The 56,241-nt window shown below is 70.8% G+C and carries 53 protein-coding genes (1 of these 53 cut by a window edge); 31 read left to right on the top strand and 22 right to left on the bottom strand.

The features are described from left to right. The 11 genes from murC to P9K36_RS13590 form a co-directional block, all read left to right on the top strand. Positions 1-676, top strand: partial view of a UDP-N-acetylmuramate--L-alanine ligase gene (gene murC / locus P9K36_RS13640; RefSeq protein WP_043356325.1) — the 3' end only. Its footprint begins 731 nt before the window's first position; only the last 676 of its 1,407 coding nucleotides appear in the window; its start codon lies beyond the left edge, outside the window; it ends in the stop codon at positions 674-676. 4 nt (positions 677-680) lie between these two features. Next, positions 681-1,214: a DUF559 domain-containing protein gene (locus tag P9K36_RS13635; protein WP_043384235.1), complete on the top strand. Its 534-nt coding sequence runs from the start codon at positions 681-683 to the stop codon at positions 1,212-1,214. After that, positions 1,211-2,137: a UDP-N-acetylmuramate dehydrogenase gene (gene murB, locus P9K36_RS13630; RefSeq protein WP_043757593.1), complete on the top strand. Its 927-nt coding sequence runs from the start codon at positions 1,211-1,213 to the stop codon at positions 2,135-2,137. The genes P9K36_RS13635 and murB overlap by 4 nt, the downstream gene beginning before the upstream one ends. Before the next feature lie 111 nt (positions 2,138-2,248). After that, entirely contained in the window at positions 2,249-3,172 is a 924-nt protein-coding gene (locus P9K36_RS13625) for a D-alanine--D-alanine ligase (protein ID WP_043356331.1), read from the top strand. Continuing rightward, positions 3,139-4,092: a cell division protein FtsQ/DivIB gene (locus tag P9K36_RS13620; RefSeq protein ID WP_043757591.1), complete on the top strand. Its 954-nt coding sequence runs from the start codon at positions 3,139-3,141 to the stop codon at positions 4,090-4,092. Before P9K36_RS13625 ends, P9K36_RS13620 begins: the two co-directional genes overlap by 34 nt. A 52-nt stretch (positions 4,093-4,144) precedes the next feature. Beyond that, positions 4,145-5,467 (top strand): cell division protein FtsA, encoded by a 1,323-nt coding sequence (gene ftsA / locus P9K36_RS13615; RefSeq protein ID WP_043384227.1) that lies wholly within the window; start codon positions 4,145-4,147, stop codon positions 5,465-5,467. A gap of 93 nt (positions 5,468-5,560) precedes the next feature. Continuing rightward, positions 5,561-7,333: a cell division protein FtsZ gene (gene ftsZ / locus P9K36_RS13610; RefSeq protein WP_043757589.1), complete on the top strand. Its 1,773-nt coding sequence runs from the start codon at positions 5,561-5,563 to the stop codon at positions 7,331-7,333. Between the two features lie 438 nt (positions 7,334-7,771). Beyond that, positions 7,772-8,719 carry a UDP-3-O-acyl-N-acetylglucosamine deacetylase gene (gene lpxC / locus P9K36_RS13605; protein ID WP_043345543.1) on the top strand — a complete coding sequence of 316 codons (948 nt, stop codon included), beginning with the start codon at positions 7,772-7,774 and terminating at the stop codon, positions 8,717-8,719. A gap of 191 nt (positions 8,720-8,910) precedes the next feature. Beyond that, entirely contained in the window at positions 8,911-9,792 is an 882-nt protein-coding gene (locus tag P9K36_RS13600) for an outer membrane protein assembly factor BamD (RefSeq protein WP_043345570.1), read from the top strand. A gap of 172 nt (positions 9,793-9,964) precedes the next feature. Continuing rightward, the gene (gene recN / locus P9K36_RS13595; protein WP_111473900.1) at positions 9,965-11,638 is read left to right on the top strand and encodes a DNA repair protein RecN; all 1,674 of its coding nucleotides are present in this window, start codon (positions 9,965-9,967) and stop codon (positions 11,636-11,638) included. 116 nt (positions 11,639-11,754) lie between these two features. Then, a complete protein-coding gene (locus tag P9K36_RS13590; protein ID WP_043345537.1) occupies positions 11,755-11,955 on the top strand; it encodes a hypothetical protein in 201 nt (66 codons plus the stop codon). Between the two features lie 15 nt (positions 11,956-11,970). On the opposite strand, the gene P9K36_RS13585 is transcribed toward P9K36_RS13590, so the two are convergent. Continuing rightward, on the bottom strand, positions 11,971-12,216 hold the full coding sequence (locus P9K36_RS13585; RefSeq protein WP_043757586.1) for a hypothetical protein: 246 nt from the start codon (positions 12,214-12,216) through the stop codon (positions 11,971-11,973). 267 nt (positions 12,217-12,483) lie between these two features. Here P9K36_RS13585 and pstS point away from each other — a divergent pair, with 267 nt between their 5' ends. The 6 genes from pstS to phoB all read left to right on the top strand — a co-directional run bounded on the left by pstS (position 12,484) and on the right by phoB (position 18,047). After that, positions 12,484-13,524, top strand: coding sequence for a phosphate ABC transporter substrate-binding protein PstS (gene pstS, locus P9K36_RS13580; protein ID WP_043345532.1), 1,041 nt, complete (start codon positions 12,484-12,486; stop codon positions 13,522-13,524). Positions 13,525-13,608: 84 nt separating this feature from the next. Then, on the top strand, positions 13,609-14,586 hold the full coding sequence (gene pstC / locus P9K36_RS13575) for a phosphate ABC transporter permease subunit PstC (protein ID WP_111473901.1): 978 nt from the start codon (positions 13,609-13,611) through the stop codon (positions 14,584-14,586). A gap of 12 nt (positions 14,587-14,598) precedes the next feature. After that, positions 14,599-15,489, top strand: coding sequence for a phosphate ABC transporter permease PstA (pstA, locus tag P9K36_RS13570; protein ID WP_075380270.1), 891 nt, complete (start codon positions 14,599-14,601; stop codon positions 15,487-15,489). 20 nt (positions 15,490-15,509) lie between these two features. Further along, on the top strand, positions 15,510-16,325 hold the full coding sequence (gene pstB, locus P9K36_RS13565) for a phosphate ABC transporter ATP-binding protein PstB (RefSeq protein ID WP_043345526.1): 816 nt from the start codon (positions 15,510-15,512) through the stop codon (positions 16,323-16,325). A gap of 118 nt (positions 16,326-16,443) precedes the next feature. Then, positions 16,444-17,163 (top strand): phosphate signaling complex protein PhoU, encoded by a 720-nt coding sequence (gene phoU / locus P9K36_RS13560; protein WP_278307145.1) that lies wholly within the window; start codon positions 16,444-16,446, stop codon positions 17,161-17,163. Positions 17,164-17,351: 188 nt separating this feature from the next. After that, positions 17,352-18,047: a phosphate regulon transcriptional regulator PhoB gene (gene phoB / locus P9K36_RS13555; RefSeq protein WP_043345521.1), complete on the top strand. Its 696-nt coding sequence runs from the start codon at positions 17,352-17,354 to the stop codon at positions 18,045-18,047. A gap of 147 nt (positions 18,048-18,194) precedes the next feature. Here phoB and P9K36_RS13550 read toward each other — a convergent pair whose 3' ends face one another. Together P9K36_RS13550 and P9K36_RS13545 are read right to left on the bottom strand one after the other, a co-directional pair. Next, positions 18,195-20,366: a protein-disulfide reductase DsbD domain-containing protein gene (locus P9K36_RS13550; RefSeq protein WP_278307144.1), complete on the bottom strand. Its 2,172-nt coding sequence runs from the start codon at positions 20,364-20,366 to the stop codon at positions 18,195-18,197. Positions 20,367-20,485: 119 nt separating this feature from the next. Further along, positions 20,486-22,324, bottom strand: a complete 1,839-nt coding sequence (locus P9K36_RS13545; protein ID WP_278307143.1) for an aminopeptidase P family protein — start codon at positions 22,322-22,324, stop codon at positions 20,486-20,488. Between the two features lie 127 nt (positions 22,325-22,451). Here P9K36_RS13545 and P9K36_RS13540 point away from each other — a divergent pair, with 127 nt between their 5' ends. Continuing rightward, complete coding sequence (locus P9K36_RS13540) at positions 22,452-22,715, top strand: hypothetical protein (RefSeq protein ID WP_278307142.1); 264 nt, start codon at positions 22,452-22,454, stop codon at positions 22,713-22,715. Here the strand turns inward: P9K36_RS13540 and P9K36_RS13535 are convergent, their stop codons facing one another. Together P9K36_RS13535 and P9K36_RS13530 are read right to left on the bottom strand one after the other, a co-directional pair. Beyond that, positions 22,716-22,904: an Rmf/CrpP family protein gene (locus P9K36_RS13535; RefSeq protein WP_043384211.1), complete on the bottom strand. Its 189-nt coding sequence runs from the start codon at positions 22,902-22,904 to the stop codon at positions 22,716-22,718. A gap of 48 nt (positions 22,905-22,952) precedes the next feature. Continuing rightward, positions 22,953-23,873 carry a 50S ribosomal protein L11 methyltransferase gene (locus tag P9K36_RS13530; protein ID WP_278307141.1) on the bottom strand — a complete coding sequence of 307 codons (921 nt, stop codon included), beginning with the start codon at positions 23,871-23,873 and terminating at the stop codon, positions 22,953-22,955. A 298-nt stretch (positions 23,874-24,171) separates the two neighbouring features. Between P9K36_RS13530 and P9K36_RS13525 the strand changes: the two genes are divergently transcribed. The 4 genes from P9K36_RS13525 to modB all read left to right on the top strand — a co-directional run bounded on the left by P9K36_RS13525 (position 24,172) and on the right by modB (position 26,311). Continuing rightward, on the top strand, positions 24,172-24,315 hold the full coding sequence (locus tag P9K36_RS13525; protein WP_167380412.1) for a hypothetical protein: 144 nt from the start codon (positions 24,172-24,174) through the stop codon (positions 24,313-24,315). A 156-nt stretch (positions 24,316-24,471) separates the two neighbouring features. Further along, positions 24,472-24,669: a hypothetical protein gene (locus P9K36_RS13520; RefSeq protein WP_043345513.1), complete on the top strand. Its 198-nt coding sequence runs from the start codon at positions 24,472-24,474 to the stop codon at positions 24,667-24,669. 118 nt (positions 24,670-24,787) lie between these two features. Next, entirely contained in the window at positions 24,788-25,603 is an 816-nt protein-coding gene (modA, locus tag P9K36_RS13515) for a molybdate ABC transporter substrate-binding protein (RefSeq protein ID WP_043757567.1), read from the top strand. Positions 25,604-25,618: 15 nt separating this feature from the next. After that, positions 25,619-26,311, top strand: a complete 693-nt coding sequence (gene modB, locus P9K36_RS13510; protein WP_043345507.1) for a molybdate ABC transporter permease subunit — start codon at positions 25,619-25,621, stop codon at positions 26,309-26,311. 30 nt (positions 26,312-26,341) lie between these two features. Here modB and P9K36_RS13505 read toward each other — a convergent pair whose 3' ends face one another. Continuing rightward, entirely contained in the window at positions 26,342-26,998 is a 657-nt protein-coding gene (locus P9K36_RS13505) for a glutathione S-transferase (RefSeq protein ID WP_043384205.1), read from the bottom strand. Between the two features lie 62 nt (positions 26,999-27,060). On the opposite strand from P9K36_RS13505, the gene modC reads away from it, so the two are divergent. The 3 genes from modC (at position 27,061) to P9K36_RS13490 (ending at position 30,444) form a co-directional block, all read left to right on the top strand. Then, on the top strand, positions 27,061-28,164 hold the full coding sequence (gene modC / locus P9K36_RS13500) for a molybdenum ABC transporter ATP-binding protein (protein WP_278307140.1): 1,104 nt from the start codon (positions 27,061-27,063) through the stop codon (positions 28,162-28,164). A 262-nt stretch (positions 28,165-28,426) separates the two neighbouring features. After that, positions 28,427-28,804 carry a TadE/TadG family type IV pilus assembly protein gene (locus P9K36_RS13495; protein WP_236961402.1) on the top strand — a complete coding sequence of 126 codons (378 nt, stop codon included), beginning with the start codon at positions 28,427-28,429 and terminating at the stop codon, positions 28,802-28,804. Further along, positions 28,801-30,444 carry a TadG family pilus assembly protein gene (locus P9K36_RS13490; RefSeq protein WP_278307139.1) on the top strand — a complete coding sequence of 548 codons (1,644 nt, stop codon included), beginning with the start codon at positions 28,801-28,803 and terminating at the stop codon, positions 30,442-30,444. Before P9K36_RS13495 ends, P9K36_RS13490 begins: the two co-directional genes overlap by 4 nt. Before the next feature lie 16 nt (positions 30,445-30,460). Here P9K36_RS13490 and P9K36_RS13485 read toward each other — a convergent pair whose 3' ends face one another. From P9K36_RS13485 to P9K36_RS13460, 6 genes are all read right to left on the bottom strand, one after another. Then, complete coding sequence (locus P9K36_RS13485) at positions 30,461-31,051, bottom strand: PAS domain-containing protein (protein WP_043355134.1); 591 nt, start codon at positions 31,049-31,051, stop codon at positions 30,461-30,463. A gap of 465 nt (positions 31,052-31,516) precedes the next feature. Next, the gene (locus P9K36_RS13480; RefSeq protein WP_043355132.1) at positions 31,517-32,677 is read right to left on the bottom strand and encodes a M20 aminoacylase family protein; all 1,161 of its coding nucleotides are present in this window, start codon (positions 32,675-32,677) and stop codon (positions 31,517-31,519) included. A gap of 3 nt (positions 32,678-32,680) precedes the next feature. Continuing rightward, positions 32,681-33,958: a GNAT family N-acetyltransferase gene (locus P9K36_RS13475; protein ID WP_043355130.1), complete on the bottom strand. Its 1,278-nt coding sequence runs from the start codon at positions 33,956-33,958 to the stop codon at positions 32,681-32,683. Between the two features lie 209 nt (positions 33,959-34,167). After that, positions 34,168-34,602, bottom strand: coding sequence for a lysozyme inhibitor LprI family protein (locus P9K36_RS13470; protein ID WP_052083616.1), 435 nt, complete (start codon positions 34,600-34,602; stop codon positions 34,168-34,170). Positions 34,603-34,644: 42 nt separating this feature from the next. Further along, positions 34,645-35,394, bottom strand: coding sequence for a glycerophosphodiester phosphodiesterase family protein (locus P9K36_RS13465; RefSeq protein WP_043757557.1), 750 nt, complete (start codon positions 35,392-35,394; stop codon positions 34,645-34,647). 2 nt (positions 35,395-35,396) lie between these two features. Continuing rightward, positions 35,397-35,870 carry a RidA family protein gene (locus P9K36_RS13460; RefSeq protein WP_043757554.1) on the bottom strand — a complete coding sequence of 158 codons (474 nt, stop codon included), beginning with the start codon at positions 35,868-35,870 and terminating at the stop codon, positions 35,397-35,399. Between the two features lie 372 nt (positions 35,871-36,242). On the opposite strand from P9K36_RS13460, the gene P9K36_RS13455 reads away from it, so the two are divergent. The 4 genes from P9K36_RS13455 (at position 36,243) to P9K36_RS13440 (ending at position 41,345) form a co-directional block, all read left to right on the top strand. After that, positions 36,243-37,433 (top strand): aspartate aminotransferase family protein, encoded by a 1,191-nt coding sequence (locus tag P9K36_RS13455; RefSeq protein ID WP_043384310.1) that lies wholly within the window; start codon positions 36,243-36,245, stop codon positions 37,431-37,433. 168 nt (positions 37,434-37,601) lie between these two features. After that, positions 37,602-38,582, top strand: coding sequence for an ornithine carbamoyltransferase (gene argF, locus P9K36_RS13450; RefSeq protein ID WP_051045020.1), 981 nt, complete (start codon positions 37,602-37,604; stop codon positions 38,580-38,582). 275 nt (positions 38,583-38,857) lie between these two features. Continuing rightward, entirely contained in the window at positions 38,858-39,901 is a 1,044-nt protein-coding gene (locus P9K36_RS13445; RefSeq protein WP_043355216.1) for an Hsp33 family molecular chaperone, read from the top strand. Between the two features lie 169 nt (positions 39,902-40,070). After that, positions 40,071-41,345 carry a hypothetical protein gene (locus P9K36_RS13440; protein WP_043757553.1) on the top strand — a complete coding sequence of 425 codons (1,275 nt, stop codon included), beginning with the start codon at positions 40,071-40,073 and terminating at the stop codon, positions 41,343-41,345. Between the two features lie 220 nt (positions 41,346-41,565). Here the strand turns inward: P9K36_RS13440 and speG are convergent, their stop codons facing one another. From speG to apaG, 3 genes are read right to left on the bottom strand one after another with little or no spacing between them, the layout of a single operon-like run. Further along, positions 41,566-42,117: a spermidine N1-acetyltransferase gene (gene speG / locus P9K36_RS13435; protein ID WP_024830042.1), complete on the bottom strand. Its 552-nt coding sequence runs from the start codon at positions 42,115-42,117 to the stop codon at positions 41,566-41,568. Between the two features lie 14 nt (positions 42,118-42,131). Beyond that, positions 42,132-43,301, bottom strand: coding sequence for an acetylornithine deacetylase (gene argE, locus P9K36_RS13430; RefSeq protein ID WP_043384180.1), 1,170 nt, complete (start codon positions 43,299-43,301; stop codon positions 42,132-42,134). A gap of 34 nt (positions 43,302-43,335) precedes the next feature. After that, a complete protein-coding gene (apaG, locus tag P9K36_RS13425; RefSeq protein ID WP_043355208.1) occupies positions 43,336-43,728 on the bottom strand; it encodes a Co2+/Mg2+ efflux protein ApaG in 393 nt (130 codons plus the stop codon). Between the two features lie 275 nt (positions 43,729-44,003). Here apaG and P9K36_RS13420 point away from each other — a divergent pair, with 275 nt between their 5' ends. Both P9K36_RS13420 and P9K36_RS13415 read left to right on the top strand, forming a co-directional pair. After that, on the top strand, positions 44,004-45,128 hold the full coding sequence (locus P9K36_RS13420) for a 2'-deoxycytidine 5'-triphosphate deaminase (protein WP_043355214.1): 1,125 nt from the start codon (positions 44,004-44,006) through the stop codon (positions 45,126-45,128). Positions 45,129-45,163: 35 nt separating this feature from the next. Then, positions 45,164-45,625 carry an Lrp/AsnC family transcriptional regulator gene (locus P9K36_RS13415; protein WP_043757551.1) on the top strand — a complete coding sequence of 154 codons (462 nt, stop codon included), beginning with the start codon at positions 45,164-45,166 and terminating at the stop codon, positions 45,623-45,625. Positions 45,626-45,647: 22 nt separating this feature from the next. Here the strand turns inward: P9K36_RS13415 and P9K36_RS13410 are convergent, their stop codons facing one another. The 7 genes from P9K36_RS13410 to P9K36_RS13380 form a co-directional block, all read right to left on the bottom strand. After that, entirely contained in the window at positions 45,648-46,169 is a 522-nt protein-coding gene (locus P9K36_RS13410) for a cysteine dioxygenase family protein (RefSeq protein WP_043757550.1), read from the bottom strand. 322 nt (positions 46,170-46,491) lie between these two features. After that, entirely contained in the window at positions 46,492-47,217 is a 726-nt protein-coding gene (pgl, locus tag P9K36_RS13405; protein ID WP_043757548.1) for a 6-phosphogluconolactonase, read from the bottom strand. A 65-nt stretch (positions 47,218-47,282) separates the two neighbouring features. After that, entirely contained in the window at positions 47,283-48,260 is a 978-nt protein-coding gene (gene gnd, locus P9K36_RS13400; protein ID WP_043757546.1) for a phosphogluconate dehydrogenase (NAD(+)-dependent, decarboxylating), read from the bottom strand. Between the two features lie 111 nt (positions 48,261-48,371). Then, a complete protein-coding gene (locus P9K36_RS13395; protein WP_043757543.1) occupies positions 48,372-51,218 on the bottom strand; it encodes a bifunctional transaldolase/phosoglucose isomerase in 2,847 nt (948 codons plus the stop codon). A 233-nt stretch (positions 51,219-51,451) separates the two neighbouring features. Beyond that, positions 51,452-53,527 carry a transketolase gene (tkt, locus tag P9K36_RS13390; protein WP_043757540.1) on the bottom strand — a complete coding sequence of 692 codons (2,076 nt, stop codon included), beginning with the start codon at positions 53,525-53,527 and terminating at the stop codon, positions 51,452-51,454. After that, positions 53,524-55,413 (bottom strand): glycoside hydrolase family 15 protein, encoded by a 1,890-nt coding sequence (locus P9K36_RS13385; protein WP_043757538.1) that lies wholly within the window; start codon positions 55,411-55,413, stop codon positions 53,524-53,526. Before P9K36_RS13385 ends, tkt begins: the two co-directional genes overlap by 4 nt. A gap of 107 nt (positions 55,414-55,520) precedes the next feature. Then, positions 55,521-56,117 (bottom strand): hypothetical protein, encoded by a 597-nt coding sequence (locus P9K36_RS13380; RefSeq protein WP_043757535.1) that lies wholly within the window; start codon positions 56,115-56,117, stop codon positions 55,521-55,523. Between the last annotated feature and the right edge of the window lie 124 nt (positions 56,118-56,241).

Here is a 56,241-nt window from a genome sequence, read left to right as displayed (position 1 = left end):
GGACGTGCGCCTGATCGACGTGGACCTGCGCGGCGGCCAGAGCCGCTTCCGGGTGATGATCCGCGACCGCCGCCCCGGCTACCGGATGGAGATGGAGGACCTGGTCCTGCCGATGCCGGGCAAGCACAACGCGCTCAACGCCACCGCGGCGCTCGCCGTGGCGCACGAGCTCGGCGTGAAGCCCGACGCGATCCGCCAGGCGCTCGCCGGCTTCGGCGGCGTCAAGCGGCGCTTCACCCGCACCGGCGAGTGGAACGGCGCGACGATCTTCGACGATTACGGACACCATCCGGTGGAGATCAAGGCGGTGCTCAAGGCCGCGCGCGCCTCGACCGAGCACGGCGTGATCGCCGTGGTGCAGCCACACCGCTATACCCGGCTGCAATCGCTCTTCGACGATTTCTGCACCTGCTTCAACGATGCCGACACGGTGATCGTGGCGCCGGTCTACGCGGCCGGCGAGACGCCGATCGAGGGCTTCGACCGCGACAGCCTCGTGGCGGGCCTGCGCTCCCGCGGCCACCGCGACGCCCGGGCGCTGGAGCGGCCTGAGGAACTTTCGGGGATCATCGCGGAGCTCGCCAAGCCGGGCGACTACGTGGTGTGCCTCGGGGCCGGTACGATCACCCAATGGGCCTACGCGCTGCCGGGCGAATTGGCCGCGCGGGGACGGTAAGGGGATGCGCGGGGCCGATCCGGAACCGGCCCGTTTCCGGCGATGCCTGCGCGGATCACAGACCGAGGCCGAGCGCCGCCTCCGGTGTCGCTTGCGGGACCGGCGTCTCGGCGGGGCCGAGGTCGTCCGGCAGGAATCGATCAGGCGCTCTGTCGCGGAGTTCGACTCCCGAACGTCACGCCTGATTGGCGAGCGGACTGGCGACCACCACGCGGACAGCGACCATGGCGTTCGGGCCCCGTGGCTGACCGCACAGGGCTCTCGCGTCCTGGGGTTCTGGAACGTCGGGATCGTGAACACCGTCGCCGGCGTCCGAGACACGATCTTGTCCGTGCCGCCCCCCTCTCACCGCTTGCCGCGAGAGGGTCGCGACGACCCCGTCGTCGGCACGGAACGCCCGAAGGGCGAAGGTGAGGGGGCGGCTTCAGTCAAGCCACAGCTGGAGCCGCCCCCTCACCCTCGGCTGCCGCCCCGATGCGACGACACGGTCGTCGCATCCCTCTCCCCGCAGGCGGGGAGCGGGGAGATCCAAAGATGACCGCATCCCTCCACGACCGTATCCGCGCCGCCGCGCCCGATCTTCGCGGGCGCCTGCTCGCCGACCAGCCGCTGGCCGACCTCACCTGGTTCCGGGTCGGCGGCCCCGCCGAGGTCCTGTTCACCCCGGCCGACGAGGAGGATCTCGCGCGCCTCCTCGCCACCCTGGACCCCGACGTGCCGGTCACGGTCATCGGTCTCGGCTCGAACCTGATCGTCCGCGACGGCGGGGTGCCGGGCGTGGTGGTCCGGCTCGGCGGCAAGGCGTTCGGCAGCATCGCGATCGACGGCGACACGCTGGCCGTGGGCACCGCGGTTCCCGACATGCGCCTCGCCAAGGCGGCCGCCGAGGCCGGTCTCGACGGGCTCGCCTTCTACCGCGGCATCCCGGGCTCGATCGGCGGCGCGCTGCGCATGAATGCCGGCGCGCATGGCGGCGAGACCACCGACGTGCTGGTGGAAGCGCGCGGAATCGACCGCCGGGGGGCATTGCGCACCTTCAGCCACGCCGACATGGGCTTCTCCTACCGGCATTCGGATGCCCCGGAGGACGTCATCTTCACGAGCGCCCTGTTCCGGGGCAAGCCCGGCGACCGGGCCGCCATCGAGGCGGAGATGGAGCGGGTCACGGCCGCCCGCGAAGCCGCCCAGCCGATCCGCGAGCGCACCGGCGGCTCGACCTTCGCCAATCCCGAGGGCGGCAAGGCGTGGCAGCTCGTCGACGCCGCCGGTTGCCGGGGCCTGACCCGGGGCGGCGCCCAGGTCAGCGAGATGCACTGCAATTTCCTGATCAACACCGGCCAGGCGACCGCCGCCGATATCGAGGGACTCGGCGAGGAAGTCCGTCGCCGGGTGCGCGAGACGAGCGGCGTCGAGCTGCGCTGGGAGATCCGGCGGATCGGCGCGGCGGCCGCCCCCCGGTGAGCGCGGTGTTCCCGCCTCGCCGATGCGGCCGGGATACGGTGCTCGTCTGCCACCGGTGACCGTCCGGTCCCTGCAGAGTCTGTTTGAAGCCGACCTATTCGAGGTGCCCTGATGTCCAAGCACGTCGCCGTCCTGCTGGGCGGCACCTCCGCCGAGCGCGAAGTCTCGCTCAGTTCCGGCAAGGCCTGCGCCGACGCCCTCGAAGGCGAGGGCTACCGGGTCACCCGGGTTGATGTCGGTCCCGATATCGCCTCCGTGCTGACGGCGCTCAAGCCGGACGTGGCCTTCAATGCGCTGCACGGCCCGGACGGGGAGGACGGCACGATCCAGGGTCTCCTGGAGATCCTCAGGATCCCCTACACCCATTCCGGCGTCCTCGCCTCGGCGCTCGCGATGAACAAGGAGCAGGCCAAGACCGTCATGCGCGCGGCCGGCGTCGACGTGCCGGAAGGCCGGATCGTTAACCGTCGTGAGGCCGCCAGGACACACCCCCTGCCGCCACCCTATGTGGTGAAACCCATCGCCGAGGGCTCCTCGGTGGGTGTGATCATCGTGCGCGACGGGCGCTCGCACCCGCCCCAGATCCTCGCCTCCGAGGAGTGGACGTTCGGCGAGCAAGTCCTTGTAGAACCTTACATAGCCGGCCGCGAGCTCACCTGCGGGGTGATGGGCGACAGGGCCCTCGGCGTGATCGAGGTGAAGGCCGCGACGGGGGATTGGTACGACTACGACGCTAAATACGCCCCGGGGGGGTCGGTGCACGTGCTCCCGGCCGAACTTAAACCAAATGTTTACCAGCGTGTCCAAGAACTGTCGTTAACGGCGCATCAAGCACTGGGCTGTCGGGGCGTCAGCCGTGCCGACCTTCGCTACGACGACACACCGGGTGGAACCGGTCTGCTCGTCGTGCTGGAGGTCAACACGCAACCCGGCATGACCCAGACGAGCCTTGTGCCGGAGATGGCGGCCCATGCGGGCCTGAGTTTCGGTGAGCTCGTCCGATGGATGGTGGAGGACGCTTCCCTGAATCGCTGAGCGGCGACGCCGCCGGCCGGATCGGTCCCGCGCGCCTCGCTGGCGCGATCCTGGGCCGGCTCGCCGGCCGCGTCTCGCCTCGGTCGCTCTCGGTCCGCCGGGCCCGCTCGGGTCAGCGCCTGAGCGAGCGCCTGCCGCGCGGCGTCGGCGTGGTGGCGGTCTCCGTGTCCGCCGCCGCCATGGCGCTCGCCGGTTTCGTGGCGAGCGGCCGCTACGACGCCTTCGTGGCGGAGCAGGGCCGTCCCCTCGACATCGCCGCGCGCGTCGCGGGCTTCGGCGTCGAGCGCGTCACCATCTCGGGCATCTCCCGGATGTACGAGCGCGAGGTGCTGGCCGCCGCCGGCATCGACTGGCGCTCCTCGGTTCCCTTCCTCGACGTCAACGAGGTCCGCGAGCGGCTGCTGCGCGTGCCGCTGATCGCCCAGGCCTCCGTCCGGAAGATCTATCCCAACGAGATCGCCATCACCCAGGTGGAGCGCGAGCCCGCGGCCCTCTGGCAGAAGAACGGCGAGATCAGCGTGATCGCCGCCGACGGCACCGTCATCGACGCCATGCGGGACGACCGCTATGCCAGCCTCCCCCTGGTGGTCGGCGACGACGCCAACACCAAGCTTCCGGAATATCTCGCCCTCATCGCCGCCGCCGGTCCGCTCGCCGAGCGGATCAAGGCCGGCACCTACGTGTCCGGCCGGCGCTGGACCCTCAAGTTCGACGGCATCGACGTGCGCCTGCCCGAGGCCGACCCGGCCGCGGCGCTCGCCCGCCTCGTCCGGTTCGAGCGCGAGGCCGGCCTGCTTGAGAAGGACATCATCGCGGTGGACCTGCGCATGCCGGACCGCCTCGTGGTGCGCCTGACCGAGGAGGCCGCCGCCGCCCGTGCGGAAGCCCAGAAGGCGAAGAAGAAGGGCGCGGCCAGCTGATGCCCTTCCTGTCGATCTCCGCCCGTCCCGCCTCCCGCGTCCGGTAGCGTCAATGCACAGCCAACACGGCCTCACGCCGCGCTTGAAGCCGCTCTCCGCCCGGCGCTCGACCACCCTCTCGGTGCTCGATATCGGCACGAGCAAGGTGGTCTGCCTCATCGCCGAGCTGCAGCCCGCCGAGGCGCTCACCACGCTGCGCGGGCGCACCCACCTCGCGCGCATCATCGGCATCGGCCACCAGCGCTCGCTCGGCCTGAAGGGCGGCGCCATCGTCGACCTCGCCGCCGCCGAGGGCGCGATCCGTCAGGCGGTCCACGCCGCCGAGCGGATGGCCAAGGTCGAGGTCCAGTCGGTCATCGTCAACATGTCGGGCGGCCGGCTCGCCTCTCAGCATTTCCAGGCGCGGGTGAACGTCCGCTCCGGCACCGTCACGGGCAGCGACGTCGAGCGGGTGCTCGAGACCGCGAGCGCCCACGGCGTCAGCCCCGGCCGGGCCGTGCTGCACGCCCTGCCCACCGGCTACGCCCTGGACGGGCAGGGCGCCGTCATCGACCCGTCGGGCATGATCGGCGAGGCGCTCAGCGTCGACCTGCACGTGGTCACCAGCGAGCTGGCCGCCGCCCGCAACGTCATGCTGGCGGTGGAGCATTGCCACCTCGGCGTCGAGGCGGTGATCGCCACGCCCTACGCGGCCGGACTCTCCGCGCTCGTGGACGACGAGGCCGAGATGGGCGTCTGCGTCGTCGACATGGGCGGCGGCACCACCAGCGTCGGCGTGTTCTCCGGCGGGCACCTCGTCCACGTGGACGCCCTGGCGGTGGGCGGGCACCACGTCACCATGGACATCGCCCGCGGCCTCTCCACCCGGATGGCCGCGGCCGAACGGCTGAAGACCCTCTACGGCTCGGCCCTGTCCACGCCTTCCGACGACCGCGACATGATCGCGGTGCACGGGGTCGGCGAGGACGAGGGCGAGGCCCCGGCCCACATCCCGCGCTCGCAGCTCGTGCGGATCATCAAGCCGCGGGTCGAGGAGGTGGTCGAGCTGGTCCGCGACCGCCTGCGGGACGCGGGCTTCGCGGCCCAGGCCGGACGGCGTGTGGTTCTCACCGGCGGCGCCAGCCAGCTCGTCGGCCTGCCGGAGGTCGCCCGCCGCGTCCTCCAGGGTCAGGTGCGAATCGGACGGCCCCTCGGGATCCGGGGTCTGCCGGAAGCCGCAAAGGGCCCGGCCTTCTCGGCGGCGGTCGGCCTGCTGGTCTACCCGCAGGTGGCGCATGCCGAGCATTTCGAGCCGCGGGGGCACGGCGCCTTCGCGGCGACCGGAACCGACAACTACCTGAACCGGGTCGGCCGCTGGCTCCGGGACAGCTTCTAGGGTTTCGCATCCGCCCCCGCGGACGGGCGGATCGAAGAGTATCCGGCGCCCAGGCGTCGCACGGAAAGCACAGTTAGCGAGAGGCTCGACACCATGGCCATCACCCTCCAGGCGCCGGACATCCGGGAACTCAAGCCCCGCATCACCGTCTTCGGCGTCGGCGGCGCCGGCGGCAACGCCGTCAACAACATGATCGAGTCGGGCCTGCTCGGCTGCGAATTCGTCGTGGCCAACACGGACGCCCAGGCGCTCACCTCCTCGAAGGCCGAGCGGGTGATCCAGATGGGCCTGGGCGTGACGCAGGGCCTCGGGGCCGGCTCGCACCCGGAGGTCGGCTCGGCCGCCGCCGACGAGGTGATCGACGAGATCCGTGACCAGCTCTCGGGCGCCCACATGTGCTTCATCACCGCCGGCATGGGCGGCGGCACCGGCACCGGCGCCGCTCCGGTCATCGCCCGTGCGGCCCGCGACATGGGCATCCTGACGGTCGGCGTCGTGACGAAGCCGTTCCAGTTCGAGGGCATGCGCCGCATGCGCACCGCCGAATCCGGCATCCAGGAGCTGCAGGCCGCGGTCGACACCCTGATCGTGATCCCGAACCAGAACCTGTTCCGGGTCGCCAACGAGAAGACCACCTTCGCGGACGCCTTCGCGATGGCCGACCAGGTGCTCTACTCCGGCGTCGCCTGCATCACCGACCTGATGGTGAAGGAAGGCCTCATCAACCTCGACTTCGCCGACGTCCGCGCGATCATGCGGGGCATGGGCAAGGCCATGATGGGCACCGGCGAGGCCTCCGGCGAGAAGCGCGCCAACCGCGCCGCCGAGGCGGCCATCGCCAATCCGCTCCTCGACGACGTCTCCATGAAGGGGGCCCGCGGCCTGCTGATCTCGATCACGGGCGGCTCGGACCTAACCCTGTACGAGCTCGACGAGGCCGCGACCCGCATCCGCGAGGAAGTCGACCAGGACGCCAACATCATCCTGGGCGCCACCTTCGACGAGAGCCTCGACGGCATCATCCGCGTGTCGGTGGTCGCCACCGGCATCGAGCCGCTGCTGATCTCGGCGAACTCGCCCAACAACCCGGCCATCGCCGAGACCGAGCAGCGCATCGCCGAGGTTGCCGAGCGCCTGCGCGCCGAGGCCCGCTCTCGCGCCGCCTCGCCGGTGCCGAGCATCCGCACCGAGTCGGCCGCGCCGGCCCCCGTGCCGCAGCCCAGCACGGAGATGCGGGCCGAGCCGCGGATCGAGAGCCGCATGGAGAGCGCCGCGCCGGTGACCCGCGACGACGTCGTGCTCGCCCCGGCCCAGGCGCGCGCCGCGGCACCGTTCGTCCCGGCTCCCGCACCGCAGCGGGCCGAGCCGGCACCGGCCATCGAGGCTGGCCCGTTCGTGCCGCCGCGTCCCGCCGCCCCGACGGGCACGCCGCTCGCCCGCGCTCCGCGCATGCCGCAGATCCACGAGCTGCCGCCGATCGCCCAGACCCAGATCATGGCGAACCGCGCGGCCGAGGAGGCCGCTCCGGAATCCAAGCGGACCTCGCTGCTGCGCCGGCTCGCCACCGTGGGCTTCGGCGGCCGCCGCGAGGACATGGAGGGCGCCCCGGCGGCCCGGCCGGCCTCTCCCGCCGCCCCGCAGCCGCATTTGGCCCAGCCGCACATGGCCCAGCCGCACATGGCCCAACCGCACATGGCCCAGTCCCACGTGCCGCCGGCCCCCCGTGCCCCGGCCGCGCCCGCGGTGCCGCAATACCGCCCGGCCCAGGGCAACCTCGACGCGCAGGGCCGGGTCTCCGCGCAGCCCCGGATGATGGACGACGATCAGCTCGAGATCCCCGCCTTCCTGCGCCGTCAGGCGAACTGACAGGCCGAGATCTCGGACACGGCAGGGGGCCGGCGGGAAACCGCCGGCCCCTTCGCGCTGCAACAAAGCAACTCGTGGTTGTTACAGCCTGAAACAGGCCCCATCGCGTGGGCATGCGGCGTCTCGCGAGGCCGGGACCGTGGTGCATCCGCGCCACAGAACGGCCGCGGGTTAGCCATGCGTTAACCAAGCTTTAAGCCTTTGGTGGACCAGCGTTTTGCGGCAACGAGCCGGTAAGCGTGTCTGTAACAGACCGTAAGAATCCGTGATTTGGCTGCCCTGTGCGGTGCAGCTATAGAAACCATGTGATCGAGACGACACGCATCGGGACACAACCTGATCGCGTGGGCTAGGGCATCAAGCAGCGGACGGATCAGTCGGTTTTCTCTTCACCCCCGGTCGGGGTGTCGGGATCTGGTCGCGCCCGGGGGCTAAGGAATGCGAACGCACAAACAGACGACCCTCAAAGGGCCGGCGACTCTCTCGGGCATCGGAGTTCACTCCGGCAATCCCGCCGAGATCACGATCCGGCCCGCTCCGGCCAATCATGGCATCGCCTTCCTCCGCACCGGCACCACTCACGGCAACGATCGCCTGATCAAGGCACACCACGCCCTCGTCTCCGCCACGGAACTCTGCACCGTTCTGGGTGACGTCGAGACGGGCGCAGTCGCCACCGTCGAGCACCTGATGTCCGCCCTGTTCGGCCTGGGCGTCGACAACGCCCTGATCGAGATCGACGGCCCGGAGATGCCGATCCTCGACGGATCCGCGCTCCCCTTCGTCCAGGCGATCGACCAAGTGGGGATCGCCACCTGCGACACCCCCCGGCGCTGGCTCAAGATCCTCCGCCACGTCCGCATCGAGACCGGCACGTCCTTCGCGGAGCTGCGTCCGATCGATCGCGGCTTCCGCCTCGATGTCGAGATCGATTTCGAGAGCCCGGTGATCGGCCGCTCCCGCAAGGCGATGGACCTCTCGCCCGCCACCTATCGCCGCGAGATCGCCGGCGCCCGCACCTTCGGGATGATGCGGGACGTGGAGCGCTACTGGAAGGCGGGCTTCGCCCTCGGCGCTTCGCTGGAGAACACCGTGGCGGTCGGCGAGACCGCGGTGGTCAACCCCGAGGGGCTGCGCTTCCAGGACGAATTCGTCCGCCACAAGATCCTCGACGCGATCGGCGACCTGGCGCTGGCCGGGCTGCCGATCCAGGGCGCGTACCGCTCCTATTGCGGCGGCCACCGGATGAATGTCGGCGTGCTCTCGGCCCTTTTCGCCGACCGGGCGAACTACGCCATCGTCGAGGCGCAGGGCTCGCGCCGCGAGACCGTTTTGTCCGAACTCGGCGTCGGCCTCGGCATCGCCGCCTTCGCGGGCGACCTCTAGAAAGCGCCTGTGGCCGGTGGGACACAGCCGGCAACCGATCCTGGCTGCCGCAGCCTTGCCGCTTTCGTGCCCGAATCGAACGGCACGGTTTAACGGTCCGTGAACGGCGGGCACGGCCCGGGGCGGGCCGGATCCACCCACGCGATGGCATGACGGCGCGAGACGGCGCCGGTTCCGGGAAAGAGCGCCAGATGCCTGTCACCATTCGTCATCGCCGGGGAGCGGCCTTCGCGGCGCCCCTCGTGGCCATCCTCGGCCTGGGCCTCGGCGGCTGCGACTTCGACCCGACCAGCATCTTCGCTGAGAAGTACAAACCCGAAGTCGTCCCGGACGTCCCGGCCGACAAGCTGTACAGCGATGGCTTGGCCAAGCTCGAGGACAGCGACTACGAGGGCGCGGTCAAGAAATTCGACAATCTGGACAAGCAGTATCAGTATTCCGAGTGGTCTCGGAAGGCACTGCTGATGACGGCCTACGCCAACTACGAAGGCCAGAAATACGACGACGCCATCAGCGCGTCGAAGCGTTACCTGCAGCGGCATCCGGCCAGCAAGGACGCCGCCTACGCGCAGTACCTGATGGCGATGTCGAACTATAAGCAGATCCCGGACGTCACCCGCGATCAGGACCGGTCCGAGAAGGCGCTCGTCGCCCTCCAGGAACTGGTGCAGAAGTATCCGACATCGGAATACGCTGCCGACGCGAAGGCGAAGATCCAGATCACCCGCGATCAGCTCGCCGGCAAGGAGATGGAGATCGGCCGCTTCTACCTCGAGAAGCGGAATTTCCCGGCGGCGATCAACCGCTTCCGCGACGTGGTCGCCAAGTACCAGACCACCCGCCACGCCGAGGAGGCGCTCGAGCGCCTGACCGAGGCCTACTGGGCGCTGGGCATCACCCAGGAGGCGCAGAATGCCGCCGCGGTGCTCGGACACAACTTCCCGGAAAGCCCCTGGTACAAGGACGCCCACGCGCTCCTGGCTCAGGGCGGCCTCGAGCCCCGCGAGGAGAAGTCCTCGTTCCTCTCGAAGATCTACCGCACGGTCACCGGCAAGACCGCCTCGGCCGAGTAGGCATCGGAGCCCGCAACCGGGCCGTCCCGCGCACAGATCGAGGCCCGGAGCCGCCGCTCCGGGCCTTTCCCGTTGCGGCGCCCCCTTGCGTGGTGCGACGCATTTTTGGGGTGAATCCGCGCCGCAGCGGCCTTATGTGTGCGGTCCCGTCCTGAGGAATCCCCGTCGCCGCATGCTGGCGCAGCTCGCGATTCGCGACATCGTCCTGATCGACAGGCTCGAACTGAATTTTCGATCGGGACTCAGCGTCCTGACCGGAGAGACGGGCGCGGGCAAATCGATCCTGCTCGACGCCTTCGCCCTGGCCCTCGGCGGTCGTGGCGACGGCCGCCTGGTGCGTCACGGCGAGGCGCAGGGCGTGGTCACGGCGGTCTTCGACCTGCCCGTCGACCATCCCGCGCGCCGAATCGCGGAGGAGGCCGAGATCGACACCGAAGGCGACCTGATCCTGCGCCGGACCCAGATGGCGGACGGCCGGACCCGCGCCTTCGTCAACGACCAGCCGGTGGGCGTGCAGGTCCTGCGGGCGATCGGCGCGGCCCTCGTGGAGATCCACGGGCAGCACGACGACCGGGCGCTCGCCGACCCCGCCTCGCACCGCGCGATCCTGGACGCCTTCGGCGGGCTTCAGCCCCAGCTCGCCAAGGTCGGCACCGCCGCTCGGGCCGTCCGGACGGCTCGGACCGAACTCGCCGAGCACCGCGCCCGGGTCGAGACGGCCCGCAAGGAGGCCGACTTCCTGCGCCATTCCGTGGAGGAACTCGCCGAACTCGCGCCGCTTCCGGGGGAGGAGGCGCAGCTCGCCGAGCGCCGCACCATCATGCAGCAATCCGAGAAGGTGGCGCGCGAACTCAACGAGGCGCTGGAGGCGGTCGGCGGACCCCATTCCGGCGTGCCGCATCTCTCGGCCGCCCTGCGCAAGCTGGAGCGCCGCGCCGCGCAGCTGCCGGCCCTCGTCGACCCGTGCGTGAACGCCCTCGACGCCGCGATGGTCGCCCTCGACGAAGCCCGGGCGGTCCTCGATGCGGCGGTGGCCGAGACGGAGTTCGATCCCCGCGACCTGGAGCGCGTGGAGGAGCGGCTCTTCGCCCTGCGCGCCGCGTCGCGCAAGTACGACGTGCCCGCCGACGACCTCGCCGCCCTGGCGGAGCGCTACGCCAACGACGTCGCGGCCATCGATGCCGGCGAGGCGGCGCTGTCCGGCCTCGAGGAGGGGCTCGCGACGGCGGAGGCCGCCTACGCCGAGGCTGCCAAGAAGCTCAGCGCCGGGCGCCGCCGGGCGGCCAAGCAGCTCGACGCCGCCGTGAAGGCCGAGCTGCCGCCCCTCAAGCTGGAGCGGGCCCGGTTCATCACCGAGATCGTCACGGATCCGGATTCCCGCGATGCCGCCGGCACCGACCGCGTCGAGTTCTGGGCCCAGACAAACCCGGGGACCAAGCCCGGTCCGATGATGAAGGTCGCCTCGGGTGGCGAGCTGTCGCGCTTCATGCTGGCGCTCAAGGTGGTGCTGGCCGACAAGGGCTCCGCTCCGACCCTCATCTTCGACGAGATCGATACCGGGGTCGGCGGCGCGGTGGCGGACGCCATCGGGCTGCGCCTCGCCCGGCTGGCGGCCACCGTGCAGGTGGTCGCGGTGACCCATGCTCCCCAGGTTGCCGCGCGCGCCGAGACGCATTTCCTGATCGCCAAGGCGCCCGTGAAGGGGGCCGGCCGCGTCGCCACCCGCGTGTCGAGCCTGCCGGTCGCCGAGCGCCGGGAGGAGATCGCCCGGATGCTGGCGGGTGCCACCGTCACCGACGAAGCCCGGGCGGCAGCCGCGCGCCTGCTTCAGGGCGCCGAGGCGTAGCCCGGCGACAGCCTTAACCGTTGGTTGAGCTTAACGATGCGTTAACTATTCGACTTGAAAGTGCCGTCATCCCGGTACCGCGGAAGGCATGGGCGGTCGAAGGGCGGGAGGGAGCCATGAAGCCGGCTATCGTCGAGTCCGATGGGCATCTGCCTGCGGGACAGTCGCTGAAGCGGGCGCTCGACACGCGCCAGCTCGGCCTCAACCTTCGCACGGTCTACGAAGGCAGCGTCGACACGCAGCCGATCACCGACACGCACGTCGAGCTGCTTCTGCGACTGCGCCAGAAGGAGCGGGAGCTGCGCCGGGCGATCTGATCCGGCCCCGCGCCGCTACCAGCGGCGCGCCCCCGGCCGTCGACGATACTCGGCGGCACGAATCAACGTCAGCACCCGGTCGAGGTTGACCAGCAGCTCGGCCTCCTCGCGCCGCGCTGCGTCCGCCAGCTCCGGATCGGTGGAGAATTTCTGGCGCGCCTGCGCCAGCGTGAGGGCACGCTCCACGGCCTCCCGCTCCGCATGCAGGGCCGACCAGACCGGGTCGGCATCCGCCCCCGTATCGACCTCCTCGCCGCCCACGATCCGACGTCCTCCCGCTGTCACTGCCGCTGGCATTGCCCCGGCATTCCCGCTGCCCATGCGGGTTATGAACGCGCGAGAACCACGAACCGTGCCGTCGGGCCCGCGGCGCGATGTCATCCCGGTGTCATCTGCCTGTCGTATGCGCCCCTCCATCGGGCGGCCGGCGCTGGGTCTCTTCGGAAGATCGGCCGCAGAGCTCTGCCGCGGGCATGGGCTTGCCGGCAGGGCAGCGCAGGCTCTTGCCCGACGGCAACGGAGAATCCCTTGAGACCCTTCGCTTACGCGCTCGCCGTCGGCCTCGCGACGGTTCAGCTGGCGTCCGCGGCGCTCGCCGCCGATATCACCGGCGCCGGGGCTACGTTCCCCTTCCCGGTCTACTCCAAGTGGGCCGAGGCCTATCGCAAGGAGACCGGCTCGGGCCTCAACTACCAGTCGATCGGCTCCGGGGGCGGCATCAAGCAGATCCAGGCGAAGACGGTCGATTTCGGCGCCACCGACGCGCCCCTCAAGCCCGAGCAGCTCGCCAAGGACGGTCTCGTCCAGTTCCCGACCGTGATGGGCGGCGTCGTGCCGGTGGTGAACATCCCCGGGATCGAGCCGGGCAAGCTCAAGCTCACCGGCGACGTGCTGGCCGACATCTATGCCGGCAAGATCGCCAAGTGGAGCGATCCGCGGATCGCGAAACTCAATGACGGGCTGAAGCTTCCCGACTCCAACATCACCCCGGTCTACCGCTCCGACGCGTCGGGCACGACCAACATCTTCACCACCTACCTGTCCCAGGTCTCCGAGCCCTGGAAGAAGGAATACGGCGCCGCCACGACGATCTCCTGGCCGGTGGGGCAGGGTGGCAAGGGCAACGAGGGCGTGACCGCCACGGTGAAGCAGGTCCCGAACGCGATCGGCTACGTCGAGTCGGCCTACGCCAAGCAGAACAAGCTTTCCTACGCCCTGCTGCAGAACAAGGCCGGCAAGTATCCGCAGCCCGACGACAAGGCGTTCCAGGCCGCGGCGGCGAGCGCCGACTGGAAGGCGACCCCGGGCTTCGGCATCTCCCTGACCAACCAGCCGGGCGAGGCGGCGTGGCCGATCACGGCGGCGACCTTCATCCTGGTCCACAAGGATGCCGTCGATCCGGCCAAGTCCGCCGATGTGCTCAAGTTCTTCAACTGGGCCTACAAGAACGGCGACAAGCTCGCCGTCGACCTCGACTATGTCCCGCTGCCGGACAACGTCGTCGAGCTGATCCACCAGGAGTGGAAGGACGTGAAGGGCAAGGACGGTAAGCCCGTCTTCAACATGTGAGCGTGGCCGGGAGGAGGTGCGAACCTCCTCCCTCGCTTCTCGGAACGCCCCGCGCTACCACGCCGTCTTCGCAGAGAACAGCGGATGCCCGCTTTGACTGAATCGATCGCCCTCGGCCGAACCCGTTCCGCGACGGCGCGGAAGGCGCCGAGCCGGAGCCTCGACACCCTGTTCCGGACCTCCTCGTATGCCGCAGCGCTGCTGGTGCTGCTCGTCCTCGCCGGCATCCTGGGCTCGATCCTCTACGGCGGTTGGCCCGCCTTCCGCGAATTCGGCTTCGGATTCCTGACCTCCAGCGCCTGGAACGTCGGGACCGAGCAGTACGGCGCCCTGGTGGCGGTGATCGGGACCGTCGCCTCCGCCTTCCTGGCGCTCCTGATCGGCGTCCCCGTCTCCCTCGGGATCGCGGTCTACCTCACCCAGCTCTGCCCGGGCTGGGCCCGCAAGCCGGTCGCCATGACGATCGAGCTGCTCGCCGCCGTGCCCAGCATCATCTACGGCATGTGGGGCCTGTTCGTGTTCGCGCCGCTCTTCGCGCGCTACATCCAGATCCCGGCCTCGAACCTCGTCGAGGGCATGCCGATCGTCGGCACCTTGTTCTACGCCCGGGTGCCCTCGGGCGTCGGCGTCTTCACCGCCGGGATCATCCTGGCGATCATGATCGTGCCGTTCATCGCCTCGATCGCCCGCGACATGCTCGACCAGATCCCGACCGTGCTGCGCGAGAGCGCCTACGGCATCGGCTGCACCACCTGGGAGGTGGTGCGCCACGTGCTGGTGCCGCAGGCCTCGGTCTCGATCATCGGGGCGATCATGCTCGGCCTCGGCCGGGCGCTGGGCGAGACGATGGCGGTGACCTTCGTGGTCGGCAACGCCAACCGCCTCTCGGCCTCGATCTTCGATCCGAGCTCGACCATCGCGTCGCGCATCGCCAACGAGTTCAACGAAGCCGACGGCCTCCAGCTCAACGCCCTGATGGCTCTGGGCTGCATCCTGTTCGTGATCACCTTCGTGGTTCTCATCATCGCCCGGCTGCTGACGCGCCGCGTCCAGGCCGCCTGAGGAGCACGCGCGATGGACGCCTCCCCCACGATGACCGCGGCGCCCCGGCGCCGCTCCGGCCGGGTCCGTCAGGGCCGGCGCATCGCCGACCGCACGCTGCGGGTTGCCTGCACCGGGGCGACTCTGGTGGGCGCCCTGGTCCTGGGCTCGATCCTGGTGATGCTGATCGTCCAGGGCGTGCGCGGCTTCACGCCGACCCTGTTCACCAACCCGACGCCGGGCCCCGGATCCGAGGGCGGCGGCATCGCCAACGCCATTCTGGGCAGCCTCGTCCTGACCGGGATCGGCATCGTGATCGCGACGCCGGTCGGCGTCATGGCCGGGACGTTCCTGGCCGAGTACGGGCGCGGCTCGAAGCTCGCAGCCCTGATCCGCTTCCTCAACGACATCCTGCTCTCGGCGCCGTCGATCCTGATCGGCCTGTTCGTCTACACCCTGATGGTGCGGCCGATGGGCACCTATTCGGGCTGGGCCGGCGGCGTCGCGCTCGCGATCATCGCCGTTCCGGTGATCGTCCGCACCACCGAGGACATGCTGCGGCTCGTCCCCGGAACCCTGCGGGAGGCCGGCGCGGCGCTCGGGGCGCCGCCCTCGACGGTGATCATCAACGTCACGTGGCGGGCGGCCTCGGCCGGCATCGTCACCGGGATCATCCTGGCCCTGGCGCGCATCGCCGGCGAGACGGCGCCATTGCTGTTCACCGCGCTCAACAACAATTCCTGGTTCTCGGCCAACCTGATGGGCGGCGTCGCGAACCTGCCGGTGATGATCTACCAGTTCGCCCTGTCGCCCTACCCGAACTGGCAGGGCCTCGCCTGGGCCGGCGCGCTTCTGATCACCGCCACCATCCTGGTGCTGTCGATCATTGCCCGCCTTGTGATCAAGCCGCAGACCTCGCGCTGAGACCCTTCGAGGACACGACGATGAACGCCGCCTCCGCGATCCCCACGGTCGAGCTGAACCGCAACCGCGCCGACGAGGGCGGTCCCGTGCGGATCGCCGTGAAGCGCCTGAACTTCTACTACGGCAGCTTCCACGGGTTGAAGGACGTCAACCTCAACTTTCACGACCGGCAGGTCACGGCGCTGATCGGGCCCTCGGGCTGCGGCAAGTCCACCCTGCTGCGCTGCTTCAACCGGATCTACAGCCTCTATCCGGAGCAGCGGGCCGAGGGCGAGATCCTCCTGGACGGCGAGAACATCCTCAGCCCCTCCATCGACCTGAACGAGCTGCGCTCGCGCATCGGCATGGTGTTCCAGAAGCCGACGCCGTTCCCGATGTCGATCTATGACAACGTCGCCTTCGGCCTGCGCCTCTACGAGAAGCTGCCGAAATCCGAACTCGACGGCCGGATCGAGGCCTCCCTGCGCAAGGCCGCCCTCTGGGACGAGGTGAAGGACAAGCTCAAGCAGCAGGGCACGGGCCTGTCGGGCGGCCAGCAGCAGCGCCTGTGCATCGCCCGCACGGTGGCGCAGCGCCCAGAGGTGATCCTGTTCGACGAGCCGACCTCGGCCCTCGACCCGATCTCCACCGGCCGCATCGAGGAGCTGATCGAGCAGTTGCGCGACGAGTTCACCATCGTGATCGTCACCCACAACATGCAGCAGGCGGCGCGCATCTCGCAGTTCACCGCCTTCATGTATCTGGGCCAGCTGATCGAGTTCGGTCCGACCAACCGGATGTTCATGAACCCGACGGAACGCCGCACCCAGGACTACATCACCGGCCGGTTCGGCTAGTCTGCCTGAACGCTCCGGTCTCGGGGAAGGCCGTCCGGTCGCCGCATCCGCGGAGGGCCGGCGGGTCCCCGAGGGCCTCCCCGGAGCGCCGCCCCCGGGACCCATCGAAGGATTCGCCATGCCCGGCCATATCGTCACCTCCTACGACACCGACCTGGAGAACCTGCGTCGCTCGATCTCGGAGATGGGCGGCGTGGCCGAGAAGATGACCGCGGAGGCGACGGACGCCCTCGTGCGCCGGGACGACACGCTCGCCCAGGCGGTGATCGTCGCCGACAAGCGCCTCGACACCCTGCAGCGGGACATCGAGGAGCGCGCCGTGCTGTTGATCGCCCGGCGTCAGCCCCTGGCGATCGATCTGCGTGAGACGATCTCGGCGATCCGCGTCTCCGGCGACCTCGAGCGGATCGGCGACCTCGCCAAGAACGTCGCCAAGCGGGTGGTGGCGATCTCCGATCAGGCGCCGGCCCAGAAGATCGTTCTCGGCGTGCGCCACATGAGCGACCTCGCGGAGGGCCAGCTCAAGGACGTTCTCGACGCCTATGCGAGCCGCGACGTCCAGGCAGCCCACGATGTCTGGGAGCGGGACGGCGAGATCGACGCCCTTTACAATTCGCTGTTCCGCGAGCTCCTGACCTACATGATGGAGGATCCGCGCAACATCTCGTTCTGCACGCATCTTCTGTTCTGCGCCAAGAACGTCGAGCGGATCGGCGACCACACCACCAACATCGCCGAGACGATCCATTATCTCGCCACGGGCGAGGCCCTGGCGGGCGACCGGCCGAAGAACGATGCGTCGAACTATGCGACCGTGGACGGGGTGCCGGCTCCGTAAGCGGGCCGCCCCCGGTCCAGGCGTCGGCCTGCGCGCGCTCCTGTGGGGCGCCGCCGGAGAATCGGAGCGTGCGGGTTGAGGCTGAGCGGCGCCTCCTGCACCCTCCGCCTGCCCGCCGGCTCCAAGGAGAGTCGGCGCGCCTGCAGGCCGTATGGCGCCGCTTCGTGAACGGATCTTCGAACGTGAGCATGCAAGTCCTGATCGTCGAGGACGAGGAGGCGCTGACCACGCTGCTGCGCTACAATCTGGAAGCCGAGGGCTTTCTGGTGGATTCCGCGGCTCGCGGCGACGACGCGGAGCTGCTCCTGGCGGAGCGGATTCCCGATCTCGTCCTGCTCGACTGGATGCTGCCCGGCCTGTCGGGCATCGAGCTGTGCCGGCGGATCCGGGCGCGCCGGGAGACCGAGCGGCTGCCCGTGATCATGCTCACCGCCCGGGGCGAGGAGGGCGACCGGATCCGCGGTCTCGGGACGGGCGCCGACGACTACATCGTCAAGCCGTTCTCCGTCCCGGAACTGCTCGCCCGGATCCGCGCGCTGCTCCGCCGGGCCAAGCCCGCCCATGTCTCGGACCGGCTGGCGGCGGGCGACCTCGAACTCGACCGCACCGGCCATCGCGTCCGCCGCGGCGGCGAGGAGCTGCATCTCGGCCCCACAGAGTTCCGTCTGCTGGAATTCCTGATGCTGGCGCCGGGCCGGGTCTTCTCCCGCGAGCAGCTCCTCGACGGGGTCTGGGGACACGACGTCTACATCGACGAGCGCACGGTCGACGTCCATGTCGGGCGGCTGCGCAAGGCACTGAACGGCCCGCGCCAAGCCGACCCGATCCGTACGGTCCGCGGCTCGGGCTACGCCTTCGACGAGACGTTCTCGCTCGACGCTTGAGAGGGGCGCGAAGCGTTCCGGGACAAAGGGTTCCGGGCCGGAGGCCGGTCGGCCGCGCCGCCCGCCCGCTTGCAGCGAAGGGAGCCAGGGACGTTCGAGGCCGGCGGATGCTGCGAGGCCCGGCGGCCCCCCGGGCCTCGCGCAGATTCAGCGGGTCAGCGCCGCGCTCCGGCCGGACGCGACCGGCACGGCGTCGAGCGCCGCCAGAACCGTCCCCTCGGTGAGGATCTGCGGAAGCACCTGAGGCGCTCCGGTTCCGGTATAGAGGAGGTAGAGCGGCACGCCGCTGCGCCCGTGCTTCTCCAGCAGACGGGTGATCTCGGGATTCTGGTTGGTCCAGTCGCCCTTCATGTAGGTCACGCCGCGCTCGGCCATCGCGGCCCGCACGGCCTTGGTGTTGAGCGAGGTCGCCTCGTTCACCGCGCAGGTGATGCACCACGCGGCGGTCATGTCCACGAAGACGGGGCGGTGCGCGTCCACCAGGGCGTCGAGACGCGCTTGAGTGAAGGGCTCGACCCCGTCGGCGGCGGCCTGCGCCGACGGCGCGGCGCGGTCCCGCGGAAGGGTCACGGCGAGGGCCGCCACGGCGACCAGCGCGAGCGCCGCAGCGACCCGCGCGACCCGGCCCGCCCCGGGCGCGGCGGCGCGGCCGTGTTCCCAAGCCCAGGCGGCGAAGCCCACCAGGACGAGGCCGATCAGTGCCGCCAGCAGCCCACGCGGATCGACCTGCTGCGCCAGTACCCAGATCAGCCAGGCCACGGTGGCGTAGACCGGGAAGGCCAGGACCTGCTTGAGGGTCTCCATCCACGCGCCCGGCCGCGGCAGCGCCCGCAGGGCCGGCGGCCAGAGGGTCAGCACCAGGAAGGGCAGGGCGAGGCCGAGGCCGAGGCTCGCGAAGACGGCGAGCGCGACACCGGCACTCTGCGTCAGCGCGAAGCCCACCGCCGAGCCCATGAACGGCGCCGTGCAGGGGGTCGCCACCAGGGTCGCCAGCACGCCCGTGAAGAACGAGCCGCTCAGGCCGGCACGCCGGGTCAGGCCGTCTCCGAGGCCGGCGAGCCGGCCGCCGACATGGACCACCCCGGACAGGCTCAGGCCCATCGCGAACAGCAGATAGGCGAGGGCTGCGACCATGGCGGGCGATTGCAGCTGGAAGCCCCAGCCGATCGCGGCCCCGCCACCCTTCAGGGCGATCAGCAGGGATGCGAGGCCGAGGAAGCTCGCCAGCACGCCGGCCGTGTAGGCGAGGCCGTGCAGCCGCAGCCGCGCCGGGCCCTCGCCGGCATGCCGCACGAGGCTCAGCACCTTGATGGACAGCACCGGGAAGACGCAGGGCATCAGGTTGAGGATCAGGCCGCCCAGAAAGGCGAAGGCCGCGGCGGTCGCGAGGGTCAGCGCGTCGAACTCGGCGACGGCCGGCGGGGCTCCGGCCGGATTCGGCGCGCTCGACGCGGCCGCGACGGCAGGAAGCACCGGCTCGTCACCATACGCGAAGGCGAGGCGGCGGGTGCCGTCCGTGCCGACCTCGTCGATCGTCAGGACGCCGGGCAGGGCCGCGGGCGCAGGATCGGTCGGGCTGCTGCGCGCGATGGTCAGATGCAGACCGGTCTCGTCGACGGTCATCACCTGCGCGGCGGCGTTGTCGATCGCCGTCTCAGCATAGGGGAAATAGGCGGCGTTCCGGACGGATTCCGGTTTCAGGCCGGTCGCGGCGAAATCGAGCTGGAGCGTGTCGCCCTGGCTCGACAGGCGCAGGGGCCAGAGCGCCGGCGCGGGTAGGGCAGCCCGGGCGCGCGCGAACAGCGCGGCGTTGGCCGGGTCCGGCTCGGCCTTGCCCACCGGCAGGGTGAGCGCGAGATCGGCCGAACCGGGGACGCACTCGGTCTCGCAGACGAGATAGGTCAGCTTCGCCTGGATCTGAACGGGATTGGCCGGGTCGAGGCTCGGCGGCGGCGTCACGGGCACGAGGAGCGTGACCTCACCCTCGTAGCCGTAATTCATGAGGGTCGCGATCGGGATGCGCTCCGGCGCCGGCCATCGGATCGCGCTGGCGTTGAAGCCGGCCGGCAGGGTCCAGGTCACCTCCGGAGGCAGTCCGGAATCGCCCGGGTTGCGCCAGTAGACGTGCCAGCCGGGCTTGATCTGCATCCGCACCGCCAGCGTGAACGGCTGCGCGCCGGCGACCGCGGCGGGCTCGGCCACGAGGCTCGCCCGCACGAGGTCGGCCGGCGTGCGGAAGCCCTGCGGGACCCCTTGGGCTGCGGCGGCCGAGAGGCTCGCGGCGAAGGCCAGGATCAGAATGGCGAGGCGGCGGATCATGCTGTCCCTTCGCGCGCAGGGCGGGCGCGGTTTCACGCGCGGTGTATCCGGGCCAGCGCGGGCGTTTCGATGGCGGTGGGTCTTACCACGGGCCGCGCCCGGGATCCCACGCCGATCGCTCAGTCCGCGAGCGGCACGGTCGCACGCTCCAGCCAGTCGCGCGTCCCGGCATCGACCCGGGGCGCCAGGGTCTCGCGCACCCGGGCGTGATAGGCATCGATCCAGGCGCGCTCCTCCGGTTCGAGCAGGTCCGGCTGGATCAGCCGCCGATCATAGGGGGCGAGCGTCAGGGTCTCGAAGCCCAACATCGGGCGCTCGCCGCCCGCGATCGTGCGGGGCTCGACCAGCACGAGGTTCTCGATCCGGATTCCGTAGGCGCCGCGGGCGTAATAGCCCGGCTCGTTCGACAGGATCATGCCGGGCTCCAGCGCCACCGTGCCGGTCTTGGCGATCCGCTGCGGTCCCTCGTGCACCGACAGGAAGGCGCCGACGCCGTGGCCGGTGCCGTGATCGAAGTCGAGCCCCGCCTGCCAGAGCGGCGCCCGGGCGAAGGCGTCGATCTGAGCGCCGGTCGTGCCGACAGGAAACACCGCCCGGGCAATCGCGACGTGGCCCTTCAGCACCCGGGTGTAACGGTCGCGCATCTCGGCGCTCGGCGTGCCCACCGCGACTGTGCGGGTGATGTCGGTGGTGCCGTCCGGATACTGCGCACCGGAATCGATCAGGAACAACTCGCCGGTCCGGACCGTCCGGTCGGTGGCGCGGCTCACCCGGTAATGGACGATCGCGCCGTTCGGCCCGGATCCCGAGATCGTCGGGAACGAGACCTCGCGCAGATCGCCGCCCGCCGCGCGGAAATCCTCAAGGGCCTCGACGGCGGCGATCTCGGTGAGGCCCCCGGCCGCGGCCGCACCGTCGAGCCAGGCAAGAAACCGCACGACACTCGCCCCGTCGCGGACATGGGCGGCGCGCGCACCGGCGATCTCGGCGGCGTTCTTGACCGCCTTCATGCCGGTGATCGGATCCTTGCCGACATCGGCGGTGCCGCCGGCAGCCTCGATCTTTTCCTTCAGGGCGACGGCGCCGGTCGCCGCGTCGAGGCGGACACGCACGCCGGCGAGGGATCCCAGCCCGTCGTCCAGTTCCGCCCGGGGCAGGATCTCGGCGATCGGGGCCAGCACCGCGCGCAGCGCCGGATCGACCTCGGGCGAGACCAGGAACAGCCGCGCCAACCCCTCGCGCGGCAGGATGGCATAGCCGAGGGCCAGGGGCGTGTGACCGACATCGGAGCCGCGCAGGTTGAAGGCCCAGGCGAGATTGTGCGGATCCGAGATAATCAGCGCATCGCAGCCGCCCTCGGCGAGGGCCGCCCGGATCCGGGCGATTTTGTCGGTGCAGGCCTCGCCGCACAGGGCGTCCGGATGGAGCACCACCGGCCCGGCGGGGGGCCTCGGGCGGCCCGCCCAGACGGCGTCGACGAGGTTCGGCACGGCCCGCACCGTGCCGCCGGCCCGGGTGGCGGCCCGCTCCAGGCGTGCGAGACCGTCGGGTGTATGCAGCCAGGGATCGTAGCCCAGAACCTGATCCCTCTTGAGGTTGACGCCGATCCAGGCTTCCGGCGTCGACTCGGCCAGCGGCACCACCGTGAGGATACCGGTATCGACCTGTTCGGGCGCCTGCAGGGTGTAGCGGCCGTCGACGACCAGCGCGGCGGATTCCATCAGGATCACGGCCGTCCCCGCAGAGCCGGTAAAGCCGGTGAGCCAAGCCAGCCGTTCGGCGTCGGCCGGAACGTATTCGGACTGGTGCTCGTCCGCCCGGGGCACGACGAAACCGTCGATCCCGTGCTCGCGGAGAGCGGCCCGCAAGGCCTCGATCCGCTCGGCGCCCTTCCGGTGGCTCGGGTCGTCGAAGCTCTGGAAGCGCTGACGCGGCTGGGGCGGACGGGGCTCAGTCATGAGGCGAGCCTAGCGCCCGCCGCTCCCACGCCGCAACACCCCGTCCTCAGAGGAGGCGTCCGGGTGCGGCGCCTAAAAGATCGCTAACAATCTTATCACGCCGCCGGATTTGGCCTATTCCTCAGACATGCCACGCCGCGTCTACTACCGGATCAGCGACAGACCCGATGGCCGCTTCGACGCCATCGTGACGATCGAACCCAACACGGTGGTTCGCCGGGACGGATTCGATTCGCTCGCCGAACTCGAAGAATGGGTGGACGGTCTGCGCGTGCTGATGGCGGCGCTCGGCGCTCCCGTGTCGCGGGCAGACGGGGCGGAAACAGCAACCGAAACCGCCCCCGCATCGGATGGTTCGACGCCGTCGGGCCGGCTCCGCACCGCGCGCTGATCAGCGCTTCGCGACCGGCAGGTCCGGCATGCGCTCGATGGGCGCGCCGTCGTAGCCTTCGAACCACGCAACGCGTGCGGGCGAATTCGCCGGATAGGGGCACGCGTCCTTGGGACGGCCCTGGGCCCGGGCGCGGGCGCCCTCGGCGATGGGGTCCGCGGGCGGATCATGGAGCGACGTCTGGCTCATGGCCAATCAACGCGCCGGCGCGCCGCCGGTTCGGGGCGCCTCAGCGCCTCAGGGCCGTGGGCGGCGGGCGGCGCCGCCGCGCATCAGGACCAGGGCGACCCAGCCCTCGATCATGCCACGGCGGACGAGGGAGAAGCCCTGGAGGCGGTAGGCCGAGAGGACGCCGGGCACGTCGCGCGCGATCAGGCCGGACAGGACCAGAACGCCCTCGGAGGCGACCACGCGCGTCAGCGTCGGCGCGAGGAGCCGCAGGGGCCGGGCCAGGATGTTGGCGAAGACGAGATCGAAATGGCGCGGCCGGTCGGCGAGGCGGTGGCGCACCCCCGGCCCCTCGTAGAGCTTGAGATAGGGCCCGAGCCCGTTGGCCCGGGCGTTCTCGCGGGCCGTGCGCACGGCCTCCGCGTCGAGGTCGCCGGCCACAACGGGTTGCCGCAGGGCCTTGGCGGCCGCGAAGGCGAGGATCCCGGTTCCCGTACCGACATCGAGGACATGGGCCGGGCGCCGGCGCTTCAGCTCCGAGACCAGCGCGCGCAGACAGCCCAGGGTGGTCCCATGGTGGCCGGTACCGAAGGCGAGGGCCGCCTCGATCTCGATGGGCAGATCGTTGCCCCGCACGGCGTCGCGGTCATGCGAGCCGTGGACGAGGAAGCGTCCCGCCCGAACCGGCTTCAGCCCCTCGAGCGACGCGCGCACCCAATCCTGCTGCGCGATGGTGCGAAACTCGGCCGCATCCGCCGCATCGCCGATGACGGGCCGGATCAGGTCCCGGACGTAATCCTCGTCGGGCGCGTCGGCGAAATAGGCTTCGAGGCGCCACGTGCGGCCGTCCTCGTCCTCGAAGGCGGCGACGGCCGTGTCCATGGGATCGAACATCTCACCCAGGAGGTCGGTCATCGCCCGGGCCGACCGTTCATCGGTCAGCAGGCGCAGGACGTGAGACGGGCGGTGGGGCGGCAGGCCTTCGAGCATGATGCCGGGCTGTAACGCCGGGGCGCGCCGCAGCCCAGGGGCTAACGCGAAAAAATACGGTCCCCGCCGGCGCAGGGAGGCCCGGGAGACGCGGCCGACGCGCGGCCGACGCGCGGTCCCGCCCTTTGTTGCCGGACAGACACAAGGGTGAATACTTGTGATCTCAGCGATCTAAATCAGTGTCCAGGGGCATCGCGCGTGCTTAAACAATCTCGGCTTCCCCAAGGCCAGACCCTCGACTCAGGCGCGCCGCACTTCGTGGAGCGGCGCGCCGGTTTTGACAGACGATCGTGCTGCCATGACATCGCCTCTCCTTATCAGCGTCGCCTTCGCGGTTGTGACCACGGCCGCGGCCACGCTGTGGGCGCTGCTGGTTGCGGACGGCATGAGCGGCGCGCCGGAGAGTCAGCCGGTGGAAGGCCGCGACATCCGGACCTGGTGAGCCCCGCCTTTCGATTCGTGCGCGCTACTGCCCAGGAATGCGGCACGACGGTCGCGCGTTAATCACATGATCCACCGGGGCCGTGGAACCAGCCGCTTCGGGCGGCGTTTTTGCCGGCTTTTTACGTGAATCACGATTGAGCAGGGTGCGTACAGCGTGACCAAGTCCCGGCGTTCCGGCCCCCGTGGGCCCGTGGTCGTCACCGGCACGGCCGTGCAGTCCCGACCGCGTGAGCGGATCTTCGGGGGCCCCGCACCGGACGGGCCCCTCCCGGGCCACCTCTTGGTTCTGCTGAGCCGCCTGCACCGCGCCGAGGCCGAGCCCAAGGATCGCCGCGACGCCAATCTGGGGTGATCCGACGAGGGCGTCCTTCCCGGCGCGACCGCCGGCCTTGGCCGGCGGTCGCGGCGTCCCTATGATCCCCGTCGTTCCCCGCTGGATATAGCGGGTCGCGACCGGGGAGACCCCATCCATGCGCCTGACCCGACGGATCCTGGCCACGCTGGCCCTCGCAACGCTGGCGCTCACCCCCGGGGATCGGGCGGCGCGGGCGGAGGAGCCCGTCGTGGTGTTCGCGGCCGCCAGCCTCAAGAACGCCCTCGACGACGCTTCGGCCGCCTGGACCAGGGCGTCGGGCAAGACCGCGCGGGTCTCCTATGCGGGCTCGAACGCCCTCGCCAAGCAGATCGAGGCGGGGGCGCCGGCGGACCTGTTCATCTCGGCCGACCTCGCCTGGATGGACTACGTTGACCGGGCCGGGCTCCTGAAGACCGGCTCGCGGATCGATTTCCTGCGCAATGCCCTGGTGCTGATCGCGCCGGGTCCGAAGAACGGCGCCGCGGACCCGCAGATCGCCCTGGCGCCGGACCTCGGCACCACGCTGACGCGGATTCTCGGCGGCGGCCGGCTGGCCATGGCGACGATCGACGCCGTCCCGGCCGGCAAGTACGGCAAGGCGGCCCTGGAGAAGCTCGGCGCCTGGGACGCCGTGAAGGGGCAGGTGGCGCAGGCGGAGAACGTGCGCGCCGCCCTGCTGCTCGTCGCGCGGGACGAGGCGCCCCTCGGCATCGTCTATGCCACCGACGCCGCCGCGGACCCGAGCGTCCACGTGCTGGCGACCTTCCCGGCCGACAGCCACCCGCCGATCATCTATCCGGCGGCCGTGACCAAGGTTTCGCGCAACCCGGATGCCGGAGCCCTGCTCGGCTACCTGCGCGGCCCGGAGGCCCGGGGCTTCTTCGAGCGCCAGGGCTTCACGGTGGTTGCGCAGCCCGGCGCCAGCCAGTAGCGGCGCGCCGGCTCCGTGTTCGGTCTGACCCCGGAGGAGTGGACCGCCGTCGGCCTGAGCCTTCGGGTGGCGACGGTGGCGACGCTTGCGAGCCTCGTGCCCGGCCTCGCCGTGGCGTGGCTGCTGGCGCGGCGCCGCTTTCCCGGCCGCGCCCTGCTCGACGGGCTGGTCCACCTGCCGCTGATCCTCCCCCCGGTGGTCACCGGCTACCTGCTGCTGCTGGCCTTCGGCCGGCGCGGTCTGCTCGGCGCCCCCCTCGCCGAGATCGGCGTGGTGCTCTCCTTCCGCTGGACCGGAGCGGCGCTCGCCTGCGCGGTGATGGGGTTCCCGCTCATGGTGCGGGCGATGCGGCTGTCGATCGAGGCGGTCGACCGGCGGCTGGAGCAGGCGGCCGGGACGCTGGGGGCGAATCCCTTCGCGGTGTTCCTGACCATCACGCTGCCGCTCAGCCTGCCCGGCTGCCTCGCGGGGGCCGTGCTGGCCTTCGCCAAGGCGATGGGCGAGTTCGGCGCGACCATCACGTTCGTGTCGAACATCCCCGGCGAGACCCAGACGCTGCCGTCGGCGATCTACACGCTGACGCAGGTGCCCGGCGGGGAGGGGCCTGCCCTGCGCCTCACCCTGATCTCGATCGCGCTGTCGGTCTCGGCCCTTCTGATCTCGGAAGTCCTCGCCACGCGGGCCGGTCGACGGCTGGGGGCGGGCTGAATGGCCGCCGCCGCCAAGGGGGAGACCCGCTCAGGCATAGGCGTAGGGGCCGCCCTGCTGCAGCGCCCTCTGATAGGCCGGGCGGGTATGGATGCGTGCGAGCCAATCCGTGACCTGCGGGCCCGTTCCCGTGCCGCGCGCCGCGAAAGCCTCCAGCGGGAAGCTCATCAGGATGTCGGCCGCGGAGAAATCGGTGCCGCAGAAATACGGCCGGTCCGCGAGCTCCGCCTCCCAGAAGGCCGCATGCCGGCGCAGATCCGGATCGACGAAGCCCCGCAGCACCGTGTCGGCGATCCGGCGCACGAGGGGCCGCAGCAGCCAAGGGCTGCTCGGCGCCAGCCGACCGAAGACCAGCTTCAGCAGCAGCGGCGGCATCGCCGACCCTTCGGCGTAATGCGACCAGTAGACGTAGCGCCGCCGCGCCTCAGTCCCCGGTTCGGGCACGAGCCTCGCGCCGGCCAGCTCCGTGAGATAGGCGACGATGGCGCCGGTCTCGGCGACCACCGTCTCGCCGTCGGTGATCACCGGCGCCTTGCCGAGCGGGTGCACGGCCACGAGCTCGGGGGGCGCGCGCAGGGTCCGGGGATCGCGGGCATAGCGCGTCACGCGATAGGGCAGGCCGAGTTCCTCCAGCAGCCAGAGCACGCGCTGCGACCGGCTGTTCTCGAGGTGATGGACCGTAATCATCGCGGGCGAGTCCGGGCCGGCGCCGGAACGCGCCGCGGCCCCTGTTACCCGAGTCCCGCCGCGTGAGCATCCAGGTCGACGTCCAGATCCGGCGCGGCGCCTTCGCGCTCGAGGCCGCCTTCGAGGCCGGGCCGGGGCTCACCGCCCTGTTCGGGCGCTCGGGCTCGGGGAAGACCACGTTGATCGACCTGATCGCCGGCCTCGCCCGCCCGGATCGGGGCCGGATCACGGTCGGGGGGGCCCCATGGGTCGATACCGCGGCGGGACTGATCCTGCCGCCGCATCGGCGACAGGTCGGCGTGGTGTTCCAGGATGCGCGGCTGTTCCCGCATCTCAGCGTCCGGACCAACCTCGGCTACGGCCGCATCTTCGCCCGGCACCGTGCCGACCCGGTGGCCTTCGCGGCGGTGACGGGCATGCTCGGGATCGACCATCTCCTCGACCGGCGGCCTGCCGGGCTCTCGGGGGGTGAGCGCCAGCGGGTGGCGATCGGCCGGGCCCTCCTGGCCAGACCGCGCCTCCTGCTGATGGACGAGCCCCTCGTGGCCCTGGACGAGGCCCGCAAGGCCGAGATCCTCCCCTACATCGAGCGCCTGCGCGACGAAGCCGGCATCCCGATCATCTATGTCAGCCACGCGGTGTCCGAGGTGGCACGGCTCGCCACCACGGTGATCGTGCTGGAATCCGGGCGCGTGGCCGCCGCCGGCCCCGCGGAAACGATCCTGCGCCGGGCCGATCTCGTCCCGATCCACGAGGCCGAAGCCGGCGCGCTGCTCGACATGGTCGTCGAGGCCGTCGATGACGCCACCGGGCTCACGCGTCTGACGGGCGCCGCCGGGCGCCTGCTGGTGCCGGGGCTGTCGCGCCCGCCCGGAACGCGGCTGCGCGTCCGGATTCCCGCCCGCGACGTGCTCGTCGCCACAGAGCGCCCTCGCGGGCTCAGCGCCCGCAACGTGCTGGCGGGCCAGATCTGCGGGCTCGCCCCGGCGGGAGCCGAGACGGCGGTGGAGATCGATTGCAACGGCGCGCGCCTCGTGGCGCGCGTCACCGCCGCTGCCGTCCGCGAACTCGGGCTGGTGCCGGGGCGCGACGTTCATGCCATTATCAAGAGCGCCGCCTTCGATCCCGCCGGCATCGGTCTGCTGCGGCCGCCGACGGCCATCTGAGGCCGCCCCGGCGCGACGGCGTCGGCGCCGCACGCGGTGGCGCAGCGCGGTCCCCCCTGCCGGCGCCGCACCGGAGCGGCTGTTTTCGCCCAAAGGTTGTATAATCGACGATTAAAACAACCATTGGTTAGAAGATCGGCGCCACCATAGGTCGTGCAGTCATCGGGCTGCGCGACCCGTGGAGGGCGATGCGATGGACTTGCGGCGCTTGCGCCGGCGTGGCGCGCCGAAGGGGTGGACCTGCCGGCGGGGCAGCTCTGCGGTGGAGTTCGCCCTCGTGGCGCCCATGCTGCTCCTGCTGTTCGCCGGGATCGCGGTGTTCGGGATCTGTCTCGGCGCGGCCCACAACCTCCGCCAGATCGCCGCGGAGGCGGCACGCGCCTCCGTGGCGGGCGTCACCGATTCCGAGCGCGCCAGCCTCGCCCAGAAAATGGTGAACCAGAGCCTGAACGCCGGCGCGATGTTCCGGCCGGGCAGCATCGTCGTGCAGGTCGGGCCGGATCCCAGCGACGCCACGGTGTACACGGTCACCGTCACCCTCGACGCCACGACGCTGGGCATCAACGTCTTTTCCCGCCTGCTGCCGATGCTGCCGAGCGTGCTGCGCAGCACCGTCAGCGTTCGAAAGGGCGGCCTGTGATCGGGCCGCGCGCAGGCCGGACACGGCGCTTCCGGGCGGCCCGGGGCGGCAACGTCGCGATCCTGGTCGCCCTCGGCAGCGCGATGCTGATGGGAGCGGGCGCGGTCGGGATCGACCTCGGCATGGTCTTCCAGGCGCGGCGCAAGGCACAGGGGGCGGTGGATATCGCCGCCATGCTGGCGGCCGTCGATCCGGCCCAGGCGGACACGGCGGCGCGGCGCTCCCTCGGCGACAACGGCTACGCCACGGCGACCGCCACGGTCAGCCCGGGCAGGTACGACGCCAGCGCGCCGGGAACCGCGCCCGGCAGCCGGTTCAAGGCCGGCGGCAGCCCGGCCAACGCCGTGCGGGTCGGTCTCTCGACTTCGGTCCCTGTGACCTTCGGCCGGGCGATCGGCCTTCCGGCCGCGGTGCCGCTGCGGGTCACGGGCACCGCGGCGAGCGCGCAGTTCGCCGCCTTCACGATCGGTTCCGGCACCCTGCAACTCCAGGGCGGCATCGCCAACGCCCTGCTCGGCGCGCTTCTGGGCGCCAAGCTGTCGCTCAGCGTCAGCGACTACGACGCCCTGGCGAGCGCCCGCGTGGACGGCCTGCGGGTGCTCGACGCGCTCGGGGCGAGCCTCAACATGCAGGCGGCGAACTACACCGACATCGTCCAGGCGCAGGCCAGCGTCGGGCAGATGTTGATGGCGCTCCGGGTCGCCGCGCAGGACAATGGCAGCGTCGTCTCGGCCCTCTCGGGAATCCTCAACGCCCTGCCGAATGCCGGCAACCTCATCGCGATCGGCCAGGTGGACGGGCTGGGCGATGCCGCGGCGCTGGCGCCGCCCCGGGGCTTCGCCGGCCCCTCCCTCAACGTGCTGAACCTTCTGGGTGCCGCGGCCGCGCTGGCGAACGGCCAGAACCAGGTGGCGGTCGATCTCGGGGCGACCATTCCGGGCCTGCTCGCGACCCGCCTGACCCTGGCGATCGGCGAGCGCAAGCGCAGCTCGGGCTGGGTCCGCCCGGGCAGCCCGAACGCCACCGTGCAGACCGCGCAGACCCGGCTGCTGATCGAGGCCACGGTCACGGCACCCCTCGGACTCGGGAGCCTCACCCTGCCGGTCTACGCCGAGGTGGCGCCCGCCCAGGCGACCCTGCGGGCGCTCACCTGCGCGGGGCCCAGCGGACGTCAGGTCACCCTCGACGCGCAGACCGGGCTGGCGACCCTCGCGATCGCCGGCGTGCCGCGCACGGCGATCAACGGCGGCAGCACAGGTCCCGACCTCTCGCAACCGGCCCCCCTGATCGCCCTGCCGCTGATCACCGTCTCCGGCCGCGCGCTGGTGACACTGGGTACGGGCGCGCAGACCCTGACCTTCTCGGAGGCGGACATCGCCAACCACACCGTGCGCTCGGTCGCGTCGGGCAACCTGACCCAGTCGCTGACCGGCAGCCTGCTGCGCAACCTCACGCTGAACATCAACGGGATCGGCGTGGCTCCGCTGCTCCAGTCGGCCCTGACGACGACCCTGGGCGCCGTGGCGCCCGCGATCGACCTCGTGCTCGACAACGTGCTGCGCAGCCTCGGCCTGCGCCTCGGCTACGCCGATCTCGATGTCGACGGCACCCTCTGCAGCCAGGCCGTTCTGGTGCAGTGAGCCGGGCCGGCCCGGCTCAGTGGCCGCGACCGCGCGCACCGGTCGTGGAAGCCTTGGCGATGTGCCGGCCCAGGTGCAGCAGCAGCATGTCGACGAGGAGCTGAAGCTCGGTATCCGCCACCCCTTCCAGGGCGTCGCGGCATTCGAGGGCCCGATCCACCGCCTGCGTGAGCGCGTCCGCGGGCTCCGCCGCCGCAGCCGCGGGCGGCGACGCATCGGTCACGTCGATGATGATGCCGTGTCCGAGGCGCCGGCTCGACGCGCCCGCCGGAATGCGACCGCGATCGAGGATCCGGCGGACCTGGCCGGAGGGCGACAGCGTCCGGTACTCGGCCACGAACAGGCCGCCGCGCGCGCGCACCGCCTTGAACTGCCGCACCACGGCCGGCCGGTCCTCGGGATGAACGCAGGCCTTGGCGACCGAGAGCGGGAGCGGACGCCCGGCGAGCCCGGAATCCCCGGCCAGAACGTCGGCGGCGCCGGCATCGAGGATGCACCGCTCGTCCCGCGGCGACCAGGACCACGCACCGATGATCCCGGACGCGTTCAGCGCGGCCGCGAGATCGACGGGCCGAGGACGGGGATCTTGGATCGCGTCGGCAATCATGGGCGATCTCCGATTCCGGCGTGCCGCATGCACGCATTCGCCGGAGACATACAACCTTTGATAGAATTAATGAGCAGTTAACTCAACCCATAGCGAGGCATCTATCCCGGTACGCGACTGAGCCTCCATCACGATTCTCTTTTTCCGGCAGCGGGTCCACTTCGTTGCGCTCGCCTAACGACCCGCCCAAGTTGCAATCCCGGCAGCACGTCACCCGAGTTGCGTGAGCAGCGTGAACGCGCCGAAAATCAGAACCGCTCCCACCGAGGCGGCGAGCAGGATCAGCGCCGCGCGGGATTCCCGTATCTCCGGTGACATGGCGCCCTCCCATCACGGCCCGTGTTGGTTCGCGGGCTGGTTGCGTCAAGAATCGCACCGATCGGTCGGTCTGTCGACGGTCGCCTGCGCCCAGACCCATCATCGCCCGCCATCCGGACAGCTCCGGACGGCGGGGGCCGCCGGGCGTCAGGCGGCGGTGCGCCGCTCCACCATCCGGGCGAGGAAGGCGCTGCCGATCGGGATGATCGAGTCGTCGAAGTTGTAGCCGGCATTGTGCAGGCCGGGACCCGGATTGGCGCCGAGCCAGACATAGGCGCCGGGCACCGCCATGGTCATGTCGGCGAAGTCCTCGCTGCCCATCTTCGGCACGACATTCGCCTCGACCATGTCGGCGCCCAGCAGCTCGGTGGCGACCTCCGTGGCGGCGGCCGCCTGCTCGGGGGCGTTCTCCAACACGGAGAACACGTCCTGCAGGTCGACCGTGACCTCGGCGCCGTAGGCCGCGCCGAAGCCCGCCGCCAGCTCGCGCATGCGGGCGCCGGCGAGGGCCCGGATCTCCTTGTCGAAGGTGCGGATCGTGCCGGCGAGATGGGCCGTCTCCGGGATGACGTTGTAGGCGGAGCCCGCCTCGATCCGGGTGATCGACAGCACGATGGATTTCAGCGGATCGGCGTTGCGCGACACGATCGACTGCAAGGCCTGGGCGAGGCCGGTGGCGATGATGATCGGATCGACGCCCCGGTGCGGCTGGGCCGCGTGGATGCCCTTGCCGCGGATGTGGATGTCGAAGAAGTCCGCCGCCGCCATGATCGGCCCCGGCCGCAGCTTGATCATGCCGTGGCCGCCGCCCGGCTGGTTGTGCAGGCCGTAGATCTCGTCGCAGGGGAAGCGCTCGAACAGCCCGTCCTTCAGCATGGCCCGGGCGCCGCCGCGGCCCTCCTCGGCCGGTTGGAACACGAACACCGCGGTGCCGTCGAAGTCGCGGGTCTCGGCGAGGTAGCGCGCCGCGCCCAGCAGCATCGTGGTGTGGCCGTCATGGCCGCAGGCGTGCATCTTGCCGGCATAGGTCGAGCGATAGGGGAGGTTGGTCTCCTCCTCGATGGGCAGGGCGTCCATGTCGGCGCGCAGGCCGATCCGGCGGCCGTTGTCGGTGCGGCCCTTGAGCAGTCCCACCACGCCGGTGCCGCCAACGCCGCGATGCACCTCGCAGCCGAAGGTCTCGAGGAGGTCGGCGACGATGCCGGCGGTGCGCACCTCCTCGAAGCCGAGCTCCGGATGGGCGTGCAGGTCGCGGCGCAGGGCCGTCAGCTCGTCGGCATAGGTCTGGATGCGGTCGATCGGGCTCATGTCTTACGGACTCTCGGGGGCTGACGTCTTGGAGGGCGAGGTTTCGGAAGGCGCAGCGCCGTCGCAGGCACCGCCCTCGTCCGTGCGCCGGAACGGCGTCAACGTGTCGAGGACGTCCACCGCCTCGGCGACGTGGGCGCGCTCCCGCTGCAAGTAATCGGCCACCGCGCGGCGCAGGGCCGGGTCGGCGATGTCGTGGGCCGAATGCATCAGGACCGGCCGGTAGCCGCGGGCGAGCTTGTGCTCGCCCTGGGCGCCCGCCTCGACCCGCTTCAGGCCTCGGGCAATCGCGAAGTCGATCGCCTGATAGTAGCAGATCTCGAAATGCAGGAAGGGGTGGTCCTCGATGCAGCCCCAGTTGCGCCCGTAGAGCGCCGTGTCGCCGATGAGGTTGATGGCCCCGGCGATGTAGGTGCCCGCGCGCTTGGCCATCACGAGGAGCACCCGGTCGGCCATGCGCTCGGACAGGAGCGAGAAGAAGCGGCGGTTGAGGTAGGGCCGTCCCCATTTCCGGGAGCCCGTGTCCATGTAGAAGGCGTAGAACGCGTCCCAATGGGCCTCGGTGATGTCCGCGCCGGTGAGGTGCTCCACGGTGATCCCGGGCGCGAGGGCGTCGCGGCGCTCCTTGCGGATGGTCTTGCGCTTGCGCGAGGCGAGGGCGGCCAGGAAGTCGTCGAAGGTGGCGTAGCCGTCGTTCTGCCAGTGGAACTGCTGGTCGGTGCGCTGCAGGAAGCCGGCGGCGCCGGCCCGCTCCCACTCGGCCTCGCGCATGAAGGTGACGTGGATCGAGGAGGCCTTGGTCTCGCTCCGCAGCGCCCGCAGGCCCGCGACGAGGCCGGCGGTGGCCTCGTCGGGATCGGCGCCCGGCGCGATCAGGAAGCGGGGGCCGGTCACCGGCGTGAACGGCACGCTGACTTGCAGCTTCGGGTAGTAGGCGCCGCCGGCCCGCTCATAGGCGTCGGCCCAGCCGTGATCGAACACGTACTCGCCCTGGCTGTGGGATTTCAGGTAGCAGGGCGCCACGCCGAGGCGCTCGCCGTCGCGCTCGACCGAGATGTGGAGCGGCAGCCAGCCGGTCCTGCGGGAGACGCAGCCCGAATCCTCCAGCGCCGACAGGAAGGCGTGCGACAGGAAGGGATTGTGGGTCTCGTCGCCCGCCGCCAGCGTCTCGGCCGAGAAGGCGCAGGCATCCCAATCCGCGGCGCCGATCTCCTTCAATCCGGGAAGCGCCCGCACGGTGAGTGCGGCGGTCTCCGGCGTCGGCCCGGGTGCTTGCTTCATGGGCCGGAATCTAGCCTGTGCCCCGCAGGGAGCAAGCGGGCGGATGCGCACGGCAGCCATGGCTGCCTTGTCAGATGGCCGCCGCCGTCACCCGCTGCGCGCGCCGGACCCGCCGTCGCGCGCTTCCTCGACGGCTTGCTCGACGGCGTGCGCGACGGCGCGGAAACGGGCCTGAGACCCGAACGGGACGCCGCCGTCGCGGCCCGCGCTCACTCCCCGAGCCGGCCCACGCAGGACACGTCCTCCGGCTTGCAGTCGAGATATCCCTTCAGGATCTTGGTCCGCGCGTCGGTCAGGCCCTTCAGGCAGCCGTTGTATTCCATCGCGTAGGCCGAGCCCCCGTCGAAACCCATGGTCTCGAGGAAGCAGGTCGCGTCCCGGTACGACAGCCAGGCCTTCTGGGCGCCCCGCAGGGCGTCCTTCGTCTTCGGACCGACCTTCTTCATCAACTGCCCATAGACGGCGTTCAACGCCGTATCGGCGGTCCGGTAATCGGCACCCGCGCAGGCGTTGAGATCCGCCTGGGTCGTGCCCTCGCACGGGTCGGCCGCCGCGGCGGGCGCCGGGGAGAGCAGGGTCGCGGCGAGGGCGAGGGCGCCGCAGTGCCGCACGAACCGTGCGCGCGATTCACTCGAAACGGTCATGGCGGTCTTCGTCGTGACGAATCGGACGGGTCTTAGGAAAATTTACGGGACGAATCCCTCGAACACCATCTGGTCCGCGTGTGCGGCGGCCCGGGAGCGCTGCTCCTCGGTCCGGACCGTCCAGGTCATCACGGGGACCCGTCCGAGCAGCCGGCAGAGATAGGTCGGCGCGCAGGGCAGGTCGTCCACCCGCCAGGACAGGAAGTCGGGCCGGGTCTCGGCGAAGTGCAGCAGGTCGGAGAGCGACCGGCGGAGCGAGGGCGTCAGCGCCGCGTAGGCGGGATCGTCCTGCGTGGTCTCCGCCACGATGCCCCGCGGGATCGTGGCAGGGCAGAGATCGCGCAGGGCCGCGACCACCTGTGGGTCGAAGGATTTCAGCGCCACCGGCCCGGCATAGGCCGCGGCGACCTCGGCGGTGCGGTTCGCAAGCCGCAGGTCGCCGTCGTAGCGGGACTTCACCTCGATCACCACCGGCACGACCCCGGCCACCGCCGCCAGGAAGGCCGGCAGCGTCGGGATCGTCTCCGCGGACCCGGCGACTTTGAGCGTCCCGAGTTCGGCGGCCGACCGTTCGTCCACCGCCTCGCGCGCCGTCGTGAGGCGGCCGAGGGCGGCGTCGTGGAACACCATCGCCTCGCCGTCGGCACTCAACTGGACGTCGCACTCGATAGCGAAGCCGCCCGCGACCGCCGCCCGGGCCGCCGCCAGCGTGTTCTCCGGCCGGCCCGCCGCCCGGTCGTGCAGGCCGCGATGGGCGATCGGCCGCGCGGTGAGCCAGTCGGGGGCGCCCACCGTCAGCGGACCTCGAACATCGCCTCGACCTCGACGGCGGCGTCGAGGGGCAGTTCCGCGACGCCGACGGTGGAGCGGGCGTGGCGCCCGCGGTCGCCGAGCAGCTCGACCATCAGGTCGGAGGCGCCGTTCATCACCCCGGCCACCGCCGAGAAGCCCGGCGCCGCGTTGATGAAGCCGCCGAGCCGCACGCATTGCACCACCGCGTGGTCGAGGTCGCCGACCGCGGCCTCGAGCTGGGCGAGGACGTTGAGGGCGCACAGGCGGGCGGCCGCCTTGCCGGCCTCCGCCGAGACCCCGCCGCCGACCTTGCCCTTGTGCTCGGCCGCGATGGCGCCGTGAGCGCCGAAGCAGACCTGGCCGGAGATCACCACGAGATTGCCGGTGCGCACGAACGGCACGTAGTTGGCGACGGGCGCGGCCGCCTTGGGCAGGGTCAGGCCCAGCGCCTCCAGGCGTTCCTTGATCGAGCTCATCGGGTTCTCCCTGGTTCCTGCGAATCCGCGGGAGCAGGAGCACGGCCGCGCCCCGCGGCGCAAGGGCCGCGCGCCGCGAAGGCTCGGATCGCGGCCTCGATGACCGGCCGCGGCGGCGGCCGTCCAGCCTCCGTTTCGCGGGCTCGCGATTCGCCGACGGCGCACGGCAAAGCCGCGGATTTGTCCCAGAGATCAGCTCTGTCCGTGCTCCGTGCAGGCCTGCCCGGCGGGCCCACCTGACATTGAAACGTTGACAGGAGCCGGCTCTTTCATAGTAATCGCGCGCGTGCCGCCCAGGACTGAGGCGGCACTTTCATTTGGAGCCGGCTCAACGCTGGCTCCCGGATCCTGCATGAAACGGAGATGGGACCCGTGACGTCAGCCCTTCTGCCGACCTACGTCCGCGCGCCGCTCGCCTTCGAGCGCGGCGAGGGCGCCTGGCTCGTGACGGAGGGCGGCGAGCGATACCTCGATTTCGGCGCCGGCATCGCGGTGAACGGCCTCGGCCACGCCCATCCGCATCTCGTCGGCGCGCTCACCGAGCAGGCGGGCAAGATCTGGCACACCTCGAACCTGTTCCAGATCCCCGGCGGCGAACGCCTCGGGCAGCGGCTCGTCGATGCGACCTTCGCGGACGTGGTGTTCTTCTGCAACTCGGGCGCGGAAGCCAACGAGGCGGCGATCAAGATCGCCCGCAAGTACCACGCGGCCGACGGCCATCCGGAGCGGTACCGGATCGTCACCTTCGCGGGCGCCTTCCACGGGCGGACCCTGGCGACGCTCGCGGCCGGCGGACAGCAGAAGTACATCGAGGGGTTCGGGCCGAAGGTCGAGGGGTTCGATCAGGTCCCGGCCGGCGACTGGGCGGCGCTGGAGGCGGTGATCGGGCCGGAGACGGCGGCACTGATGATCGAGCCGATCCAGGGCGAGGGCGGCGTGCGGGTGATTCCCCACGCGGACCTGCGCCGGCTGCGCGAGATCTGCGACGCGAAGGGCCTGCTTCTGATCATGGACGAGGTCCAGACCGGCGTCGGCCGCACCGGCCGGCTGTTCGCCCATGAATGGTCCGGCATCACGCCGGACATCATGAGCGCGGCCAAGGGCATCGGCGGCGGCTTTCCCCTCGGCGCCTGCCTCGCCACCCGCGAGGCGGCCCGCGGCATGACCGCCGGCACGCACGGCACCACCTTCGGCGGCAACCCCCTCGCCATGGCGGTGGGCAACGCCGTGCTGGACGTCGTGCTGGAGGAGGGCTTCCTCGATCGCGTCGCCCGCTCCGGCCTGCTGCTCAAGCAGAAGCTCGCGGCTTTGCGCGATCGCCATCCGCACGTCATCGAGGAGATCCGCGGCGAGGGGCTGATGCTCGGCCTCAAGCTCGGCGTGCCGAACACGGATTTCGCCGCCGCCGCGCGGGACGCGCACCTGCTGGTGATCCCGGCGGGCGACAACATCGTCCGCCTGCTGCCGCCGCTGACCATCGGCGAGACCGAGATCGACGAGGCGGTCCGGCGCCTGGACGCGGCGGCGTCCAGCTTCGAGGCCGTGCGCGGCGCGGCCGAGTAGGACCGATCCGAGAGTTTCAGAACACCGCCCTCCGGATGCCGGGGGGCGGCCCGAAGCATTTCCGGGCGCGGTCGATCCCGCCGCGCCTGACGGAGATGCCCCTGCCAGGAGGTAGAGTGCGGTTCATGATCAGGTGATCGTTGAGCAGACTCTAGTTATTGTGACGCGATGAAAGCCCAGATTGACGGCCGGGCACAGGCCCCGGCCAGGCACCTGAACGGTGCCGGCCCTCGTCATTTCCTCGATCTGAAGGACTTTTCCGGAGCAGAGCTGCGCCGGGTCCTCGATGCCAGCGCCGCCATCAAGGGGCGCCGTCGGAAGGGCGAACTGGCCGCGGAGCGCCCCCTCACGGGCAAGACCCTGGCGATGGTGTTCGACCGGCCCTCGACCCGCACCCGCGTGTCCTTCGACGTCGCCATGCGCGAACTCGGCGGCGAGACCCTGATGCTCACCGGCTCGGAGATGCAGCTCGGGCGCGGCGAGACCATCGGCGACACCGCGCAGGTGCTGTCCCGCTTCGTCGACGCGATCATGATCCGCATCCTCGACCACGGTCAGATGCTGGAACTGGCCGAGTACGCCACCGTCCCGGTGATCAACGCCCTGACCAAGGTCTCGCATCCCTGCCAGATCATGGCCGACGTGCTGACCTTCGAGGAGCATTGCGGGCCGATCAAGGGCCGCAAAGTGGCCTGGTCCGGCGATGCCAACAATGTGCTGGCGAGCTGGGTCCATGCGGCCGCGCGGTTCGACTTCACGCTCAACATCGCGAGCCCGCCCGAGCTGGCCCCGCCCCCCGCGCTCCTCGCCTGGGCGCAGCAGGAGGGCGCCGACATCCACGTCACCACCGACGCCTTCGCGGCGGTGGAGGGCGTCGATGCCGTGGTCACCGATTGCTGGGTGTCGATGGGCGACGACGACGAGGCCCACCGGCACAACCTGCTCAGCCCCTATCAGGTCAACGCCAAGCTGATGGCGGCGGCGAATCCGGACGCGATCTTCATGCACTGTCTCCCGGCCCATCGCGGCGAGGAGGTGACGGCCGACGTGATGGACGGCCCGCGCTCCGTGGTGTTCGACGAGGCCGAGAATCGCCTGCACGCGCAGAAGGGCATCCTAGCCTGGTGCCTGGGCGCGAACGGGCTCTGATCCGGTCGATGTCACCGGCCTCGCGCTGGCGGGGTCGGTGCACCATATGGGCGTGAGCGGTCGGCCGGTGCCGTCCGCCTCCCCATCATGGCTGCCGTCAGGCGGCATCCCGGCGACGGACGGCGCGCGCAGCGCGGCGGCTCCGACTCCGGGCCGGTCGGGGTGAGGGATCCGATCGCTCCGCCAAGGTCATCGCCTCACGCCGCCCGGTCCGCCGGGAGGACGGATCCACGCCTCGCCGGCACGACATGCCGGACGCATCGATCGGAGAGGGCATGACCTCAGGAACCCAGTCGCATTCCCCGTCTCATTCCCCGTCGCAGCCCGAGAATGCCGGCAACGGCCAGGCAGGGGCGGACGATGCCGTGCTGCCCTTCGCCGTCGAGGCGCTGGACGTGCGCGGACGCGTCGTGCGGCTCGGTCCCGCCGTGGATACGATCCTGCGCCGCCACGGCTATCCGGACCCGGTGGCACGCCTCCTCGGCGAGGCGGCGGCGCTGACGGTGCTGCTCGGCTCCTCCCTCAAGTTCGAGGGCCGGTTCCAGCTCCAGACCAAGACCGACGGTCCGGTCGCGATGATCGTGGTCGATTTCGAGGCCCCGGACCGGCTGCGCGCCACCGCGCGGTTCGACCCGGCACGCGTGGCCGCCCTCGGCACCGGCCCGCTCGCGGATTCCGACCTGATCGGCACCGGCCATCTGGCCATGACCATCGACCAGGGCACGGCCGCCAGCCGCTACCAGGGCGTCGTGGCCCTTGAGGGCCAGAGCCTGGAGGAGGCCGCGTATCAGTACTTCCGGCAGTCGGAACAGATCCCCACACAGGTGCGCCTCGCCGTGGCCGAGGCCGTGGAGGAGGGGGCCGGACGCTGGCGGGCCGGCGGGCTCCTCGTGCAGTTCCTGCCTCAGTCGGTGGACCGGGCGCGCCTCGCCGATCTGCCGCCGGGCGACATCCCGGAGGGGCACAGGCATCTCTCGGGCGAGGCACCGGAGGACGATGCCTGGGTCGAGGCCCGCTCGCTGGTCGCCACGATCGAGGATCACGAACTCGTCGATCCGCATGTCTCCAGCGAGCGGCTGCTCTACAGGCTGTTTCACCAGCGCGGGGTGCGGGTGTTCGACCGCCAGCCGGTCCGGGAGACCTGCCGCTGCTCGCGTGAGCGCGTGATGGGCATGATCCGCTCGTTCTCCCCGCAGGAGCGCCACGACATGGTGGCCGATGACGGACGCATCGTCATCACCTGCGAGTTCTGCTCCCGGCGCTACGATCTCGATCCCCAGGAGGTCGAGGCGGAGGTTGCCGGACAGCCGACCCAGTAGAGCGCCGATCGGCGCAAGCACGGGTCCGCAGACCCGTGCTTATGGCCAAGCTTTTCCGCGCGAAACGCACGAAGATCGGTATTCGTTGCGTGAATTTTTGGATCCTCCAGTCTGAACCGTTTCGCGACCTTCGACGTTGCGTGGCAGATTCAACATTGGAGGTTTCGCCATGCGGAAGATGTCGATTGGTTTGGCTGCGCTGCTGATCAGCACCTCGGCCTATGCCCAGCAGGGTGGCGCCGAGATGGGCGGGCGTGGCGGTCAGGGGGCTGCCGAGTCCAGCATGAAGGCCGGCGGCGGCGAGCGCGGCGGGATGCAGGGTAGCGCGCAGGGTGGCGCGCAAGGCGACATGAAGGCCGGCCGCCAGGCGGGCTCCGAGCGCGGGGCCGCCGAGACGGGCCGGTCCGCGCAGGGCCGTGAGGCCGGCGGCGAGGGTCGCATGGCCCAGGACAAGGATCGGGCCGGTGCCGAGCGTGGCGGTCGGGATGGCGACCGCGCCGAGCGGAATGAGCGCGGCGATCGCACCGGCGACCGCGTCGAGCGCGGCGACCGGCACGGTGATCGACATGGCGACCGTCATGGTGAGCGGCGTGGCGACCGTGCTGATTTCCGCGGTCGGACGGATGTGAGCCGTACCGATGTCCGGTCCGAGCGCTTCGAAGGCGGCTTCCGCCGTGAGGGGCGCTACGTGTTCATCGGTGGCCGCCGCGTCGTGTACGGCTCCCCCGAGTATCGGCGCCTGATCGTCACCGAGAACCGTGGCCCGCGCGTCCGCTATGTCGTCATTCGCGGCCAGCGCGTCCTCTACGGTTCGCCCGAGTACCGTCGTCTCGTCAGCATCCGCGAGACCGGACCCCGCGCGCGCTACGTCGTCGTCCGCGGCCAGCGCGTCCTCTACGGTTCGCCCGAGTACCGTCGCCTCGTCTCGGTCCAGGAGGATCGCTTCGTGACGATCCGCGGTCAGCGGGTGCGCTACGGCTCCGCGGAATATCGCCGTCTCAGCGGCGGCGGCGCGGTCAGCGCGAGCTTCCGCTCCGAGCAGCGGGCCGGCGCGCGCTTCGACAACCGCGGCGGCCGGGACGGCATCCGCGACGTCTCGCGGACCGAGGGTCGCAACGACACCCGGACGGACCGCAACGACCGCGGCCAGGATCGCGGCATGGATCGGGCCGCCGGTCGGGACGGCAAGATGGACGGCAAGATGGACGGCAAGACGGGCGGCAAGACGGACGGCATGCGCAACAGCGACATGCGCGGCGGCCAGCAGGACGGCATCCGCAACGCGTCGGATCGCGGCGGCCAAGCGGGCGGCATGAAGTCCGGCGCCGAAGGCGGCCGGATGGGCGGCGCCGAGCGTGGCGGCATGAACGGCGGCAAGGCCGGCATGGATGGTGCGCAGGGTGCCGGCCGGTCGGGCGGTCAGGCGGGTGCCGGCCGCAACTGACGCGACGATCAGGGGGAGGAGCCGTGGCGCTCCTCCCCCCTTCTGTGTCAGTCGACGGCCTCGCGCCCCGTCTCAGGACGCGGAGCGAGGCCGGTCGGTGAACATCCGCCGTGCGGCATCGCGGAGCCCGGACGTGCAGGATGGCCTCGGCGACAATCTTCGACGGCGTCGCGGCTGATGCGAGGGGCTGCCTCGCCCCCAGCCCTCCGGCCGAACGGTCTCACGCCTTCAGGACGGGCTCCGCGATGTCGCCGCCACCGCCGCGGGCCCTGAGATATTCGGGCTGGAACAGGCACATCCGCACGGCGTCGCGGTAGCGCCCGTTCACGAAGAACTCGTCCTTGAGCACGCCCTCGGGATGGAAGCCGCAGCGCTCGTAGATCCGCACGGCCCGGGCATTGTCCCGGTCGACGTGCAGGTAGAGCTTGTGGATGTTGAGCACGCTGAAGGCGTAATCCATAGCGATACGGGTGGCCTGCCACGCGTAGCCGCGCCCCTGGAAGCTCGGATGGATCGCGATCTGGAACTCGCAGCGCCGGTGCAGGTGGTTGATCTCGACCAGCTCGATCAGTCCGGCCGGTTCTCCGCTCGGATCGGCGACGATGAAACGGCGCTCGGTCTGATTGTGGATGTTGCGCTCGTAGAGCTGCTGGAGTTCGGCGAAGGACTCGTAGGCCTCCTCGAACCAGTAGCGCATGATGCTGTCGTTGTTGTTGAGCTGGTGGACGAAACGCAGGTCCTCCCGCTCCAGCGGTCGCAGCTTGATGGTGATTCCGCTCATCGCGTTCATGACGCACACGCCTCGATCAGGTTGCGCAGGAACCGCTCACCCTGGCCGAGGGCGTCGAGGGTGATGAACTCGTCGGGCTGGTGCGCCTGGGCGATGTCGCCGGGGCCGCAGACCACCGTCGGGAGGCCCGCCGCCTGGAACCGTCCGGCCTCGGTGGCGTAGGGGACGGCGACGGTATGGTTGCGTCCGGCGAGACGCAGGCAGAGCCGCTCGGCCTCCGAGCCCGGCTCGGGGGCCAAGCCCGGGATGTCCACCTCCTCAAGGGTCTCGATCCGCCCATACGCGCCGTAGCGGTTCAGGCGCTCGCGGGTGACCCGATCGACCTCCTGGGCGAAGAGGCGCGGAATTTCGGCCGGGTCGAGATCCGGGAGGCCGCGATACTCCCAGAGGAAGCGGCACTCCTTGGCCAGGATGTTCCGGGCGGTCCCGCCTTGGATCGTCCCCACATGGACCGTGGTCGAGGCCGGGTCGAACCGCCCGGACGGGTCGCCGCGCTCGATCATCAGATCGGCGATCCGGTTGAGGCCGGCCACGAGATCGCAGGCGGCCGAGACGGCGTTCGCCCCGAGGGCGGGACGGGCCGAATGGGCCTCATGGCCGTGAACCGTGGTGAGGCAGGTGACGATGCTCTTGTGGGCGTCTGCCACCTCCATGCCGGTGGGCTCGCCGACGATCACCGCGGCGGGCCGCGGCAGGTCGGCGCCGAACCGCGCGATCCCGTCCATGGATCCGAGACAGGTCGTCTCCTCATCGTAGGAGAGCAGGATGTGGATCGGCCGCTTCAGGCCGGCGGCGAGCATGTCGGGCACCAGGGCCAGGGCCAGCGCGTCGAAACCCTTCATGTCGACCGCGCCCCGCCCGTAGGCCCGGCCGTCGGCAAGGCGCAGCGTGAACGGGTCGCTGGTCCAGGCCTGCCCCGTCACCGGCACCACGTCGGTATGTCCGGACAGGACGACGCCGCCATCGACCATCGGCCCGATCGTGGCGAGGACGGCCGCCTTGTCGCCCCCAGGGTTCGGCAGATGCAGATACGGGACGTTCCAGCCGCCCAGATAATCGCAGACGGCCTCGATCAGCGGGAGGTTGGACTTGTCGCTCTCCGTGTCGAAGGACACGAGGCGGGCGAGCATGTCGAGCGGGCTGAGCCGCTCGCCGGTCGCGGACATGGATTCCTCCGGGGCGAGGCCCCGGGCCGGGACCTCAGTGCAGGCTGCGGCGGACGTGCGGGCTGTCGAGGGAGAAGGCGGGGATCTCGGCCTCGAAGCTCTCGCCGGCCACCGTCGCCATGGTGTAGCTGCCGGCCATCAACCCGTCGGGCGTGTTGAGGGGACAGCCGCTGGTGTAGCAGAAGGACTCGCCCGGCTCCAGCACGGGCTGCTTCCCGACCACGCCGGTGCCGCGCACCTCCTGGCAGGCGCCGTGGCCGTCGATGATGCGCCAATGCCGCGAGCGCAGCTGAACCTGCTCGCTGCCGTTGTTCACGATCTCGACCGTGTAGGCGAAGAAGTAACGGCTCTCATTCGGCGAGGATTCCTCCTCGACGAAGCGAGATTGCACGGTCACACTAATTCCCCGCGTCTCGGCCTTGTACATCGCCCTATTTGGCCCTTCTTCGGACTGTGCGATTCGCAGAAGCCGAAAGGAACGCGCTTCCTGGCCGGTCGTAGTAGGCGGCGGAATCGCCGTCAATTGCGGCGGACTACCTCGCGTCGTCCCGATCCCGGCCCCGGGCCGGGCGCCGCGACCGGCCGGGTCGCGGCGCCGACATGACGCGGCCCTCGGAAGCGGTTAAGCCCGCGTTAGCGGGTCCCGGCCGACAACGCTCGCCGACGCGGACCTGCCGGGCGCGCGAAGGAGTCATGGGCGCGATGAACGCGGGCGCAGCCACGGGAGCCGCCGATTCGGGCGCGGATGGCCGGTCCGGCATTCTGCCGGCCCAGGCGATCGCCGCCCTGGCCAGGGCGGGCGGGATCCGCGCCGCGACGCCCTTCGCGCCCGACCAGATCCAGCCCGCGAGCCTCGACCTGCGCCTGGGCGCCAAGGCCTACCGGGTGCGGACGAGCTTCCTGCCGGGCTCCGGCCGGACGGTCCAGGCCTGCGTCGACCGGCTGTCGCTGCACGCCGTCGACCTGCGACCGGGTGCCGTCCTGGAGACGGGCTGCGTCTACATCGCCGAGCTGCAGGAGAGCCTCGCCTTGCCGGGCGACCTCGCGGCGGCGGCCAACCCCAAAAGTTCGACCGGGCGCATCGACGTCTTCACCCGAGTCATCACCGACCGGGGCGAGGCCTTCGATCAGGTGGAGCCCGGCTATGACGGGCCGCTCTACGCGGAGATCTCGCCGCGCACCTTCCCGGTCCTCGTGCGGACCGGCTCGCGCCTGTCGCAGATCCGCTTCCGCCGCGGGGCGCCACGGCTGACCGAGGCCGAGCTCGGCCTCCTCCATGCCCGCTCGGCGCTGGTCGACGTGGGCAGTCCGTCCCTTCAGGGCGGTGTGGCGGTCTCGGTGGACCTCTCCGGCTTCGACGGCCTCGTCGGCTATCGGGCGAAGCGCCATACCGGCCTCGTGGACGTGGACGCCCCCGGCCGTCATCGCGCCGCGGATTTCTGGGAGCCCCTGGCGGCCGACGGATCGGGCAGCCTGATCCTCGATCCCGGGCAATTCTACATCCTGGCCTCCAAGGAAGCGGTCCAGGTGCCGCCGGACCATGCCGCCGAGATGGTGCCGTTCGATCCGCTGGTGGGCGAGTTCCGGGTCCACTACGCCGGCTTCTTCGATCCGGGCTTCGGCTATGCCGGAGCCGGCGGGGAGGGGGCGCGGGCCGTCCTGGAAGTCCGCTCCCGCGACGTGCCGTTCCTGCTGGAGGACGGGCAGATCGTCGGCCGCCTCGTCTACGAGCGCATGCTCGACCTCCCGGAGACGCTCTACGGGGCGGGGGCGGGGTCGAACTACCAGGCCCAGGGCCTCAAGCTCTCGAAGCACTTCGCGTTGTAATCCGGCCCGGAGCCGTCGACGGGAGCATCGTTCGCATGGACGCGGTCGACCGGAAGATCCTGGACCTCCTCCAGCAGGACGCGACCCTCCCGGTGGCCGAACTCGCCGAGCAGGTCGGGATCAGCGCGGCCCCCTGCTGGCGCCGGGTGAAGAAGCTGGAGGACTCCGGCGTGATCCGGCGCCGGGTCGCCCTGGTGGATCGCCGCAAGGTCAACGTCCCCACCACGGTGTTCGTGGCCGTGAAGGCGCCCCGTCACGCCGCCGACTGGTCCGACGCGTTCCGGCGGGTCGTCGCCGGCTTCCCGGAGATCGTCGAGGCGTGGCGCCTGACCGGCGAGATCGACTACCTTTTGCGGATCGTGGTGCCGGACATCGAGGCCTACGACGCGGTCTACCAGCGCCTCATCGCCAAGCTCGACTTCTCGAACCTGTCCTCCTCCATCGCCATGGAGGAGATGAAGTACACGACCGCGGTCCCGACGATCTACGTGACGTGACGCGGTCGCTCCGCGGCGCGACTCAGCCCGCCGCGACCGCGTAGGTCCGGTGGATCGACGAATCCTGCGCCCGGTGGTCGTAGCCGTAGACGTGGATCGAGACGGCCGCGTCCGGCCCGTCATTGGCGATCCGGTGCAGGTTCGGTCCCGACGGCATCATGCAGGCGACGAAGCCGGGCTCGCGGACGACGTCCTGCGTCGCCACCGCGTGGGTCTCGCTCATCGGGCGGTACCACGTTTCCCGCAGCCGGCCGCGCAGCAGGCCGAAGCAGCACGAGCAGTGATGGTCGTGGACCGGCGTCACCGCGCCCGGCGCCCACACCATCGCCCAGACGCTGATCGCCTCGGTGCCGAACAGCAGATTGCGGCTCAGGCCCGGACCGCGGCCGACCAGCCGCGACGGGTCGAGGAGATCCGGCTGGTTCAGGATGCGGACCAGCGTGGCCCGGGCCGCGGCCAGATAGGCCTCCGGCGAGCGGCCCGCGGAACGGGCGAGGCTCGCCATCATCGCCTCAACTTCCGTCGGGATGGTCGTCTGCGGCATCGGCGGGTCTCCTTCGGCGCCCTTCACGCGGCGCCCTTCACGAGGCTGCGCGAAGCGTACCGCAGGCCCGACGGCGCGGGGTTGCATTCTTGACCGCGATGTCGCCCGATCGAGCAATGGGATTGCGCCACGCGGCGATCGGACGAAATCCCGTTGCGCGCCCTCCGCTATCCCGGCGAAGCCGATGCCGTCGTGACGGAACTGGGCGTGCCGGCGGCGAACGTCCGGCCGTCCCGACGCCATAGCTGTCCGGGGATCGGTTCCTGCCGGGAAAAGGCGGCGGATGAGCCCGCGATGCCGCCGGCGAGAACCACCGAGGGTGTCAGCCGGCCGCGGCCTCGTCGAGCAGCCACGCCACGGCGCCCGTGCTGGTCACACGGCCGGCGGGCAGGCTCTCGCCCGCGGCGAGCCGGGCGAGGGGCGCCCGCTTGCCGGCGCCGGTGACCAGAAACAGCACGTGCTGCGAGGAGGCGAGCGCCGGCAGCGTCAGGCTGATCCGCGGGACGAACGGCTCCAGGCCGGCCTCGGGCACGGGGACGACGAGCCGCCGGGCCTCGTCGGCGGCAGGCGTGCCGGGAAACAGCGAGGCGGTGTGCCCGTCCTCGCCGAGGCCGAGCAGAACGAGATCGAACAGCGGCCGCGCCGGATCGAGGCGCTCGGCGCCGTAGAAGTCGAGAAGCGTCCGCTCATAGGCGCGGGCGCCCGCGTCCGGGCCTGCGTCGGACGGGATGAAGTGGAGGTGCGTTGGCGGGATCGGGGCACCGTGCCCGAACGCCTCCCGGACCATCCGGACATTGCTGCGCGGGTCGTCCCACGGCACCGCGCGATCATCCCCGAAGAACCAGTGGATTCGCGCCCAGGGGAGTCGGGTCGCGTAGTCCGGCCCCGACAGCAGGCCGTACAGCACCTTGGGCGTCGAACCGCCCGAAAGGCAGATCGCGATCCGCTCGGACCGGCTCTCGCCGCAGGCCTCGATGAGCCGCTCGGCCGCCGCGCGGGCGACCGCCTCCGGGTCCTTCAGGATGTGGCTTCCGGCGGGAAGGCTCATGGGTGACGGCCCTGCGGCTTCGGGGGTCGGACGGGTCGGTCTGCGGGCGGCCCGAGGCGGCCGGCTCAGCCCTTCGGCTCCTGGTGGCCGCCGAAGCCCTTGCGCATCGCCGAGAGCAGCTTGTCGGCGTAGCTCGCGTGCTCCCGGGAGCGGAAGCGGCGGTAGAGGGCGGCGGAGAGCACCGTCGCCGGGACGCCTTCCTCGACGGCGGCGTTGATGGTCCAGCGGCCCTCGCCCGAATCCTCCACGTAGCCGGAGAAGTCGGTGAGCTGCTCGTCGCCCGCCAGCGCCTGGGCGGTCAGGTCGAGGAGCCACGACGAGACGACGCTGCCGCGCCGCCAGACCTCGGCGATGTCGCCCATGTTGAGGTCGAAGCGGCGCTCGGCCGGCAGTTCCTGGGCATTGGCGTGGCGGAGGATGTCGAAACCCTCGGCATAGGCCTGCATCAGCCCGTACTCGATGCCGTTATGGACCATCTTGACGAAGTGGCCGGCACCGGTCGGCCCGGCATGGATGTAGCCCTGCTCGGCGCGCGGGTCGCGCCCCTCGCGGTTCGGCGTCTTGGGGATGTCGCCGACGCCCGGCGCCAGGGTCTTGAAGATCGGGTCGAGGCGGTCGACGGTCTCCGTGTCGCCGCCGATCATCATGCAGTAGCCGCGCTCCAGGCCCCAGACGCCGCCCGAGGTGCCGACATCGACGTAGTGCAGGCCCTTCTCCTTCAGAGCGAGCCCACGGCGGACATCGTCACCGTAGAAGGAATTGCCGCCGTCGATGACGCAGTCGCCCGCCTGCATCAGGCTCGACAGCGTCTGGACCGCCTGCTCGGTGATCGCGCCGGCCGGCAACATCACCCAGGCCGCGCGCGGCACCTCCAGCTTGGAGACCAGATCCTCGAGGCTCGATGCGCCGACCGCGCCGGCCTCCACCAGCGCCGCGACGGCCTCCGGGTTCTGATCGAACACCACGGCCGTGTGTCCGTCGCGCAGGAGACGCCGGACGATGTTGCCGCCCATCCGGCCGAGGCCGATCATGCCGAGTTGCATTGCCGTCATCTCCTCGGGGGTTTTCCTCCCCCGTGCGGGGAGGGGTCAGGGGTGGGGGTGGTGCAGACGGGACCGCTGAGACTCATCGGGAATCGCCCCCACCTCCGGCGCCTACGCCACGGCAGCCTTGAGGGCCGCCGCGATGCGCTTCAGCCCGGCCTCAAGGTCGCCCTTGATGTGGACCCGCAGCGCCCGCCGGCCCCGCTCGGCCAGCACGGCGAAATCACCCCGCGCCTGCGCGGCCACGACGGTGGCGAAGCCGAGGGAGCGGCCCGGGATCGGCAGGTCCTGCGACGGATCCGCGGTGATCTGCAGGAACACGCCGGTATCCGGGCCGCCCTTGTAGGCCTGACCGGTGGAGTGCAGGAACCGGGGCCCGAACTCCAGGCAGGTCGCCACCTTGCGGGTGTCGCGTACGGCGATCCGTGCCTCCTGGAGGATATCGGCGGCCTCGGCGTTGCGCGGCACGTAGGCGAGCAACCCGAGGTAATCGCCGTCCTTCAGCCGGGCGATCTGCGCCTTGAGCGCAGGCTCCAGGCCGTCGGTCGCCTGCTTCAAACCGTCCGCGTTCTGCGGGTCGGCGTAGAGGGCGATCGCATCATCCGAGAAGAGCGGCGTCTCCGCGGGGAGGGCGCCGCTCGCCTCGGCCTCGGCGAACAGCTTCTTGGTCTCGACCTTGCTGGCCTCGACGTCGGGCTGGTCGAACGGGTTGATGCCGATCACCGCGCCGGCCACGGCGGTGGCCATCTCCAGCCGGTAAAATTCCTGCGGCAGCTGCTCGACCGAATCGAGGGTGATGCGGGCGATCGGGTGGCCGTCCCGCTCCAGGGCCCGCAGGGCCTCGTCCTGCGCCGCCTCGGCGTTGCCGTCGAGGCGGAGATAGATGAAGAACCGGTCGTGCCCGTAGACCGCCGGAACGCCCACCGGCTCGCCGTCCACGGGAACCAAGCCCTTGCCCTGCTTGCCGGTCGATTCCGCGATCAGCTGTTCGGCCCAGGCGCCGAAGCTCGCGATCGCCGGGGAGGCGACGATCGTCACCTTGTCGCGGCCGGCCAGCGCCGCCGCGCCCATGGCGGTCCCGAGCAGCACGCCCGGGTTCTGGGCCGGAGGCACCGCCGGGCCGCAGGAACGGACCATGATGCGGGCCGTCTCCAAAAGCGCCTTGACGTCGAGGCCCATGGCGGCCGCCGGCACGAGGCCGAAGGCCGAGAGCACCGAGTAGCGCCCGCCGATCTGCTTCACGCCGTAGAAGATGCGCTTGAACCCGTCCGCTTTCGCGGCCCGCTCCATGTCGGAGCCGGGGTCGGTGACGGCCACGAAGTGGTCGCCGGCCCGGTCGCCGAGCACGTCCTTGGCGCGCGCCAGGAAGTAGTCGCGGAAGACGTTGGGCTCCAGCGTCGAGCCGGATTTCGACGCGACGATGAACAGCGTCTTCGCCAGATCGATGCTCGCCTCCAGGGCGCGCACCTGATCCGGGTGGGTCGAGTCGAGGATCTGAAGCTTCGGGAAGCCTTCGCGCTGGCCGTAGGTCAGGCTCAGAACCTCCGGGCCGAGGCTCGATCCGCCCATGCCCAGCACGACGACGTCGGTGAAGCCTTCCGCCTTCACCCAGTCCGAGAAAGCCGCGTAGTCGGCGGCCTTCTCCAGTTCCTCCTCGACGATGTGCAGCCAGCCGAGCCAGTTCGCCTCGTCATGGCCGGACCAGACCGAGGCGTCGCCCGCCCAGAGCCGACGGATCGAACCGCTCGCGCGCCAGGATTCGACGGTCTTCTTGGCCTCGGCCGCGAGGGTGTCGTCCATGACGAGGCTCTGGCCGTCCAGCCGATGCCCCAGGAGCGCGGTGCGCTTGCCCGCCACGGCGCCGAGCAGATTGTCGGCGGCGTCGATGAAGAGCTGCACGCCCTCCTTCACCAGCTGCTCGGCGACGGCCTCGATGTCGATGCCGGACCGCGCGAGCTTGGCCATCACGGCCTCGGCGCCGGGCACGTCCTCCTCGATCGTCGCCCGCACCACGCCGTGGTCGCGGAACGCGTCCATGGTGGCGGGCGGCATGGTGTTGACGGTGTTCGGCCCGATCAGCTCCTCGACGTAGAGGACGTCCGAATAGGCCTTGTTCTTCGTGCCGGTGGAGGCCCAGAGCAGGCGCTGCGCCTTGGCGCCCTTCTCGGCCAGGGCCGTCCACTTGGACTCCGCGAAGATCCGCTTGTAGCGCTGGTAGGCGAGCTTGGCGTTGGCGATCGCCACCTTCCCCTTCAGCTGCTCCAGGGCGAATTTCTCGTCGGGATCGTTGGCCTCGGCGATCTTCTCGTCGAGGCGCTTGTCGACCAGGACGTCGATGCGGCTGATGAAGAAGCTCGCCACGCTGGCGACCTTCGAGACGTCGTGGCCGGCCTTCGCGCGCGCGTCGAGCCCGTCGATGAAGGCGCGGGCCACGGCCTCGTAGGCCTCCTGCGAGAACAGGAGGGTGACGTTGATCGAGATGCCCTCGCTGGTGAGCTGCCGGATCGCCGGGATACCCTCCGGTGTGGCCGGCACCTTCACCATCAGGTTGTCGCGGGCGACCGCCTTGTGCAGGCGCCGGGCTTCGGCCAGCGTCTCCTCGGTGTCGAGGGCGAGGTAGGGCGAGACCTCCAGGCTGACATAGCCGTCGGCCCCGTCGCTCGCCTCGTAGACCGGGCGGAGCACGTCGGCGGCCGCCTGGATGTCGGCGATGGCGAGACCCTCGTAGAGGTCGATGACGCGGCTGTCCCCGGTCACCTGAACGGCCTTCAGGCTGTCGTCGTACTCGTCCGAGTGCCCGATCGCCTTCTCGAAGATCGACGGGTTGGAGGTGACGCCGCGCAGGCCGTCGCGCTCGACGAGCTGCTTCAGTTCGCCTTTCTGGATGAAGCCGCGGGCCACGAAGTCGAGCCAGACCGCCTGATCCTGTGCGTCGTGCAGGGCCTTGAGCGCGTTCATGTCGGTTCCTCGTCTCGCGTGCCGCTACTTGCCGGGCGCTCTCCCTCCCCCCTCTGCGGGGGAGGGTGGCCCTCGCGTCAGCGAGGGTCGGGAGAGGGGGACCCGGGTTCAGGGAAGGTCGCGGCCTTCATATAAGGACGGCACCGTCCTGTGCACCGTCGCTCCCGTCTCCCGACCCCCTTCGGGGCCTCCCTCCCCCGCAGAGGGGCGAGGGAAGCGTCGCGCATCAGCTGTTACCGCTTATGCTTGGCCATCTGCGCCTTCGCGGCCTCCAGGACCTTGTCGGGGGTGAAGCCGAATTTGGTCTGGAGATCCTTGATCGGCGCCGAGGCGCCGAAGGTGTGCATGCCGATGATCGCGCCCTCGGAGCCGGCGTAGCGGTCCCAGCCGATGACGCTGCCCTGCTCGACGGCCACCCGTGCCTTGACGGCGGGCGGCAGCACCGAGTCGCGGTAGGCCTGATCCTGCCGCTCGAACAGGTCCCAGGACGGCATCGACACCACCCGGGCCTTCACGCCCTCGGCCTTCAGCGCCTCGTAGGCGCCGACGCAGAGCTGCACCTCGGAACCCGAGCCCAGCAGGATGACGTCGGGCGTGCCGTCGCAATCGGCGAGCACGTAGCCGCCCTTGGCGGTGCCGGAGGCCGCGCCGTACCGGGTCCGGTCGAGGGTCGGCAGCGGCTGGCGGGAGAGCGCGAGCACGGCCGGCTGGTTCCTCAGCGAGAAGATCACCCGGTAGGCCTCGGCCACTTCGTTGGCATCGGCCGGGCGCAGGGTCACGAGGCCCGGGATGCAGCGCAGCGACAGCAGCTGCTCGACGGGCTGGTGGGTCGGCCCGTCCTCGCCCACGCCGATCGAATCGTGCGTGAAGATGTGGAAGACCGGCAGCTCCATCAGGGCGGCGAGACGGATCGGCGGGCGCATGTAGTCGGCGAAAACCAGGAAGGTCGCGCCGTAGGCCCGCAGCCCCGAGAGGCCGAGGCCGTTCACGATCGAGCCCATGGCGTGTTCGCGGACGCCGAAATGCAGGTTGCGGCCGCCCGGCGAGAACGGGCCGAACGAGCCCGCGCCCTCGAAGGTCAGGTTCGACTTGTTGGACGGCGCCAGATCCGCCGAGCCGCCGAGCAGGAACGGCACGTGCTGGGCGATGGCGTTCAGCACCTTGCCGGAGGATTCCCGGGTGGCGAGGCCCTTGGCGTCGGCCTCGAAGACCGGAATGTCCTTGTCCCAGCCGTGCGGCAGCCGGCCTTCCAGGAAGGCGTTCAGGTCCTCGGCGTGGGCGGCATCCGCCGCCTTGGCCTGGCTCAGCAGGCCCTGCCACGCGTCGTAGAGGCCGGCGCCGCGCTTGCCGATCCCATCGCGGAAATTCTCGCGGACGCCGTCCGGGACGAAAAACTGCGCGTCCTCCGGCCAGCCGTAGGCGCGCTTGGCCCCCTTGACCTCGTCTTCGCCCAGCGCGTCCGAGTGGGCCTTGGACGTGCCCTGCTTCTTCGGCGCCCCGTAGCCGATCACCGACTTGACGATGATCAGGGTCGGCCGGTCGTTGGTGGCGAGGAAGGTCTCGATCGAGCCGGCGAGCGCGTGCACGTCGTTGGCGTCCGCAACGCGCAGAACCTGCCAGCCATAGGCGAGGAACCGGGTGGCCACCTCCTCGCCGAAGGCCAGCTCGGTGTGGCCCTCGATGGTGATGGTGTTGTCGTCGTAGATCCAGCAGAGGTTCGCGAGCCGGAGGTGGCCGGCGAGGGACGCAGCCTCCGAGGCCACGCCCTCCATCAGGTCGCCGTCCGAGCACATCGCGTAGACGTTGTAGTCGAAGAGCGGCAGGTTCGGCCTGTTCAGGTGCTGGCCGAGGAAGCGGCTGCCCATGGCCATGCCGACCGAGTTGGCCACACCCTGGCCGAGCGGGCCGGTGGTGGTCTCGACGCCGGTGGTGAAGTGGTACTCGGGATGGCCCGGGGTCCGGCTGTCCAGCTGGCGGAACTTCTTGATGTCGTCCAGCGACACCGCCGGCGCGTTGCCGCCGTCGCTCTGCGCGACGCCCGCGAGATGCAGCAGCCCGTAGAGCAGCATCGAGGCGTGGCCGCAGGACAGCACGAAGCGGTCGCGGTTCGGCCAGTGCGGATGGGCCGGATCGTAGCGCAGGTAGCGGTTCCACAGGGTGTAGGCGACCGGCGCCAGCGCCATGGGCGCGCCGGCATGGCCGGAATTGGCCTTCTGCACCGCGTCGATCGCGAGCGTCCGGATCGTGTTGATGCTGAGCGTATCGATCTCAGCGAGGTCCGCCTTGGCGGGAGTGTCAGCACCGCTCATGATGTCGCGTCTTCCAGTTCGCCTCGCGCGGTCCGTTTCGCGGCTTCGCGCTGCCGTAGGACGGCGGGAGGGGCTCCGTTGGCCTTACCACCCTGCCGATCCGCCGGCCCTTCGCCGCGCGTATAGCTGAGCAGCGTGTTGACGAGCGCGACGTGCGTGAACGCCTGAGGGAAGTTACCCACAAGACGCTTGGCTTGCACGTCGTATTCCTCGCTGACCAGGCCGAGATCGGTGCAGATGCCGATCAGGCGCTCGATCAGCACCCCCGCTTCGTCGCGGCGCCCCAGGCCGATGAGGTTGTCGGCGTACCAGAAGGTGCAGGGCAGGAAAGCCCCCTCGCTGCCCGTCAGGCCGTCGGTCGTCTGGCCCTCGGTCTCGTAGCGGAGGATGAACCCGTCCCGCATCAGCCCCTTGCCGATCGCGTCGACGGTGCCGATCACCCGGGGGTCGTCCTGCGGCAGGAAGCCGGTATGGGCGATGAGCAGCAGGCTCGCGTCCAGCGCCTTCGAGCCATAGGACTGGACGAAGCTGTTGAGCGCGGGGTCGAAGCCCTTGGCGCAGACCTCGGCGTGGATCTCGTCCTTGATGGCGCGCCAGCGCTTGGCATGTTCCTCGGTGGCGCCCGATTCGTGCATCTCGTGCATGCGCAGGGCCCGGTCGAACGCCACCCAGGCCATGACCTTGGAATGGGTGAAGTGGCGCCGCCCGCCGCGCACCTCCCAGATCCCCTCGTCGGGCTCGCGCCATGCCTGTTCCAAGTGGCCGAGGATCGCGAGGCCGACCCGCAGGCCGTCCTGGCTCACCGGCAATCCGCGGGCATGAGCCTGATAGAGCGCGTCGAACAGCTCGCCGTAGACGTCGATCTGGAATTGGCTGGCGGCGGCGTTGCCGATTCGCACGGGCCTCGAATTCTCGTAGCCCGGCAGCCAGTCGAGCTCGATCTCGGGCAGCAGCCGCTCGCCGCCGATCCCGTAGAGGATGTGCGCCTGCTCGGGATTGCCGGCCACGGCCCGAAGCAGCCAGCCCAGCCAGTCCCGGGCCTCGTCGATATAGCCCGCATCCATCAGGGCGATCAGGGTCAGGGTCGAATCGCGCAGCCAGCAGAACCGGTAATCCCAGTTGCGGATCCCGCCGAGCCCCTCCGGCAGGGACGCCGTGGGCGCCGCCACGATGCCGCCGGTGGGTTCGTAGATCAGCGCCTTGAGGGTCAGCAGGGAGCGCTGGAGCATCCGGTCCCAGGGGGCGCCGCCCGCGCAGCGGCACGCCCAATCCCGCCAGTGCTGATCCGTGGCTTCGAGAACCTTGCGCGGCTCGATCGGGGGCGGATCGTCCTCGTGGGAGGCCCCGTAGCTCAGGACGAACCGGTGCTGGTCGCCGGCATGGACCGTGAACTCGGCCACGGTGGTCTGCGCCTCCGATCCCTTGAGATGGACATCGGAGCGCAGCACGACTTTGTGCGGTCCCGAGACGGCGCGCAGGTCGCCCAGCTCGGAGCGCGACACCCAGGGCACGGCCGAGCCGTAATCGAACCGGACCGCCATCTCCATCCGCATGGCGACCCGCCCGTGCACGCCCTCGACGAGGCGCACGAGATGCGATCCGTCGCCGACGGGCATGAAGTCCGTGACCAGGACCTCGCCGAGCCGCGTGGTGTGCCGCGTCTCCAGGACGAGGCTGCCCGGGCGGTAGGACCACCGGGTCTCGACGTGCTCCGCCTCGGGGAAGATCTTCCAGAAGCCGTGCGCCTCGGTGCCCAGCAGGCTGGTGAACAGGGCGGCCGCGTCGAAGCGCGGCCAGCACAACCAATCGACGCTGCCCTGCCGGCTGATCAGCGCGGCGCTGCGGCAATCCCCGACGAGCGCGTAATCCTCGATGCGTGCAGCCATCCGGCCCCGGCTCCGGTCCGCGGACGGAAGCTCGGTCCATCCGCTGCGACGCACCTAGGACGTCCGTCCACGAGATCCAGAGGTTTGGGGCCGGCCCGCGGATGCGGTCAGCGCAGGCAGTCGGCCACCGCCAAGGCCACCGAGCCCTGAACCGACGCCGCACCTTTGCGCACGAAGTCCGCGGCATCGCCGACCGCCCGGGCCGCAGGGACCAGCGTCTCGACCACCGAGGTGGCAAACGGCAGGGCCCGCCCAGGGAGCAGCGCATCCTCGGCCGGTTCGGCGGCTTCCGCGCGTCCGGGCGCCATGGGATCGATCGGGCTGCGGGGCAGCTCGGGGCAGCGCCGGCCCGGGCAGGGACGCCGACCCGCCACCGCCACATGGGACGTCGCCCGCGCCGCCGTCGCCGGACGGACGGGCAGGGCCCCCGTCCGCGAGACCGCAGCGTCCAGCGGGTACAGCTCGGCGAACGCGATCGCGGCCGGCGGCCGGATCGGCGACGCCACCGCGGCGACCGGTGCGAAATCCGTGGGTCCGAGAGCGGGGGATCCGCCCGCCCGGGCACCGGGGGGCACGGGATTGGACGACGGGCAGTAGAGCGAGGCCACACCCAGGAGCGCCACGACGGCCAGCGTCGGCAGGAAGGGCATGGACACGCGGCCATTCGCGGCATCCGTCAGGGCGGGCTGATCTGGCCTGCGCATCCGAATCACCGATCTCCCTGACCACCGTGAGGCGAAGAGAATGCGGCCAGCATTGCGGCGGAAGCTGGACCGTTTCTTTGCGCGGCGGTTACCGGCATCGTACATTGGGATTGCGCGGATGCGT

This window comes from Methylobacterium sp. 391_Methyba4 (assembly GCF_029691625.1).
GTDB lineage: Bacteria > Pseudomonadota > Alphaproteobacteria > Rhizobiales > Beijerinckiaceae > Methylobacterium > Methylobacterium fujisawaense.
Note: the sequence above shows the minus strand (reverse complement) of the source record. Positions and strands in the feature narration are given on the sequence as shown.

Excerpts from the sequence above, each read along its gene's own strand:
- P9K36_RS13410 (WP_043757550.1), bottom strand. The coding sequence starts at position 46,169 with ATGCCGCAGACGACCATCCCGACGGAAGTTGAGGCGATGATGGCGAGC.
- P9K36_RS13535 (WP_043384211.1), bottom strand. The coding sequence starts at position 22,904 with ATGAGCCAGACGTCGCTCCATGATCCGCCCGCGGACCCCATCGCCGAG.
- pstA (WP_075380270.1), top strand. The coding sequence starts at position 14,599 with ATGGACGCCTCCCCCACGATGACCGCGGCGCCCCGGCGCCGCTCCGGC.
- P9K36_RS13415 (WP_043757551.1), top strand. The coding sequence starts at position 45,164 with ATGGACGCGGTCGACCGGAAGATCCTGGACCTCCTCCAGCAGGACGCG.
- phoU (WP_278307145.1), top strand. The coding sequence starts at position 16,444 with ATGCCCGGCCATATCGTCACCTCCTACGACACCGACCTGGAGAACCTG.
- pstC (WP_111473901.1), top strand. The coding sequence starts at position 13,609 with ATGCCCGCTTTGACTGAATCGATCGCCCTCGGCCGAACCCGTTCCGCG.
- pstB (WP_043345526.1), top strand. The coding sequence starts at position 15,510 with ATGAACGCCGCCTCCGCGATCCCCACGGTCGAGCTGAACCGCAACCGC.
- P9K36_RS13475 (WP_043355130.1), bottom strand. The coding sequence starts at position 33,958 with ATGAAGCAAGCACCCGGGCCGACGCCGGAGACCGCCGCACTCACCGTG.
- P9K36_RS13590 (WP_043345537.1), top strand. The coding sequence starts at position 11,755 with ATGAAGCCGGCTATCGTCGAGTCCGATGGGCATCTGCCTGCGGGACAG.
- pgl (WP_043757548.1), bottom strand. The coding sequence starts at position 47,217 with ATGAGCCTTCCCGCCGGAAGCCACATCCTGAAGGACCCGGAGGCGGTC.
- P9K36_RS13460 (WP_043757554.1), bottom strand. The coding sequence starts at position 35,870 with ATGAGCTCGATCAAGGAACGCCTGGAGGCGCTGGGCCTGACCCTGCCC.
- gnd (WP_043757546.1), bottom strand. The coding sequence starts at position 48,260 with ATGCAACTCGGCATGATCGGCCTCGGCCGGATGGGCGGCAACATCGTC.
- P9K36_RS13625 (WP_043356331.1), top strand. The coding sequence starts at position 2,249 with ATGTCCAAGCACGTCGCCGTCCTGCTGGGCGGCACCTCCGCCGAGCGC.
- P9K36_RS13385 (WP_043757538.1), bottom strand. The coding sequence starts at position 55,413 with ATGGCTGCACGCATCGAGGATTACGCGCTCGTCGGGGATTGCCGCAGC.
- lpxC (WP_043345543.1), top strand. The coding sequence starts at position 7,772 with ATGCGAACGCACAAACAGACGACCCTCAAAGGGCCGGCGACTCTCTCG.
- apaG (WP_043355208.1), bottom strand. The coding sequence starts at position 43,728 with ATGTACAAGGCCGAGACGCGGGGAATTAGTGTGACCGTGCAATCTCGC.
- P9K36_RS13635 (WP_043384235.1), top strand. The coding sequence starts at position 681 with ATGCGCGGGGCCGATCCGGAACCGGCCCGTTTCCGGCGATGCCTGCGC.
- P9K36_RS13440 (WP_043757553.1), top strand. The coding sequence starts at position 40,071 with ATGCGGAAGATGTCGATTGGTTTGGCTGCGCTGCTGATCAGCACCTCG.
- phoB (WP_043345521.1), top strand. The coding sequence starts at position 17,352 with ATGCAAGTCCTGATCGTCGAGGACGAGGAGGCGCTGACCACGCTGCTG.
- ftsA (WP_043384227.1), top strand. The coding sequence starts at position 4,145 with ATGCACAGCCAACACGGCCTCACGCCGCGCTTGAAGCCGCTCTCCGCC.
- P9K36_RS13485 (WP_043355134.1), bottom strand. The coding sequence starts at position 31,051 with ATGATTGCCGACGCGATCCAAGATCCCCGTCCTCGGCCCGTCGATCTC.
- ftsZ (WP_043757589.1), top strand. The coding sequence starts at position 5,561 with ATGGCCATCACCCTCCAGGCGCCGGACATCCGGGAACTCAAGCCCCGC.
- argF (WP_051045020.1), top strand. The coding sequence starts at position 37,602 with ATGAAAGCCCAGATTGACGGCCGGGCACAGGCCCCGGCCAGGCACCTG.
- tkt (WP_043757540.1), bottom strand. The coding sequence starts at position 53,527 with ATGAGCGGTGCTGACACTCCCGCCAAGGCGGACCTCGCTGAGATCGAT.
- P9K36_RS13540 (WP_278307142.1), top strand. The coding sequence starts at position 22,452 with ATGCCACGCCGCGTCTACTACCGGATCAGCGACAGACCCGATGGCCGC.
- P9K36_RS13445 (WP_043355216.1), top strand. The coding sequence starts at position 38,858 with ATGACCTCAGGAACCCAGTCGCATTCCCCGTCTCATTCCCCGTCGCAG.
- P9K36_RS13380 (WP_043757535.1), bottom strand. The coding sequence starts at position 56,117 with ATGCGCAGGCCAGATCAGCCCGCCCTGACGGATGCCGCGAATGGCCGC.
- P9K36_RS13550 (WP_278307144.1), bottom strand. The coding sequence starts at position 20,366 with ATGATCCGCCGCCTCGCCATTCTGATCCTGGCCTTCGCCGCGAGCCTC.
- P9K36_RS13600 (WP_043345570.1), top strand. The coding sequence starts at position 8,911 with ATGCCTGTCACCATTCGTCATCGCCGGGGAGCGGCCTTCGCGGCGCCC.
- P9K36_RS13480 (WP_043355132.1), bottom strand. The coding sequence starts at position 32,677 with ATGAGCCCGATCGACCGCATCCAGACCTATGCCGACGAGCTGACGGCC.
- argE (WP_043384180.1), bottom strand. The coding sequence starts at position 43,301 with ATGTCCGCGACCGGCGAGCGGCTCAGCCCGCTCGACATGCTCGCCCGC.
- murB (WP_043757593.1), top strand. The coding sequence starts at position 1,211 with ATGACCGCATCCCTCCACGACCGTATCCGCGCCGCCGCGCCCGATCTT.
- P9K36_RS13505 (WP_043384205.1), bottom strand. The coding sequence starts at position 26,998 with ATGATTACGGTCCATCACCTCGAGAACAGCCGGTCGCAGCGCGTGCTC.
- P9K36_RS13545 (WP_278307143.1), bottom strand. The coding sequence starts at position 22,324 with ATGACTGAGCCCCGTCCGCCCCAGCCGCGTCAGCGCTTCCAGAGCTTC.
- recN (WP_111473900.1), top strand. The coding sequence starts at position 9,965 with ATGCTGGCGCAGCTCGCGATTCGCGACATCGTCCTGATCGACAGGCTC.
- P9K36_RS13525 (WP_167380412.1), top strand. The coding sequence starts at position 24,172 with ATGACATCGCCTCTCCTTATCAGCGTCGCCTTCGCGGTTGTGACCACG.
- P9K36_RS13395 (WP_043757543.1), bottom strand. The coding sequence starts at position 51,218 with ATGAACGCGCTCAAGGCCCTGCACGACGCACAGGATCAGGCGGTCTGG.
- modA (WP_043757567.1), top strand. The coding sequence starts at position 24,788 with ATGCGCCTGACCCGACGGATCCTGGCCACGCTGGCCCTCGCAACGCTG.
- P9K36_RS13620 (WP_043757591.1), top strand. The coding sequence starts at position 3,139 with ATGGATGGTGGAGGACGCTTCCCTGAATCGCTGAGCGGCGACGCCGCC.
- P9K36_RS13420 (WP_043355214.1), top strand. The coding sequence starts at position 44,004 with ATGAACGCGGGCGCAGCCACGGGAGCCGCCGATTCGGGCGCGGATGGC.
- P9K36_RS13470 (WP_052083616.1), bottom strand. The coding sequence starts at position 34,602 with ATGACCGTTTCGAGTGAATCGCGCGCACGGTTCGTGCGGCACTGCGGC.
- P9K36_RS13530 (WP_278307141.1), bottom strand. The coding sequence starts at position 23,873 with ATGCTCGAAGGCCTGCCGCCCCACCGCCCGTCTCACGTCCTGCGCCTG.